Genomic DNA, 57,671 nt, shown 5'->3' with positions numbered 1-57,671 from the left:
GGAGACGCCGTCGCCTCGCATCGTGACGCCGTAGAGGGCGTCGGCGACCTCCATGGTGCGCTTCTGGTGCGTGATGACGATCAGCTGGCTCGATTCGCGCAGCTCCTCGAAGATGGTGATCAGCCGGCCCAGGTTGGTGTCATCCAGCGCCGCCTCCACCTCGTCCATGACGTAGAACGGCGAAGGCCGGGCCTTGAAGATCGCGACCAGCAGCGCGACCGCCGTCAGGGAGCGTTCTCCGCCGGAGAGCAGGGAGAGCCGTTTGATCTTCTTCCCGGCGGGGCGCGCCTCCACCTCGATGCCGGTGGTGAGCATGTCGGTCGGGTCGGTGAGCACCAGCCGGCCCTCGCCGCCGGGGAACAGCCGGGCGAAGACGCGGACGAACTGGGCCGCGGTGTCCTCGAAGGCTTCGGCGAAGACCTTCTGGACCCGCTCGTCGACTTCCTTGATGATGTCCAGCAGGTCCTTGCGGCTGGATTTGAGGTCTTCGAGCTGGCTGCTCAGGAACTGGTGGCGTTCCTCGAGGGCGGCGAATTCCTCCAGAGCGAGCGGGTTGACCCGGCCCAGAGCGGAGAGGTCGCGTTCGGCCTTGCGGAGCCGCTTTTCCTGTTCCTCCCGGACGAAGGGCGTGCCTTCGACGATGTCGCGGCCGTCCTCATCCACCGGGGCGCGCAGGGCTGCCCACTTATCCGCCGAGGCCGCGGCCGCCACGGGCACGGGCTGGTCGGGGCCGTAGTCGGCGACGAGTTGGTCAGGGGTGAGTCCGAGTTCCTCGACGCTGCGCAGCTCCAGGGCCTCGATTCGGAGGCGCTGCTGGGCGCGGGCCAGCTCGTCCCGGTGGACGGAGTCGGTCAGTTCGGCCAGTTCGCGGGCGAGGGCGTCGTTGCCGGTCCGCACCGCGGCCAGGTCCTGTTCCATCTGTTCGCGGCGTTCCTCGGCGGCGTCGCGTTCCCGCCGGGCCAGTTCCACCGAGACATCGAGGAAGCCGACTGCCTGCCCGACGGCGGCGGCCACGGCGGCCGCGCGGGCGGCCTGCAGCCGGCGGCGGCGGGCCCGTTCGGCGGCTTCCTCGCGGGCGCGGCGCTCGGTGGCGGCGGCCCGTTCCAGCGACGAGGCACGGTTACCGATCGCGGTCAGCTGCTCTTCCGCGCTGCGCAGCGCCAGGCGGGCTTCCATCTCGGCGGCGCGCGCGGCGGCGGCGGCCGTGGCGAGTCCGTCGCGGTGCTCGGGGGACGGTTCTTCCTCCGCCGGTGCCTCCTGGGCCGCGGCCAGCCGGGCGGCGACCGCTTCCAGCGCTTCCTGTTCTCCCTGGATGTTCGCTTCGGCGCGGGCCAGGGACGCGGTGAGGCGTTCGCTTTCGCCGACGGCGCTGCGCAGCACCGAGTTCAGGTGCCCCAGCCGTTCGGCGACGGCGGCGAGCCGGGCGTCGGAGTCGTGCAGTTTCTCCAGGGCCGCGTCGGCCCGCTCCTGTGCCGCGGCGCGGCGGGATTCCGCGGCGGCCCGGGCGAAACGGTGCCGTTCCAGGTCAGCGGCCACGACGGCCAGCCGGGCGGCGGCCTCATCGACGGCGGCCTGGACTTCCAGCAGCGACGGCGCCGTGGCCGAGCCGCCGCTGGCGGTGAGTGCGGTGAACACGTCCCCTCCCCGGGTGACCGCGGTCAGCTCCGGCCGGGCGGCGATGAGCCGGGCGGCGTCGTCGAGATCCCCGACGACGGCGGTGCGCTCCAGCAGGCGGGCGACGGCGGCGACAGTTCCGGCCGGGTCCGCCGCGCCGGAGGAGGCCGCGACCAGGTCAGCGGCCCAGCGCGCGCCGTCCGGAAGCCCCGCGGCAGGTGGTGTATCCGCCTCGGTGTCCGGTGCCGGGCCGGCGAGCAGCAGCGCGGCCCGGCCGGCGTCGTCGTCCTTGAGCTGCTGCAGGGCCGCGGCGGCCGCGGCGGAACCGGTAACCACAACGGCGTCGGAGCAGCTGCCCAGTGCGGCGGCGACGGCGGCCTCGAACCCGGGCTCGACGCTCAGCATGCCCGCCAGCGGGCCCAGCACGCCGGGCAGGCCGGCGGCCATCACGTGGCCGGAACCGTCCTTGCGGTTCAGTCCCAGCTGCAGGGCGTCGCGCCGGGCCACGAGCGCGTCGCGTTCCCGCTCGGCGGCGCGTTCGGCGTCGTTGAGGGCGTCGATTTCCGCGGCCACGGCATCCAGCGCCTCGGCCGCGGCCTCGTATTCGGCGTCGAGGGTCTCCTCGCCGTTTTCGACGCCGGCGGCCTGGGATTCGAGAGCGCTGAATTCGCTCTGGGCGAGGCGGCGGCGTTCCTCCCCGGCGATCTGGGACTCACGCAACCGACCGAGCTCGGACTGCGCGGCCTCCACCCGGGACCGCGCGGCCCCCACCTGGCCGGCGAGCCGGGCCAGGCCCTCGCGTCGGTCGGCCGCGGCCCGGAGCAGCGCCGCGTGGCGCTTGTCCTCGGCCGCCGCGGCGGCTTCGGCGTCCTGCTTGGCGGCGGTGGCGGCGTCCAGGACGGTACGCCGCTCGAGGATCTGTGCCTCCAGCCCGGCCTGTTCGGCCCTGACCCGGGCGGCCTGCCGCTCCAGCTGTTCGGGGTCCCGCCCGGCGTCCGGGGCGGGGTCCGAGGCTCCCAGCAGGCGGCGGCGCTCCTCGGCGAGCGAACCCAGCGAACGCAGCCGTTCCCGGCCGGAGGAAAGCTGGTACCAGTTGTCGCGCGCGGCGTTCAGCGCGGGGGTGGCCTCCGCCGCGAGCTGTTCCAGGCGGCCCTGGCGCTGGCGGCCGGCTTCGAGTTCGCGTTCGACGACGGCGCGGCGTGCCTTCAGCGCGCTCTCGTCCGCCACGTCCTGCGCCAGGACGGACTGCAGCTGGACCAGGTCGTCGGCCAGGAGCCGGCAGCGGGCGTCGCGGACCTCGAACTGGACGGTCTGGGCGCGGCGGGCGACCTCGGCCTGCTTGCCCAGCGGGGTGAGCTGGCGGCGGATTTCCCCGGTCAGGTCGCTGAGCCGGGCGAGGTTGGCCTGCATCGCTTCCAGCTTGCGGACTGTCTTTTCCTTGCGCCGGCGGTGCTTGAGGATGCCTGCCGCTTCCTCGATGAAGCCGCGGCGGTCTTCCGGGGTGGCGTGCAGCACCTTGTCCAGCTGCCCCTGCCCGACGATGACGTGCATCTCCCGGCCCAGGCCCGAATCGGAGAGCAGCTCCTGGATATCCAGCAGGCGGCAGCCGGCGCCGTTGATGGCGTATTCGGAGCCGCCGGTGCGGAACAGCGTGCGGGAGATCGTCACCTCGCTGTAATCGATCGGCAGGGCGCCGTCGCTGTTGTCGATGGTGAGTGAGACGTGCGCGCGGCCCAGCGGCGGCCGGCCCGAGGTTCCGGCGAAGATGACGTCCTCCATCTTGCCGCCGCGCAGGGTTTTGGCGCCCTGCTCCCCCATCACCCAGGACAGGGCATCCACCACGTTGGACTTGCCGGAGCCGTTGGGGCCCACCACGGCGGTCACGCCGGGTTCGAATTCGAAAGTCGTCGCGGAGGCGAACGACTTGAATCCGCGGACGGTCAGGCTCTTGAGGTGCAAGGTGTTTCGGGTCTCCTGCTTGGCGGACGCGGCGCGTCCCGGGTACCTCCAATCTACTGCGCGGCCCGGACAATCCCGCGCAGCCCGCCTGCGCCGGCGGCACAATTCCGGCGCCACCGGCACGCCCGCGTCCTGCGGGCCCGGCCCCCGCCGTCGTCCGGGGACCTCTGCGTCGGCGGGAACAAAGCCGCAGGGGGCATAGTTAAGGGTCTTGGGCCTGCGCTCAGCGGTGGTTTCTTTGCCGACCGGTGCGGGACGGATATGAACAGGGGCTTTGATTTGGTAGGGAATGCAACATTCCGGCACAGCAACACTGCGTTGCTCTCGGTCAGCAGCGTCGAAGCTCCGACAATAGTCAGCTCTTCGGATTTCGACCGGCGCCTGGCGGTGACCCTGCGGCGGCTGAAGTTCCCGCCGAGGCTCCTGGAGCGCGTCGCCGGCGTCACGCACCGGCGCTGGTGGGCGCCGGGGACCTCCTTCGACGACGCCGCGATCGAGGCCGGCGCGAAGGCGCTGGCCGAATCCGGCGTCGAGGCCGCCGAGGTTGGCCTGCTGATCAACACGTCCGTGACGCGTCGGAACCTGGAGCCCTCCGTGGCGGTGAAAATCCATCACGGGCTGGGCCTGCCGTCGTCGGCGATGAACTTCGACCTCGCCAACGCCTGCCTGGGCTTCGTGAACGGCATGACGCTGGCAGCCAACATGATCGACTCCGGCCAGATCAAGTACGCGATGATCGTCAACGGCGAGGACGCCCAGGCCACGCAGGAGGCCACCCTGGCCCGGCTGCAGCGGCCCGAAACGACCCGCGAGGACTTCAACCGCGAGTTCGCCACCCTCACGCTGGGCTCCGGCGCCGCCGCGGCGGTCCTCGGCCCGGCGGACCTGCATCCGGGCGCGCACCGGATCCTGGGCGGGGTGATGCGGGCCGGCACCGAACACCACGAGCTGTGCGTCGGCGGCGTCGACGGCATGGCCACGGACACCAAGGGACTGCTCGACGGCGGCCTGGAGCTGGTGGTCGACGCGTGGCGGGAGGCGCAGCCGGAGTGGGACTGGGCCGCGATGGACCGCTACGTGACCCACCAGGTGAGCAACGCCTACACCCAGGCCATCATCGACGCGATCGGCCTGGACCCGGACCGGGTCCCGATCACCTTCCCGCACTGGGGCAACGTGGGCCCGGCGTCACTGCCGATGACCCTCGCCGCAGAATCGCAGACCCTGGCCGCCGGCGACCGCGTGCTCTGCATGGGCGTCGGGTCCGGCCTGAACACCGCAATGGTGGAAATCGTTTGGTAGCCGCGGACTGGCCCGGCGCCGACCCTGCCTGGTCGCGCGAACTCGACGTGCCCTCCAGCTCCGCCGCCGACGAACCCGGCACCGTGCGGCGCTGGCACCTGCTCGATAACGGCGCGGAGCTCGCCCTCCGCGGCCTCACCCCGGAAGGGACGCTGCTGTGCGTGCACGGCAACCCCACCTGGTCCTACCTGTGGCGCAGCCTGCTGGCCGCCGGGTCCAACCCCGCCCGCCCGTGGCGCGTGGTGGCAGTGGACCAGCTGGACATGGGCTTCTCCGAGCGGACCGGCACGTTCCGGCGCCTGGCGGACCGGATCACCGACCTCGGCGACCTCACCGCTGCGCTCGGCCTGGACGGCCCGGTCGTCACCGTCGGCCACGACTGGGGCGGGGTAATCAGCCTCGGCTGGGCGCTGTCACACCGGGACCAGCTCGCCGGGGTGGTGCTGACCAACACCGCCGTCCACCAGCCCGACGGCACCCCCATCCCTCCGGCCCTGCGGCTGGCCCTGCACCCGGCGGTGCACCGCTGGGGAACAACGACGACCCCGGCGTTCCTGCAGGTCACGCACGCCCTGGCACGCCGGCAGCTCGCCCCCGCGGTCCGCGCCGCGTTCAGGGCCCCCTACCGCGGCGCCGGGCGTCGGACGGGCGTGGGGAACTTCGTCGCGGACATCCCGGCGGACGCCTCGCATCCGAGCTACCCGGCGCTGACGCGCGTCGCGGAGGGCGTGCGCGGCCTGGACGTCCCGGCCCTGATGCTGTGGGGCCCGCGCGACCCGATCTTCTCCGACCGCTACCTCAAGGACCTGATCGGCCGGCTGCCGCAGGCCAGGGTGCACCGCTTCGAAGGTGCCGGGCACCTGCTCGCCGAGGACCGCGACATCGCCTCGCCCATCTTTGACTGGCTCGCCGACTCCTTGGGGCCGAACGGACAGTTCACGCCCCACCCCGAGGCCACCGCCCCGCCGAACGGACAGTTCACGCCCCGCCCCGAGGCCACCAGACCGCCGAACGGACAGTTCACGCCCCACCCCGAGGCCACCGCCCCGCCGAACGGACAGTTGACGCCCCACCCCGGGGGCGCAGCGTGGGAACCGCTCTGGGCTCCGTTGACATCGCTGGCCTCCGGGACAGCCGCCGGTGACACCGCCGTCGCCGAAATGGCCGCGGACAGGCACACGGCCCGCTCGCTGAGCTGGAGCGACCTGGAGGACAGCATCACGCACCTCGCCGCGGGCCTGCACGACGCCGGCGTGCGGTCCGGAAGCCGGGTCAGCCTGATGGTGCCGCCGGGGGTGGACCTGACGGTCGTCCTGTATGCGTGCCTCCGGCTGGGCGCGGTGGTGGTCGTCGCCGACGCCGGCCTCGGCACCCGCGGCCTGAGCCGCGCCGTCAAGGGCGCGACCCCGGACTTCCTGATCGGCATCGACCGGGCCCTGGCGGCCGCCGCGGCGCTCGGCTGGTCCGGCCGGCGCATCAGCGTCCGGGACCTGCCGGCCGCCCGCCGCCGGATCCTGCGCGTCGAAACCTCCCTTGACGAACTCACCCGCTGCGGCGCGTCCGCCGAGGCGGCGGACCGGCTCCCGGCACCCGCGCCGGATGACCCGGCCGCGGTGCTCTTCACCTCCGGTTCCACCGGCCCGGCCAAGGGCGTGCTGTACACCCACCGGCAACTGGCCGCGACGCGGGACACCGTGGCAGCAACCCTGGGGATCCGGCCGGGCGCCCGCCTGGTGGCCGGCTTCGCTCCGTTCGCGCTGCTCGGCCCGGCACTGGGCGCCGTCTCCGTCACGCCCGCCATGGACGTGACCCTGCCCCGGACGCTGACCGCCCGCGCCCTCGCCGACGCCGCGGCCGCCATCGACGCCACCGTCGTCTTCGCCTCCCCCGCGGCGCTGCGCAATGTCCTCGCGACCGCGTCCGGACTGGACCCTGCCGGGCAGGCCGCGCTGGCCCGGGTGGAACTGCTGCTCTCCGCGGGTGCGCCGGTTCCGGCTGCGCTGCTGGAGGAGGTGCAGCGTCTGGTGCCGGCCGCGTCACTGCACACCCCCTACGGCATGACCGAGGCGCTGCCCGTGACCGACATCAGCCTGGACGAAATCCGCGCCGCGGAGGCCGACGCCGCCGCCGGCACCGTCGCGGGAGCCGGGAACGGCGTCTGCGTGGGCCGGCCGGTGCACGGCGCACGCGCCGCCGTCGTCCCGCTCGCCGCGGACGGCACCGCCCCCGGGGATTCGCCGGTCACAGATCCCGGGGTAACCGGGGAAATCCTGGTCAGCGCGCCGCACGTGAAGGACAGCTACGACCGGCTCTGGCTGACCCAGCGCGAGAGCGTCCGCACCCCGGGCTGGCACCGCACCGGGGACGTCGGACACTTCGACGCTGCCGGCCGGCTCTGGGTGGAGGGCCGGCTCGCGCACGTCGTTACGACGCCCGGCGCCGCGGTGACCCCCGTCGGGGCGGAACAGGCCATCGAACAGCTCGACGGCGTCGGCCTGGCCGCCGTCGTCGGGGTCGGGCCGGCCGGGACCCAGGCCGTGGCCGCCGCCGTCGAAACGGAGCCCCCGGTCCGCCGGGCAGGACCCGCGGCCCCGGAGCTGGCCGGGCGCGTGCGCGCCGCCGCCCGTGGGTCCGGCGTCGAGGTGTCGGCCGTGCTCACCGTGCCGTCCCAGCCGACCGACATCCGGCACAACGCCAAGATCGACCGGACCCGCCTGGCCCGCTGGGCCACACGGGTGCTTGCCGGCGGCCGGCCGGGCACGCCATGAGGGTCCTGGTCACCGGCGCGAGCGGGCTGCTCGGCGGCGAGGTAGCGAAACTGCTGCTGCGGCAGGGACATGCCGTCACCACGTTCCAGCGCCGCCCCTCCGGCGTGGCCGGCGCGACCGACGTCCGCGGGTCCCTGTCCGACGACGGCGCGCTCCGCCGCGCGGTGGCCGGCGCCGAGGGCGTCATCCATCTCGCCGCGAAGGTCTCCTTTACCGGCCGCGCGGCGGATTTCGACGAGGTGAACATCGAGGGAACCCGCCGGCTGCTGCGTGCCGCGCGGGACGCCGGGGTGCGCGGGCTGGTGTTCGTTTCCTCCCCCTCGGTGGCGAACTCCGGGGCCGCGATCGCCGGGCTGGGCGCCGAACCGGCGGACCCGGCCGGCGCGCACGGCGACTATGCGCGCACCAAGGCCGCGGCGGAGCTGCTGGCCCTGGCCGCCGACTCACCGGAACTGCGGGTCGCGGCGGTGCGGCCGCACGTGGTCTGGGGCCCGGGCGACACGCAGCTGGTGGAGCGGGTGCTGGACCGGGCCCGCCGGGGCCGCCTGCCGTTGCTTGATGCCGGCGCGGCGCTGATCGACACCACGTACGTCGACAACGCGGCGTCGGCGATCGTGGCCGCGCTGCACCGGATGGACCACATCCACGGCCGGGCCCTGGTGGTCACGAACGGCGAACCGCGCCCGGTGGGCGAACTGCTGGCGGGCATCTGCGCCGCCGGCGGCGTACCGGCCCCGGCCTGGCACGTCCCGGGCCGGCTGGCGCGGGCGGCCGGCTCCGTGGTGGAGAAGGCCTGGCTCCGGGCCGGCAGGACGGAGGAGCCGCCGATGACCCGGTTCCTCGCCGAGCAGCTGTCCACCGCGCACTGGTTCGACCAGCGCCAGACCCGGGCGCTGCTGGACTGGACGCCGGCGGTGTCGCTGGATGAGGGACTGGAGCGGCTGGCCCGGCACTACGGCGGGCGCTGACTTCTGTTACCAGCGGCCGTTGCGCGGCTTCGGCTGGCAGACCGGGCAGGTGTAGGAGGAGCGGTTCATGAACTGCTCGCGCTTGAGCAGGCTGACGATCCCCGCTTCGGCGCAACGGCGGCATTCGCGGCCCTCGCGGCCGTAGGCATTCAGGGACCGTTCGAAGTAGCCGGAGGCGCCGTTGACGTTGACGTACAGCGAATCGAAGCTGGTCCCGCCCGCGGCCAGCGCGTCCGTCATGACCTGCCGGGCGGCGTCGAGGACCCGCTGCGCCTCGCCGCGGCGCAGCGTGTCCGTGGGCCGGGCGTAGTGTAGCCTGGCCAGCCAGAGCGCCTCGTCGGCGTAGATGTTGCCGATCCCGGAAACCAGGCCCTGGTCCAGCAGGGCGCGTTTGAGCCCGGTCCGGCGGGCCCGGAGGCGCCGATAAAAGGTCTCAAAGGAGAAGTGCGGGTCCAGCGGGTCCCGGGCGATGTGGGAGGCTTCCTCAGCGATCAGCGGGAGCGGGGTCTCCGCCAGACCGCCCGGTCCGCCGTCGGCGGTGGGAACCAGCGAGGTGAGGAACAGGCCGCCGAAGATCCGCTGGTCCACGAACCGGAGCTCCTCGGGCATGCCCGCGGCCGGACTGAGCCGCAGCCGGACCTTCAGGTGCTTTTCGTCCGGGACGTCGGGGTCCTGCATCAGCAGTTGCCCGGACATACCCAGGTGCGCCATCAGCGCGACGGCGGGAGTCCCGGGATGGCCGGGCGTGTCCGCCAGCGGCATCCACAGGAACTTGCCGCGCCGGACCACGTCCAGGACGCGGGCCCCCTCGAGGTTGCCGGCGAAGTCCTCCGGCCCCAGGGCGTGCCGGCGCAGGGACCGCGGGTCCAGGACCTCGACGGCGGTGATGGTCCGGCCCCGCACCCAGCTCACGAGTCCGCGCCGGACCACCTCCACCTCGGGAAGTTCAGGCAAGGCCGCTGCCTAGCTGCTGGCCGGCGCCGCGGAAGGCGGGGCGTTGGATGAGGCAGCTTCTGAAGGTCCGGCGTCCCCGGCGTCGGTCGACTGGGCGCCAGCGGGGGCGGTGAGCCGGCGCCAGGCGTCGGCCGCGGCTTCCTGCTCGGCTTCCTTCTTCGAGTTGCCCGACCCGGTGCCGTAGTCCGTGCCGCCGATCCGCAGCACCGCCACGAACGACCGGGCGTGGTCCGGGCCGGAGCCCTCCACGAGATAGTTGATGGTGCCGAGCTGGCGGCTGGCGGCGAGCTCCTGGATGCTGGTTTTCCAGTCCGTGCCGGCGCCGAGCACCGCAGCGTCCTTCAGCAGCGGCCCGATCAGCCGCATCACCAGCTGGCGGGCGGTCTCCAGGTCATTGGACAGGTAGGTGGCGCCGATCAGCGCCTCCATGGTGTCCGCCAGGATTGAGGCCTTGTTCTTGCCCTGGGTGAGCTTCTCGCCCTGGCCCAGGTAGATGTACTCCCCCAGCCCGATGCTGCGGCCGATGCCGGCCAGCGCCCGGGTGCTGACGACGGCGGAGCGCCGCTTGGCCAGATCCCCTTCGGGCAGGTCCGGGTTGTCCCGGTAGAGCGCGTCCGTCACGGAGAACCCCAGGATTGAGTCGCCCAGGAACTCGAGCCGCTCGTTGGTGGGGATGCCGCCGTTTTCGTAGGCGTAGGAACGGTGTGTCAGAGCAAGACGAAGCGTCCCGGCGTCAATAGAGACACCGAGACGCTTCAGAAGCTCTTCAGTTGAAGACATCTTAGTCAGCCTGTTGGCGGATTAGACGTCTGCGACCTTGCGGCCCTTGTACTCAAGGAACAGCGCGGTGCCAGCCGAGTCGGTAACGACCTTTGCCTGGTGCGGCAGGCTGTAAACAACCTGGCCGTTCTCTACGGTCTTCACCAGGTGGGGGGCGGTTGCCTTCCACTGGGAGCGGCGGGCGCGGGTATTCGAGCGAGACATTTTCCGCTTGGGAACAGCCACGGCTAACTCATTTCTCTCTAGTCCAACACTTACAAATCAGTTTTGCCGGTCAGGCTTAGCCAGGTCGGCTAGGGCAGCCCAGCGAGGATCTACGACCTCGTGGTGGTGCCCCGGCTCGTCTTCCAGGCGGACTCCGCATTCGGAGCACAGGCCTTGGCAGTCTTCCCGGCACACCGGCTGGAACGGCAGCATGGTGACCACTGCGTCCCGCAACACCGGCTCAAGATCGATCAGATCGTGCTCGACTCGACGTTGCTCTTCTTCATCTTCTTCGTCCGGGAACTCGGCGTCCCCGTAGAAGAACAGTTCTTGCACATTGACCTCAAGGTCATACGCAAGGGGATCCAGGCATCGGCCGCATTCGCCCGTTACTTCGACGTTCGCGGTTCCCGAAACCAGAATTCCTTCGTGTACGGCCTCCAGGCGCAGATCCAGCTCGACATCCGAGCCTTCCTGCACACCAATGAGCGCCACACCAAGGTCACTTGGTGCGGGTACATGTTCCTTCAGTGTCCGCATGCTTCCCGGACTGCGTCCGAGGTCCTTGACGTCGAACGCCAGGGGCGAACTAGCATCTCGTTTAATGAGAACTCCTGTTGAACATATGACCGACGTACCATCTTAGCCTGATCTTCCGGACGGACTCAAACCGGCCGACGGCGCGCGGCAGGGCGCCGCACCCCGGCACCGGCAAGGGCCGCGCCACCGGAGCCAGGCTCCCGAGTACCGGTCAATCCTACCCTCTGCCGGGCGGATTCTTCTCCGGCTCGCCGGACCGCAGCCGCCGGAGCACCGACTTCGGAAGGAACTCGGACACGTCCCCGCCCAGGCTGAAGACTTCCTTGATCAGGGTGGACGAGAGGTGCAGGTAGTGGCCCTCCGCGGGGATGAACACGGTCTCGACTCCGGTCAGCTGCCGGTTCATCGTGGCCATGGGCAGCTCGTAATCGAAGTCCGAGGAGGACCGGAGGCCCTTGACGATCGCCGTGGCGCCACGGTTCCGGCAGTACTCGGCCAGCAGCCCTTCGCCCACGGGCTCCACCACGATCCCGCGCAGCGAGGCCAGTGTCTCCCGGGCCATGTCCAGGCGCTCGTCCAGGGTAAACCGGTACTTCTTGGCGTAGTTCGTGGACACGGCCACGATCACCTCATCGAAGAGGCTCGCGGCGCGGGCAATGACTTCCAGGTGGCCGTTGTGGATGGGGTCGAAGGAGCCAGGGCATACCGCGCGTCTCATCCTCCGAACCTACCGCATCCCCCGGACGGCCCGGGATAGCATGGCGGAATGTCAGCACTGAACAATTCCTCCATCGAGCCGTTCACCGTTGCCGGCGGCGTCGTCCTTGTCACCGGAGCCGCCATGGGGATGGGCCGGCTTTACGCCCTGCGCGCGGCCCGCGAGGGCGCCGCCGTCGTCATTCTCTGGGACGTCGACGCCGACGGCCTGGCGCGCACCGCGGCAGAGGTCACCGAAGCGGGCGCCCGCGCCGTCGTCCGCCGCGTGGACCTGGCCAGCCGGGAGGCGATCGCCGAAGCCGCAGCCGAAGCGGCAGCGGAGGGACCCCTGACCCTGCTGGTCAACAACGCCGGGATCGTGCGCGGCGCCCTGTTCTGGGACCACGAGCCAGCCCGGGACATTGCGTTGACCATGGACATCAACACCCTGGCCCCGATGTACACCACGCTCGCCTTCCTGCCGGCAATGATGGCCGACAGCGGACGGCCCCGCCGGATCCTGAACATCGCCTCGGCCGCCGGCACCGTCTCCAACCCGCGCATGAGCGTTTACGCCGCCTCCAAGTGGGCGGTCATCGGCTGGAGCGACTCGCTGCGGCTCGAACTCGAGCAACAGGGCTACGGGCACCTGAAAGTGACCACGTTCTGCCCCAGCTACATCTCCACCGGCATGTTTGCCGGCGCCCGCGGTCCGCTGTTCACCCCGCTGATGAGCCCGGACGACGCCGTCGACCGCGCCTGGCGCGCGGCCGTGCAGGGCCGGCCGCAGCTGATCGCGCCGGCGACGGCGCAGCTGGGCAAGGTGCTGCGCGGGCTGCTGCCGGTGCGGGCGTGGGACTTCGTGGGCGGCAAGATCTTCGGTATCTACACGACGATGGACAAGTTCACCGGCCGCCCGGGCGCACCGGCACAGGGCGGCGCCGCGGCCGGCAAGGCGGAAACCCGGTGAGCGCGCGGCCGCTGGCCCCGTGGCAGCGCACCGCCACCGGCGCCAACCTGCTCTCCCCCGGCGGGAACCTCGGCGTGACCATCTTCGAGGAGATGACCACGCTGGCCCTGAACACCGGAGCCATCAACCTCGGCCAGGGCTTCCCGGACGAGGACGGCCCGGCGGAGATCAAGGACGCCGCGCAGGCCGCGATCGCCGCCGGAGCCAACCAGTACGCGCCGGGCAAGGGCATCCTTGAACTGCGTGAGGCCATCTCGCTGCACCAGGAGCGCTTCTACGGGCTCACCCCGGATCCGCAGACGGAGGTGATTGTCACCACCGGCGCCACCGAGGCGATTGCCGCGGCGCTGCTGGCCCTGGTGGGCCCGGGCGATGAGGTGCTGACCTTCGAGCCGTTCTACGACTCCTACGGCGCCATCATCGGGCTCTCCGGCGCCACGCACGTCACCGCCCCGCTGCTGGCTCCCGACTTCATGCCGGATCTCGATGCCCTGGCCGCGGCGTTCAGTGACCGCACCAAGGTGGTGCTGGTGAACAACCCGCACAACCCCACCGGCGCGGTGTTCCCCCGCGGGGTGCTGGAGCGCATCGTCGAGCTCGCTGCCAGGCACGACGCCGTGATCCTCACCGATGAGGTCTACGAGCACCTCACCTTCGGTACCGCGCACCTGCCAATCGCCTCCCTCCCCGGCGCCGCGGAGCGCACCCTGACCATCTCCTCGGCGGGCAAGACGTTCTCCTTCACGGGCTGGAAGGTCGGCTGGCTCTCCGGCCCCGAGCACCTCGTGGCCGCTGCCCGCACGGTGAAGCAGTTCCTCAGCTACAGCTCCGGAACGCCGTTCCAGAGCGCTATCGCCCTGGGCCTGGGCCTGCCGGACGAGTTCTACGCCGGCATCGCGGACACCCTGCGGCTCAAGCGCGACATCCTCAGCGAGGGTCTCCGCGCGGCGGGCCTGGAGGTGTTCACCCCGCAGGGGACGTACTTCGTGAACGTGGACACGGCGCCGCTGGGGATTTCCGATTCGGTGGACCTGGCCCGGCGGCTGCCGGAGCTGGTGGGCGTGGCCGCCATCCCGGTGCCGGTGTTCTGCCACGCCGAGGGCGCCGAGCGGACGCGCAGCCTGCTGCGCTTCGCCTTCTGCAAGAAGACCTGGGTGCTGGAGGAAGCCGCGGAACGGCTCTCCACCCTCCGGGACCGGCTGTGAACGGCCAGGACACCGGGCAGGCTGACACTCCGGAAGCTGGCGGCAGGAAGGTCGGAGCCCCGGTTCTGCGGCGGTTCCTGCACACCACCGGCCAGGAGGCCGTGATCGAGCCCGACGAGTTCACCGACGGCGGCTACGTGCTGAGCATCGGCGGCGCGGAGCAGTCCCACGTGAACCTGGCGGAGCCCGACGACATCTTCTACGAATATCTGCGCCGGATCGGCCATGTGGTGGATCTCGTCGCGCCCTGGGGCGAACCGATCACCGCACTGCACTTGGGCGCCGGCGCCCTGACCCTGGCCCGCTACATCCAGGCCACCCGGCCCGGCTCCGTGCAGTACGCGGTGGAGCTGGAGGGCGAACTGCTCGACTTCGTGCTGGAGGCCCTGCCGCTTCCCGCCGGAACCGAGCTGCACCCGATGGTCGGCGACGCCCGGGATGCCCTCGCAGCGCTGCCCGCCGGACTGGGGTTCGACGTCGTGATCCTGGACATTTTCTCCGGCCCGGAGGCGCCGGCGCATCTGGCCTGCACCGAGTTCTACCAGGAAGCCGCCGCCCGGCTGAGCCCGCGTGGCGTGCTGGTGGTCAACGTCGGGGACGAGCCCGGCCTGACGCTGGTCCGCAGCCAGGTGGCCGCGCTGCGCCGGGCCATGGCCGATGTGGCCGCCGCCGCGGAGACGGGCATGTTCGCCGGCGACCAGCCGGGCAACATCATCCTGGCCGGCACGCAGGGACCCTGGCCGGCGGCGTGGACGGCGGCGCTGACCGCCCGCGGCCCGCACCCGGCGAAAGTGCTTGCCGGGGCGGAACTCGACGTGCTCTCGGACTAGCCGAAGGCGATCTTGCGCAGCAGGCCGCGCAGCTGGTCCCGCTCGGCACCATCCAGCGCTGCCAGCGAAACGTCCTCGGCCGTCCGCACGGCCTCCGCGGCCTGCCGGTAGAGGTCCTGGCCCGCCGGTGTCGGCCGGATGACCTTGGAGCGCCGGTCACGGGGATCGGGAGCGCGGGCCACCAGGCCGCCCTGTTCCAGCGCGTCCACCAGGGTGACAATCTGGCTGGGATCCAGGCGCAGGAACTCGGCGAGCTCACGCTGGGAGGGCTCCGCGGCCCCGCACACCACGGCCAGCACCGAGTAGGAGCGGACCTTCAAGCCCAGCGGGGCCAGCACGGCGTTGGCTTGGGCGCTGCCCAGCGACCGGGCGCGGGCGGCCAGGAACTCGATTTCGTCCGCCAGGCCGGCGGCCAGGAGCCGCTCCGGGACTGCCGGGCCGGCGACGCCTCCCAAGGGGTCCCCGGCATGTTCAAGAGATTCGGCCACAGGTCCTCGCAACTTCCGGTCGGCTCCTAGGAGCGATGATCACGCTCCACCCTACCGCCGGGACACCCCGGTGCGGGAATAGTTGAACAAATTATCGTTGACAAACTCAATTATATGGGTTGTCATGTACGTACCTCGGAGCCGCCGTCACACCGGCTGCCGGCAGGGGCACCGGGCGTCGGATAACTTACCCCAAGGAAGTGGACTGTTATGAAGAGACTCACCTTTGCAGCCGTCGGCGTGGCCGCGGCCCTGCTGCTTACCGGCTGCGGCAGCGGGTCGCCGTCGGGATCCGCCTCGTCCGCTCCGGCCGCCGGCGGCGACGGCATGCGCAACATCAGCGTCGGTGTGATCTCCATTGCTCCCTCCGCGGCCGTGAAGATGGGCATCGACGAGGGGATCTTCACCAAGCACAAGCTCAAGGTCGAGCTGCAGAGCGGCCAGGGCGGCGCGGCGATGCTGCCCGCAGTCTCCACCGGCACCATGAACTTCGCGGTCGGCAACCCGCTCTCCGTGCTGCTGGCCAAGAACAAGGGCCTGGACATGCGGATCGTCACGGGCTATTCCAACTCCCTCGCCACTGGCAAGGACATCAACGGTGTGGTCGCCAAGGCGGACTCCGGGATTGCCACGGCCAAGGACCTGGCCGGCAAGAAGGTGGCCGTCAACACCATCAACGCCCAGGGCGACCTGACCATCAAGGAGGTCGTGGCCAAGCAGGGCGGCGATCCCAAGGCGGTCCAGTTCCTCGAGCTGCCGTTCCAGGACATGGGCGCCCAGCTGGCGCAGGGCAACGTCGACGCGGTCTGGGTTCCCGAGCCCTTCCTCTCGAAGCTGCTGGCCGAGGGCAACAAGCTGGTCACCTACAACAATCAGGAGGCGCTGCCGGGCCTGCCGACCATGGTGACGTTCACCAGCGGCAACTACGCCCAGCAGAACCCGGAGGTGGTGGCCGACTTCAAGGCGGCCATGACGGAGACGCTCGCCATGGCGCAGAGCAACCCGGACAAGGTCCGGGCGCTGCTGCCGGAGTTCATGAAGATGCCCGAGGCGGTGGCCTCGAAGCTGCGGCTTGAAGAGTTCGATGGCAAGGTCAACGAGCCGGTCCTGGGCAAGCTGGGCGAGCTGATGGCCAAGTACGGCATCACGCCGTCGACGCCGGATGTCGCGGGCACCATCCTGAAATAACTCCTCCGGGGCTAACCCCGGGGTAAACAGCAAGGGCCGACGGCGGGACATCCCGCCGTCGGCCCTTTGCTGTTCTTCGCGGACTAATCGCCGGCGGTGTCAGGTTCCACGTCAGGCTCCACGCCCGGTTCGGCGAACCAGAGCAGGGTTTCGCCGTACTTCTTCTCGGCGAACCGCTCCAGGCCCTCGGGCCAGGTCGGTTCCGGGGAGCGGGCGGAGCGTTCCACCACGACGACGGCGCCCTCGGCCAGGTGCGGCAGCAGCTTGGCCAGCGCCGCGGCCAGGGCCGGCTCGTCCAGCGGATAGGGCGGGTCCAGGAACACGAGGTCCCAGCGGGTGGACTCCCCCGCGCGGTCCAGGAACGATTCAACTTTGGACCGGTGCACAGCGACCACTTTGCGCCGGGCCACGGTGTTGACCAGGTCGGCGTTGCGCTGGCAGACCTCGCTGGCCTTGCCGTCGAACTCCACCAGGTCCACCGCCCGCGCGCCGCGGCTGGCGCTTTCCACGCCGAGGGAACCGGACCCGGCGTAGAGGTCCAGCACGCGGGCGTCGGAGATGACCTCGAAGGCGTCCAGGCGGGAGAACAGTGCTTCCTTGACCCGGTCCGTGGTGGGGCGGGTCAAGGACCCGGGGACGCTGGCCAGGGGCGTGCCGCCGGCGGCACCGGCGATGATCCGGCTCATGGGGTGCCCGCGCTTGATGGGTTAGCCGCGTTCAAGGAACGCCTCCTTCTCCGGGTTGAGGTAGTCGTCGATCGCCGCGGCGAGCTCGGGGTGGCGGGCCAGGTCCGGGTCGGCACCGATGATCGACTGGGCGTCGGTCCGGGCCCGGGCGATCACGTCCTCGTGTTCGAGCACCCGCAGCAGTTTCAGGGTGGAGCGTCCGCCGGACTGCGATGCGCCCAGGATGTCGCCTTCCCGGCGCAGCTTCAGGTCCTCCTGCGACAGGGCGAACCCGTCCGTGGTAGCCGCCACCGCGTCCAGCCGGCGCCGGCTGGGGTGTTCAGGTTCCAGGGAGGTGACCAGCAGGCAGGTCCCCGGCAGCCCGCCGCGGCCAACGCGGCCGCGGAGCTGGTGCAGCTGGGAGATGCCGAACCGGTCCGCGTCCAGGATGACCATGAGCGTAGCGTTGTGCACGTCGACGCCGACTTCGATCACCGTGGTGGAGACCAGCAGCTTGGTCCGGTTGGCGGTGAAGGCGGCCATGGTGTCGGATTTGAGCACCGGGTCCTGTCGGCCGTGCAAGGGTGCCAGCGGCACGCCGGCCAGTGCCGGTTCATCCTGCAGCAGCTCCACGACGCCGGTGACCGACGCGAGTTCCCGGGACCCGTTTTCGGCCAGGTCCGCGTCGGTGGGTTCGGCTTCGCCGGGGCTGAAGTCGCCGTCGTCGTCCGTGCCGATCTTGGGGCAGACGACGTAGACCTGGTGGCCGGCGTCGATCTCCTCCCGGGCGCGGGTCCAGATCCGGGTGGCCCAGGCCGGGTGTTCGGCCAGTCCCACCACGTGGGTGGTGATCGGGGCGCGGCCGGCCGGGAGTTCGTCCAGGACGGAGGTCTCCAGGTCGCCGAACACCGTCATCGCGACGGTGCGCGGGATGGGCGTGGCGGTCATGACCAGCAGGTGCGGCGGCTTGCTGGCCTTGGCGCGGAGGGCGTCGCGTTGTTCGACGCCGAAGCGGTGCTGTTCGTCCACCACGATCAGGCCGAGGTCGTAGAAGGAGACGTTCTCGCTGAGCAGGGCGTGGGTGCCGATCACGATCCCGGCCGTCCCGGACGCGGCGTCCAGCATGGCCTGCTTGCGCGCCGCGGTAGGCATGGACCCGGTCAGCAGCGTGACCTGCACGGAGTCCGCGCCGAGTCCGCCGAGCAGCCCGTCGCGGGAGAGCGGGCCGAGGGTGCGGCGGATCGAGTCGTAGTGCTGGGCAGCGAGGACCTCGGTGGGGGCCAGCAGCGCGGCCTGGCCGCCGGCGTCGACCACCTGCAGCATGGCACGCAGCGCCACGATGGTCTTGCCCGAGCCCACCTCACCCTGCAGCAGCCGGTTCATCGGCGAGTCCAGGGCCAGTTCCTCGGCGAGGGTCTTGCCGACGGCGGCCTGGCCGGCGGTCAGGGTGAACGGCAGTTGCCGGTCGAACGCGGCAAGCAGGCCGTCGGTCACCGGGCGGCGTGCGGTGGCTTCCTCGGCGGCCAGCTGGGCGCGGCGCCGGGCCAGGGCCGACTGCAGCACCAGCGCTTCCTGGAACCGGAACCGGTCCCGGGCCCGCTGCCAGTCCGAGGGGGTCTGCGGGGCATGGATCAACCGGTAGGCGTCCGCGGCCGTCAGGAACTTTTCCCGGCTGGCGATCCCGGCCGGCAGCGGGTCCGCGAGCTGGTCCAGATCGACCGTGTCCAGCAGCGTGGAGATGACCTTCTGGATGGACCAGCTGGTGAGCTTGGCCGTGGCCGGGTAGACCGGAATGGGCATCGCGGCGAGTTCCTCGGGGTCCTTGCCGGAGGCATCCGGGTCCTCGTCGAGAAGCAGGAAGTCCGGGTTCGTCAGGCTGAGCGCGCCGCCGTAGCGGGTGACCTTGCCGGAGAACATGGCGCGACGGCCCGGCTGCAGTTCGGCCTTGGCCCGGAAGCCGTTGAAGAAGCTGATCTTGAGCGTCCCGGGAACGCCCTTGCCGGCGTCGTCCGTGACCACGACGTCGGTCAGCGTGCCGCGGCGGGCTCTCATGGACCGGGTGCTGCTGGAGAGCACCCGGGCGATCAGGGTCACGTCTTCATCCGGCGGGAGCTCGCTGATGGGTGTCAGCTCCCCGCGGCTCAGGTAGCGGCGCGGGAAGTAGTTCAGCAGGCCACCGACGGTGCTGATGCCGAGATGCTTTTCAATCACGGCCGCGGAGCGCTTGCCGATCCGGCGCTCCAGGGGCAGGGCTAGTTCAGCGTTCATGTCCGTCCGGGTCCGTGCTGCCGCCGACGCCGGCGGCGTCCGGCTCCCGGGGATCGCGGGGCAGGGCGAGTTCGCTGACGCTGATGTCCGAGGGTTCGCCGAGCGAGCGGATGAGCTCGACGGCGGGGGCCGGGTCCGGGACGTGGACGTGGACGCGCCAGCGGTAGGCGCCCTCGGCGTCGGGGTCGCCGCCGACCTGGCTCATGATCACCGACTCGCCCATTTCGTCCAGCCGCTGCCGCATGGTGGCGGCGTCCAGCGGCGAGAGTGTGATGGTGCACATGACCTCCACGCCCTCGTCGCGGGGCATGCCCTCGTGGATGTGCGGGTCATGGACGTCGTAGCCGTGCAGCCCGTCCAGCAGCTGGTCCTGCAGTTCCTCGCCGAGGACGGCGGAGCGCAGGCAGTCCAGGATCAGCAGCATCCCGACGCCGCCGGCGTCCACCACGTGAGCGGTGTGGAGGGCTTCGAGCTGGTCCTCGGTGTGCACGACGGCGGCCAGGGCGGCCTCGACGGCCGCGTCCAGGGCCAGGCCCAGGGTGTGGTTGCTGTCATCGCCGCCGTGCTCGGCGTCGACGGCGGCCGCGGCGCGGGCGGCCGCTTCCATGACCGAGAGCATGGTGCCGGGGACGGGGTCGCTGAGGGCGGACCAGGCCCGGATCTGGGCGCGGTTCAGCGCGGCGGCCAGCAGCGGGGAGCTGAGCCTCGGGTGCCCGGCGAGGGGTTCGGCGGCGGCGCAGAGGAAGACGGCGAAGAGCGTGCCGGAGTTGCCGCGGGCCTGCTCGATGGCGGCCTGCCCGGCCTTGGCCAGGACGGCGCCGACGTCGTTCTGGGCCGGGTCCGGCGGGCCCACTACGTGCAGCGGGGTGTCTGCTGTCACCTGCGGGAGGGAGGAAGTGTCCGTGGGGACGTCCTGGAGCGCGCGGGCGGCGGCGCGCACCGTGAGGTAGAGGTTGGTGCCGGTGTCACCGTCGGCGACGGGAAAGATGTTGATGGCGTTCAGGCGGTCGCTGTGGTTTCCCAGCGTTGTTTCCGCCTTGCCCAACCACCGCTTCATCGCTTGCGCGTTGGCGGCAATCTTAGTCTGCAAAGTGATCCCATCCCACGGTGTGCGCGGGCTTGCCCGCTATCGTCACGCCCGTGCTGTCCTTTGGTGCAGGGTCCTTTACCGAGCCTATCGCAGTGAACCCGGCAGGCAGCTGAGCCCTTGCCGGGAAGGCGGCCAGCAGGCCGTGGTCTTCTCCCCCGCCCAGCACCCACTCCAGCGCGTCCGCCCCCAGCAGGACGGCGGCGGGCCGGAGCGGGGCGGCCAGCGCCGTGAGGGCAGCGGGATCCACGTCCAGCACGGCACCGCTGGCCGCGGCCATCCGGGTCCCGTCCCGGACCAGTCCGTCGGAGATGTCCATCAGCGCGGTGGCGCCGTGCCGGCGGGCCAGCGGGCCGGCAGCCAGCGGCGGCCGGGGCCGGCACTGGGTGTCCAGCAGTTCGCGCTGCTCAGGAGAGAGCGTCTCCACGGGGACGTCGGATTCCAGCAGGGCAAGCCCCGCGGCGGCGCGGCCGACGGTCCCGGCGAGCGCCAGGATGTCCCCCGGGCGGGCGCCGGAGCGCAGCACCGGGGCGTGGCCGTCCAGGCTGCCCACGATGGCGACGCTGACGGCCAGTTCGCGGCCGCGGCCGAGGTCGCCGCCGGCTACGGCGCAGTCGGGGGCGCCGAGTTCGCGGATGCCGGCGCTGAGGCCGTCGGCGAAGTCTTCCACCCAGGCGATAGCGGTGTCCTCGGGCATGGTGAGGCTGACCACCATGGCCGTGGCGCGGGCGCCCATGGCGTTGATGTCGGAGAGGTTCTGTGCGGCGGCCTTCCAGCCGACGTCGTACCCGGTGGTCCGGTATCCGTTGTTCCATTCCAGCCGGAAGTCCTGGTCCGCCACCTGGGTGTCGATGCTGATCACGGTGCGCCCGTCCGGGGCCGCGACGATCGCGGCGTCGTCCCCCGGGCCCAGCAGCAGGGTGCCGGCATCGCGGGTGGCGTTCCCGCCGTGCAGCCGCGGGAAGATCCGGGCCAGGAGCTCGCCCTCGGAGAGCCCGCCGACGGTCAGGGCGGCGGGCTGGGCGGGTGCGGCCGCGCCGTCCGGCGGGTTGCCGGTACGGGGCGGGCGGGTCAGCGGTTCAGGCACAGTCCTACGCTACCGCGCAGGGCCGACAGCCGGGGCGGAACCAGGCCGGGGCCTATGCTGTCACGCGGTTACGAGCCCGCCCCGGCGGATTTGGCGAACTCACCCAGGGTGTCGTTACGCAGGGCTGCGGCCACCTTGGCGATGGCGGCGTCGTCGCGCAAGACGATCGACTGGCCGTCGGCTGATGTCCCGATCCCCTGCGTTGGCAGCGTAAAGCTGACCACGTCAGCGGAACGGACATTGCGCAGTCCGACCGCCAGCGCCCCCACGGCGGCCGCGTCCAGCGACTTGTCGACGCTGATATACGGCGAGACTGAGTCCACCAGGCTGCTGATCCGAACGGGGTTGGCCAGGGTCTCCGGGGTTAGGAACTTGGACATCAGGGCCTTGAGGAATAGTTGTTGGTTCTTTACCCGCTGGTAGTCGCCGTCGGCGAATGACTTCCGTTCCCGGACGAAGGCGAGGGCCTGCTCGCCACTGAGCTGCTGCTTGCCGGGTTCAAAGGAGAACCCCTGGGCAGTGAAGGCCTGCGGAATGTTGACAGCGACGCCGCCCAGGGCGTCCGTCATAGCCTTGAAGCCTTCGAAATCCACCACTGCCACGTGGTCAATGCGGCTGTCGAACATACCCTCCAGGGTCTGGACCAACAGCGGGATACCGCCGAATGCCATGGCGGCGTTCATCTTCGCCTCGCCGTGTCCGGGGATCTGCACCCAGGTGTCGCGCATGATGGACATCATGTAGATGTTCTTGCGGTCCGCGGGAATGTGGACCCACATCATGGTGTCGGAGCGCTGGTCCGAAGCTCCGCCGGCTTCTGCCTCCCCCAGCGCCGCGCCGCGGCTGTCGCTGCCAAGCAGGAGCAGGTTGACTGCGTCCGTCCTGGTTTCCGGCGGCCGTGCAGTCTCCGACGGGAAGGCCTGTTCGATCTTCTGGGATTTGGAGTTGAAGCTGTTCGCCAGGTTGAAGGCGAAGACGCCCGCGCCCACCGCCACAACCAGGAAGAACGCCACCACTCCCAGAAGGATGTTGCGGGCAGTCCGTTTCCGCTTCTTCCGGGACCGTTGAACCTCGGCGTCCGGGGTTTGGTCATCGGGGTAAAAGGACATCGTGGCGTTCCCACCTGTTCTGCAAGATTCAACGGTCATCGGCTAACGCAGGCCCATTCTGTCACGGCCCCCCGCAATACGGGCACGAGGGACATGGCCCCGCCGGGATAGGCTTAAGCAATGCCTTCGTCCCGTATCCCTGCAGCCGCACGTCCTCTCCGACTGGTGGTTGCCGCCGCGGCCGGCGCGCTGGTACTGAGCGCCTGCTCGCCCGCCGTCGACGTCGCCCCCGCCAAGGACGCGGCGAACGCAGCGTGCGCGCCGATGATGCTGGCGCTGCCGGACACCATTGGGGACGCGAAACTGCGCAAGACCAACAGTCAGGCGACCGCGGCGTGGGGAGATCCGTCCCTGGTGGTCCTGCGCTGCGGCGTCAACGTTCCGGGCCCCACCACCGACCGATGCGTCAGCGTCAACGACGTCGACTGGGTCATCAAGGAGGGCAACCCGGTGTGGACGCTGACCACCTTCGGGCGGGAACCCGCCACCGAAGTGCTGATGGACCCGGACAAGATCAGTTCCGCCACCGTACTGGCGGAACTGGCCAACGCCGCCGGCAAGATCAAGGCGACCCGGAACTGCGTGGGCCAGGAAGACCTGCAGAACCTGCCCACCGGCAAGTAGTTCCGGTGCGGCTCCTGAATCAGGCGCCCGCCCCGCCGGCTCCTACCGGAGGCCGGTCTTGCGGTGCAGGGCCAAGTGGATCAGTTCGTCGATCAGTTCCGCATAGCCCAGGCCTGAGGCCTTCCACATCTGCGGGTACATGCTCTTGGGCGTAAACCCGGGCATGGTGTTGATCTCGTTGATGATCAGCTCACCCTCGGGCGTGTAGAAGAAGTCCACCCGGCTCAGGCCCTCGGCACCGACGGCGTCGAAGGCGACGGCCGCGAGCTCGCGGACCCGGGAGCTGGCCTCGTCGGGGAGGTCGGCCGGGCAGCTGAGCGACGCGGCGTCGTCCTCCACGTACTTGGCGTTGAAATCGTAGAAGTCGTGGCCGCCGCCGGCCACGGAGATCTCGCCCGGCATGGACGTCCGCGGCGCGTCGGTTCCCCGGCCCTCCAGGACGGCGCATTCGATCTCGCGGCCAACGATGCCGGCCTCGATCACGAGCTTCGGGTCGTGTTCCCGGGCGGCCTCGATGGCGGCGTCCAGCTGGTCCAGCGAGTCGACCTTGGAGATGCCCATGGAGGAGCCGGCCCGCGCCGGCTTGACGAACACCGGGAAGCCGAGCGCATCCACGCGTTTGCGCACCAGCTCCGGGTCGGTGAGCCACTGCCGGTCCGTCACCGCGATGTACGGGCCCACGCGGAGTCCGGCGGACTCGAACACGACCTTCATGAAGTGCTTGTCCATGCCCACCGCGGAGGCCAGCACGCCGGCGCCGACGTAGCGGGTGTCGGAGAGTTCCAGCAGGCCCTGGATGGTGCCGTCCTCGCCGAACGGCCCGTGCAGCAGCGGGAAGACCACGTCCACGGAGCCGAGCTCCTGCGGGACCTGGTTGGGCGCTGCCACGATGAGCTGGTGCTCGCCGCCGATCTCCGCGAGGGTCACGGTCTGCTCCGACGGCGCCACCTCGGGCAGCGACGTCGAAGACAGCGACCACTGCCCGGTGTCGCCGGAGACAAGCACCCACTGGCCGGTCTTGGCGATCCCGATCGGAATGACCTCGTACTTGGCCTGGTCGATCGCCCCGAGGACTCCCGCCGCGGTAACGCAGCTGACGGCGTGCTCACTGGAGCGGCCGCCGAACAGCACTGCCACCCGCGGCCGGGCGCTGCCGGTGGTGTTTTCTGGGCTCACGTTGTTTTCCGACACTCTTAGTAATCGCCTTCGGGTTTCAGGTCCCGGGACAGCAGCAGCGGCCCCAGTTCGTCTACGGACAGTTTGCCGGCCAGCACGGCGACGACGGCGGCGGTGATGGGCATCTCGACGCCCACCTTCCCTGCCAGCTCGTGCACGGCCTGCGCCGACTTGATGCCTTCGGCGGTCTGCGTCATTTCCGCAGTGACCTGCTCCAGGGTCAGCCCTGTGCCAAGCAGGCGTCCCGCCGTGTGGTTGCGGGACAGCGCGGAGGAGCACGTGGCCACGAGGTCCCCGAGACCGGCCAGCCCCGCCATGGTCCGGGCTTCCCCGCCCAGGGCCAGGGTCAGCCGGGAGGTTTCGGCCAGGCCGCGGGTGATCACGGACGCCTTGGTGTTATCGCCCATCTGCCTGCCCTCGCAGATGCCGACCGCCAGGGCGATGATGTTCTTGACGATGCCGCCGATCTCAACGCCGATGACGTCCGACGTCGTATACGGCCGGAAGTACGGTGCGGTGCAGCTACGGGCGATCCAGCCGGCCGCGGCGTCGTCTGCGCAAGCGACGACCGAGGCGGTCGGCTCCTCGCGCGCGATCTCCATGGCGAGGTTCGGCCCGGAGACCACGGCAACGCGCCCGGCGGGGATGCCGAGTTCTTCCCGGATCACCTCGCTCATCCGGGCGTCGGTGTGCAGTTCCAGGCCCTTCATCAGCGAGACCACTAGGGCGTCCGGCCCGATCAGGTGCTTCCACTCGCGCAGTTGCGGCCGCAGCGTCTGGGCGGGCACCGCCAGGACCACCAGGTCCGCGCCCTGGATGACCTCGGCGACGTCGGTGGAGGCGGTGATGCTCGCCGGCAGCGCGATGTCCTTGAGGTACTGGCCGTTGCGGTGTTCGGTGTTGATTTGGTCCACGACGGCGGCGCGCCGGCCCCAAAGCCGGATCTCCCGTTCGACGCCGGAGGCGGTGGCGGCGTCCGCGAGGACCTTCGCGAACGTGGTCCCCCAGGAACCGGCCCCCAGCACGGCGACGCGCCGGGCCGAACCGGTCAAATCTGCCGTCACTTGGTGCCGTCCGTGGCGGTGCCGTCCGCGGCAGTGCTATCCGTGACGGTGCCGGCATCGGTACCCTCGGCTGCTCCGCGGGTCTTGCCCCCGCGTTCGATGAAGCGCCCGTGGGTGGACTGGTTGTGCGCCGAGGGATCCCAGCGGACCAGCGGCGGCTGGCCGCCGCGCAGCGTCGCCAGGAGTTCGGTGATGGCGTCCATGATGACGTTGGTGGCCTCGGTCAGCGTGGTCTTGTCCAACGGCCGGCCCTCGAAGGCGCTGAGGTCCACCGGGTCGCCCACCAGCACCCGGGACGTCTTCCGGGGGAAGATATGGAAGCGCTTGGCGTAGCGCGGGAACACCTCATGCGCGCCCCAGTGCGCCATCGGTACGACCGGGATGCCGCTTTCCAATGCCATCCGGGCGGCTCCGGTGTGGCCCTTCATGGGCCACAGCTCCGGATCGCGGGTCAGCGTGCCCTCCGGATAGATGATGATGGCACCGCCCTCGTCCACGACTTCCTTGGCGACCTGGAGCGACCGGTTGGCACCCGCCGTCGAACGTTCCACCGGAACCTGCTTGGTGTTGCGCAGCACCGAACCCAGCACCGGCACCTTGAACAGGCTGCCCTTGGCCAGGAAGTGCGGCATCCGCTTCTGGTTGTAGAGCATGTGCCCGATCACGAGCGGGTCGATCTCGGTGCAGTGGTTGGGGACGGCAATGAAGCCGCTGGCCGGGAGTTTCTCCAGCCCCTCCCACTTCTTGTTCATCAGCAGGTTCATGACGGGCCGGACAATCCCGGCCACGATGACAAAGGTGATGTGGCTCTTGGCCGTTTCCTTCACGGAGTCCCCGCTATCGGGCCGACGTGATGTCGAAATCGGCGCCCAGGCCGGCGAGCTTTTCGGTGAAGCGCTCGTAGCCGCGGTTGATGATGTCGATGCCGGTGACCCGGGAGGTGCCGGTGGCGGCCAGCGCCGCGATCAGGTGGCTGAAGCCGCCGCGCAGGTCGGGGACGTCGATGTCGACGCCCTTGAGCTGGGCGGGGCCGGAGATCACGGCGGAGTGCAGGAAGTTGCGCTGGCCGAAGCGGCACGGGACGCTGCCCAGGCATTCGCGGTGGACCTGGATGCTTGCGCCCATCCGGATCAGTGCGTCCGTGAATCCGAAGCGGTTCTCGTAGACAGTCTCATGCACGATCGAGACGCCCTCCGCCTGGGTCAGGGCAACGACCAGCGGCTGCTGCCAGTCGGTCATGAAACCGGGGTGAACGTCGGTTTCGAGCACCAGCGGGTTGAGCTTGCCGCCGGGGTGGTAGAAACGGATGCCGTCCTCGCCGATGTCCATGCCGCCGCCGACCTTGCGGTAGGTGTTCAGGAAGGTCATCATGTCGCGCTGGGTGGCGCCCTCGACGAAGATGTCGCCGCGGGTCACCAGGGCCGCGGAGGCCCAGGACGCGGACTCGTTGCGGTCGGAGAGGGCGCGGTGGTTGTAGCCGCCCAGGTCCTGCACGCCCTCGATCCGGATGGTGCGGTCCGTCTGGACGCTGATGATCGCGCCCATCTTCTGCAGCACGGCGATCAGGTCGACGATTTCCGGCTCGGTGGCCGCACCCGTGAGCTCGGTGATGCCCTCGGCGCGGGTGGCGCTGAGCAGGACCTGCTCGGTGGCCCCCACGGATGGGTACGGCAGCGCGATCTTGGCGCCCTTGAGGCCGCCCGGCGCGGAGATGTGGATGCCGCCCGGGCGCTTCTCGACGACGGCGCCGAACTGGCGCAGCACGTTCAGATGGTAGTCGATCGGCCGGTCGCCGATCTTGCAGCCGCCCAGGTCCGGGATGAAGGCTTCGCCGATCGCGTGGATCAGCGGCCCGCACAGCAGGATGGGAATGCGAGAGTCGCCGGCGTGCGCGTCGATGGCCGTGTGCGACGCCGTCTTTGCGTTGGTCGGGTCCAGGGTGAGGTCCCCGGTTACGGGGTCCTTGTCCACCGTGACGCCGTGGAGCTGGAGCAAGCTGGTGACAACCTCAACGTCCTTGATTTCCGGGACGTTGCGCAGCACGGAAGGCTCGTTGCCCAGCAGGGCGGCGACCATCGCCTTGGGGACAAGATTCTTGGCCCCGCGAACGGTGACGCGGCCGGTCAGCGGGACGCCTCCGCGGATTGTCAGAACACTACTCATTTACCAGTTTCCTCACGACTACTCGCCCCCAAATCCTTACAAAGGCTCCAGCTAAGCATAGGAGCTAGCGTTACCGATCTGAAATACGGCGCGGCGGAGGGTGGCGAAGCGCCCCGGCCCGATGGGCCGTCGGCTGACTATCCGTCGTTGCGCTGCAGGGCCTCCCCCAGCACCCGGGCGGCGCGGGGGAACGCCGCCGGGTTGGGGCCGGCGTAGTTGAGCCGCAGGAAGGGGGCCGAGGCCTCGGCCGGGAACCAGCCCGCGCCGTCGGCGATCACCACGCCGCTGGCCTCGCAGTCCCGAACCAGGCGCCCCATGTCGGTGCCGTCCGGGAGCCGGGCCCAGAGGTTGAGTCCCCCGGCCGGTACGTGCGCCACGCGCGCCGCCGGTGCGAGGTCGCGGAGGCTGTCCAGCAGCAGGTCACGGCGGGATTTCAGGTGGTTCTTGAGGGTGCGCAGGTGCGCCTGCCATCCGGACTGGGTGACGACGTCGACGGCGGCGGCCTGGAGCAGGCCGCTGACGTACATCGATTCCGCCAACCGGTCCGCCATGATCCGTTCCCGGGCGGGACCGCGGGCAATGACGGCGGCGACCCGGAGGGACGGGGACAGGCTCTTGGTCAGGGACCGCAGGTAGACGACGTGGCCCGAGCCGTCCCGGGCGGCGAGCGGCGCAGGCTCCGCGGTGATGCCGAAATCGTGGGCCCAGTCGTCCTCGATCAGGAAGGCACCGTGCTGGCGCACCATGTCCAGCACCCGGTCGCCTTGATTCTGCGTCCAGTGCGCGCCGGTGGGATTGGCGAAGGTCGGTTGGGCGTAGAAGGCGCGGGCGCCGGTCTCCTCGAAGGCACGGGCCAGTTCCGAGACGTCCGGGCCGTTCGGTCCGCTCGGGATGGGGATGATGCGCACTCCGGCGCTGGCGGCGGCCAAGATGGCGCCCCAGTAGGTGGGCGATTCCATGAGCAGCGGCTGGCCGGGGCCCACCAGGGCGCGGAAGAGCGAGCTGAGTCCGCTCTGGGATCCTGGGAGGATCACGACGTCGGCCGCGACGGGTGCGGGCACGTCCGGCAACGATGATGCGCCGAGCTCCTGGGCGAACCAGGCCTGGAGCTCCGGCAGCCCGGCCGCCGGCGGCCGGACGACGGCGGCGTCACTCCGGGCGGCGCGGGCCAGGGCAGCGCGCACCAGCCGTCCAGGCAGCAGCTCCCGGTCCGGGTAGCCGGCGTTGAAGGCCGTGACATCGTTCGGCACGTCCCGCATGGCGGAAGGATTGGGCCGCAGCGCGCCGGGTGCGGGGCCGAGGGCTGCGGACTGCCAGCCGTAGTCCGCGGGCCGGAGCTCGGTACGGTGGCGGACGAACGTGCCCACACCGGGCCGGCTCTCGATCAGCCCCTGCGCGGCCAGAGACCGCAGTGCGGACTGAATCGTGATGGGGCTGGCCCGGTAATCAGTCACGAGGGACCGCGTCGACGGTAGCCGGGTTCCCGGCGCCGCGGCCGACACCCGAGCTTTGAGTGCCTCGGCGATCCGTGAACTGCTATTGTCAGACATGAAAGCCAATAGTAGCGCTACTGTCCATGTGTCGTCTCCGCTACCGTCCTCGCGGGCCCCAGGGTATGGGTGGGGACTCTTGGGCGTGGCGGCATTTTCGCTGACCATCCCTATGACGCGGGTGGCCGTGGGTGGCATGTCCCCGCTGTTCATCGGCGCGGGCCGGGCTGTGGTGGCCGCGGTGCTCGCGGGGGTGGTCTTGGCAGTTACCCGGCAGAGTCTTCCTTCTTCGCGGCAGTGGATCCGCCTCACCATCACCGGCGCCGGGATCGTGGTCGGTTTTCCGCTGCTGACGTCCTTTGCCCTCCAGACCGCGGCCGCCAGCCACGGAGCGGTGGTGATCGCGCTGCTGCCGGCAGCGACGGCCGCCGTCGTCGTCCTACGCACACGAACCACTCCGGGGAAGCGTTTCTGGGCGGCGACTGCGGCGGGGGCTCTGGCCGCGGTCGCCTTCGGCCTGCTGCAATCCGGGGGTCTGGACAAGCCGCACTGGGCAGACCTGCTGCTGCTGGGCGCCGTGCTCTCGGCCGCCATCGGCTACGCGGAGGGCGGGCTGCTGGCCCGTGAACTGGGATCCTGGCAGACGGTGTCCTGGGCGCTGATTGCGGCCTTCCCGTTCATGGCCGGTCTCACCGTAGTGTCCGTTGCAAGGCAGCAGATCGACGCCGGGCCCGGCGAGTGGGCGGCTTTCGGGTACCTGGCGGTGGTAAGTATGTTCCTCGGTTTCTTCGCCTGGTACCGCGGCCTGGCGCTGGGGCCGATGGCCAAAGTCAGCCAGATCCAGCTGGTCCAGCCGGTGCTGAGCATCGGCTGGGCGGCGCTGCTGCTGAGCGAACCGGTGGGTTGGCTAACCGTTGTGGGCGGGATGGCAGTCATCCTCTGCGCCACCCTCGCCGTCCGGGCGAGGGTGGGGGCGTAGTCGGCGGTTCCGTGGAGTCCGGGACGGCCCGCGTTCGGAGTCCGGAAGGAACGGCCCAGCGAGCGGCTGATTAGCTCCGGCGCGACTTCCCGTTAGCAGATCCCCGGCCGCCCCCCATTAATGTCAGACCCTCCCGGTTGAATGGGGTCATGGAAGGCAGTCGGAAGCTTTTCAAGGATTCAGTCGACGCTGCGGACCCAATGATGGGAGACGCGGCGGCGATTGTCGATGAGCTGCGTGCACTGGAGGACCGGAAGTCCGCGATCGCGGCCCGGCAGGCCCGGCTATCCGTCGCCTTGGACCTGGTACGACGGCGAGAGCAGGCCGCCGCCGGGGTACCCGGGGACAAGATTGGCGCCGGGGTTGGTGCCGAGATCGCCTTGGCGCGGCGGGAATCCCCCGCCAAAGGCTGCCGCCTCCTGGGCCTCGCGCGGGCACTGGTGACCGAGATGCCCCGCACCTTCGCCGCCCTGGAAACCGGGCAGCTGAACGAATGGCGCGCCACCCTGCTGGTCCGGGAGACCGCAGGCCTCACCGCCGCGGACCGCACCGCCGTGGACGAAGAACTCGCCCCCGACGCCGGGACTTTCGACGGCGCCGGCGACCGGACCATCACCGCCGCAGCGAGGGCCGCCGCCTACCGCCGCGACCCGCGCACCGTCACCCAGCGGGCCGCCCACGCCGCGACCGAACGGTACGTCAGCGTCCGCCCCGCACCGGACACCATGTGCTACCTCACCGCCCTGCTCCCGGCACCCCAGGCCGTCGCGGTCTACTCCGCACTGAGCAGGACTGCGGATGCTGCCCGCTCCGACGGCGACCCCCGCTCCCGCGGCCAGCTGATGGCCGACACCCTCGTCGACCGCACCACCGGCACTCCCGGGGGCATCAGCGGCATCAGCATTCAGCTCGTCATGACTGACCGGACCCTGTTCCAAGGCGACAGCGAACCGGTCCGGCTCCAGGGCTACGGTGTCGTTCCCGCCGGGTGGGCCCGGGCCCTCCTCACCGGCGGCACGGGAGACCAAGCGGACGATGACAGCGGCCAAGGCACCGGAAACGGCGCAGTCAGCGGCGGAACGGGCGGCTCCGGAGGCGGCGTAGGCAGCAACCCGCCCTTCCCGGTCTGGCTGCGACGGCTCTACACCGCGCCCGCCACCGGAGAACTCACCGCCATGGACTCCCGCGCCCGCATCTTCCCCGCCGGGCTCCGCCGCTTCATCCAAACCCGCGACAACACCTGCCGCACCCCCTACTGTGACGCCCCCATCCGCCATCTGGACCACGTGGCTCCCTGGCACACCGGCGGGCCCACCGCCGCCACCAACGGCGCCGGGCTCTGCGAAGCCTGCAACCACACCAAGGAAACCCCCGGCTGGAACGCCCAACCCCGACCCGGACCAGGGCGGCACACCCTCCAACTCAACACCCCAACCGGCCACACCTACCACTCCACCGCCCCACCCCTGCCCGGCACTAGCGTGGGCGGATCACCCAGACAGCGATTCAACGCGGCCATATCTTCGGACCTCGTTATGGCGGCCCGGCGACGAGAGGTAAGACACCGGGCCAAAATCCAGGGCCCCCGGCGGAAGACACGGTCCGCCGCTTAGGCGGGCAGCGCGCCGCAAAAGCAAAGTGCCGCCGTCGGGGTTTCAAACCCGACGGCGGCACTGGGCCTCCCTCTACTGTCTAGGACAGCTTTGCCGGCAGCGTGGTGGGCTTGAAGGCCGGCCGGGTGGCCTCGTAGGCGGTGATGTCTTCTTCGTGCTGCAGGGTCAGGCCGATGTCGTCCAGGCCCTCCAGGAGGCGCCAGCGGGTGTAGTCATCGATCTCGAAGGGCGCGACGACGTTGCCGCACTCGACGGTCTTGGAGACCAGGTCGACCTTGACTTCGGTGCCGGGTGCGTTCTCCAGCACCTTCCAGATGAGCTCGATGTCGTCCTGCGCCACCTCTGCGGCGAGCAGGCCCTGCTTGCCCGAGTTGCCGCGGAAGATGTCGGCGAACCGGGAGGACAGCACCGCCTTGAACCCGTAGTCCTTCAGCGCCCAGACGGCGTGTTCGCGAGAGGATCCCGTGCCGAAGTCCGGCCCTGCGACCAGCACGGAGCCGGCGTTGAACGGTTCCTGGTTCAGGATGAACGCCGGGTCCTTGCGCCAGGCCGAGAAGAGCGCGTCCTCGAAGCCGGTGCGCGTGATGCGCTTGAGGTAGACGGCGGGGATGATTTGGTCCGTGTCGACGTTGCTCTGGCGCAGCGGGACACCGATGCCGGTGTGGGTGGTGAACTTTTCCATTGCGGATCCTTCTGGGGCTGGGTCTGCCAAGCGGGGAGGTGGCCGGGGCGGGCCGGGGCTACGCCGCGCCCACGTGCTGGCCTGCGGCTTCGGTCACGGGCTCCAGGTCCGACGGCGAACTCAGCGTGCCGCGCACCGCCGTCGCCGCGGCCACGACGGGCGACACCAGGTGGGTGCGCCCGCCCTTGCCCTGCCGGCCTTCGAAGTTGCGGTTGGAGGTTGAGGCGCAGCGCTCCCCCACCTCCAGCTGGTCCGGGTTCATCCCCAGGCACATGGAGCAACCGGCGAACCGCCACTCGGCACCAAAGTCGGTGAAGACCTTGTCCAGTCCTTCTGCCTCGGCCTCCAGCCGGACGCGGGCGGAGCCGGGAACCACCAGCATCCGGATGGCCGGGTCCTTAGTGCGGCCGCGGATCACGTCCGCGGCGGCCCGCAGATCCTCCATCCGGGAGTTGGTGCAGGAACCCAGGAAGACGGTATCGACGCGGATGTCCTTCATCGGTGTGCCGGCTTCGAGGCCCATGTACTGCAGGGCCCGCTCGGCCGCCGCCTTGGCGTTCTCGTCGCCGAAGTCCGCCGGCGAGGGCACGTTCTCCGACAGGGATACGCCCTGGCCGGGGTTGGTTCCCCAGGTCACGAACGGCTCCAGCGTGTCGGCGTCGAGGTTCACCTCGGCGTCGAACGTCGCGTCATCGTCGGTGCGCAGCGTGTTCCAGTACTCGACGGCGGCGTCCCAGTCCGCGCCCTGCGGCGCGTGCGGCCGCCCCTGCATGTAGTCATAGGTGGTCTGGTCCGGGGCGACCATGCCGGCGCGTGCGCCGGCCTCGATCGACATGTTGCAGATCGTCATCCGCGCCTCCATGGACAATGCCCGGATCGCGGAGCCGCGGTACTCCAGGACATAGCCCTGGCCGCCGCCGGTACCGATCTTGGCGATGACGGCCAGGATGATGTCCTTGGCGCTCACTCCCGGCCGCAGGGTGCCCTCGACATTGATCGCCATGGTCTTGAACGGCTTCAGCGACAGGGTCTGGGTGGCCATGACATGCTCGACCTCGGAGGTGCCGATCCCCATGGCGAGGGCCCCGAACGCACCGTGCGTGGAGGTGTGCGAGTCGCCGCAGACCACAGTCATGCCGGGCTGGGTCAGTCCCAGCTGCGGGCCGACCACGTGCACGATCCCCTGCTCGGCGTCGCCGAGGGAGTGCAGGCGGACACCGAACTCCTTGCAGTTGTTGCGCAGGGTCTCGATCTGGGTCCGGCTGGTGGGGTCCGCGATTGGCTTGTCGATCGCCAGCGTGGGAGTGTTGTGGTCCTCGGTGGCGATGGTGAGGTCCGGGCGGCGGAGTTGGCGGCCGGCCAGGCGCAGGCCCTCAAACGCCTGCGGGGAGGTCACCTCGTGCACCAGGTGAAGGTCAATGAAGAGAAGGTCGGGCTGGGCGTTGGCTCCTTCGCCGTCCCCCTTGCGCACGACGTGCGCGTCCCAGACTTTTTCGGCCAATGTCTTTGCCACGGCCTGCTCCCTTCACTGCTGTCCTAAGTGCGTCGCGCTCGGATGATGCCGCGCGACGGGTCCGGTTGCTACCGGCTGATGCTGTCCACTGAACCAGCACCGCCGTCGAATGCGCCAGCGCAATGATTTGCATCTCAGATATTGAGACGGCAATATCATTACATGGACAATTCTAGTGGCGTCGGCGTCATCGATAAAGCGGCCCATGTACTCGACGCGCTCGAGGCCGGCCCCACCACCCTGGCGCAGCTCGTTGCCGCCACCGGACTGGCCCGCCCCACCGTGCACCGGCTTGCCCTGGCGCTCGTCCACCACCGCCTGGTCAGCCGTGACATTCAGGGGCGCTTCGTGCTCGGCAGCCGCCTGGTGGAGCTCGCCTCCGCCGCCGGCGAGGACCGCCTCATCGCCTCCGCCGGTCCGGTGCTGATGCAGCTGCGCGACGCCACCGGCGAGAGCGCCCAGATCTTCCGCCGGCAGGGTGAGTGGCGCGTCTGCGTCGCCTCCGCCGAACGGCCCATCGGCCTGCGCGACACGATTCCGGTAGGCACCCAGCTGTCCATGAAGGCCGGCTCCGCCGCGCAGGTGCTGCTGGCGTGGGAAGACCACGACCGGCTCCTGGAGGGTCTTCAGGCCGCACGCTTCACGCCGACCGTCCTGGCCGGAGTACGACGCCGGGGCTGGGCGCAGAGCCTCGGCGAACGCGAGCCCGGGGTCGCCTCCGTGTCGGCCCCCGTCCGCGGGCCGTCCGGCCGGGTGATCGCCGCCGTTTCGATTTCCGGCCCGATCGAGCGCCTGACGCGCCAGCCCGGCCGGCTGCACGCCGAAGTGGTCTGCAACGCGGCCCGTGTCCTGACCGAGGCGCTGCGCAAGACCAACGACTAAGCGCCGCTTCTTTCCCTGCCGGCGCCGCTAGGCTGTGGCCATGAACAGCTATGCGGTCTTCCTGCGCGGGGTCAATGTCGGCGGCATCAACATCAAAATGGCCGAGCTCAAGGAGGCCCTGAAGCCCCGCCCCTTCTCGGCGGTGAAGACGCTCCTGGCCAGCGGCAACGTGGTGCTCGCCAGCGAACTCGCTCCGGCTGCGGTCAAGGCGGAATTCGAGGCGAGCCTGCGCGAGGCCTTCGGCTATGACGCCTGGGTGGTGGCGCTGACGGCGGACCGGGTCGCCGAGCTGGTGTCCGCCTGCCCTTATCCCCCGGACGACGCCGCAACGCACAGTTACGTGACGCTGTCCTCCGATCCCGCCGCGCTGTCCGAACTCTACGACGCCGGCCGGCAGCTGGAGGGCGTGGAACTCGTCCGGCTCGGGCCCGAAGCGGTGGCCTGGCTGGCTCCCGCCGGCGGCACCCTGGACAGCCCGTTCAGCAAGCTCTCCTCGAAACCCAAATACAAGGCCAGCACCACCACCAGGAACCTGCGCACCCTGATCAAGGTCAGCGACGCCGCGAAGGCCATCCCGGCGTCCTGACGGGTCAGGCCTCCGCGGCCTTCAACGCCTTCCTGAACGCCTGCAGCCGGCCGACCTCCAGTTCCACCGGGTCGACCACGAGTTCCTCGGCAACGGCGGCGACGGCAGCCTGCAGGCGGCGCCTGGCCGCCCGGGCCCGGCCCCGCGCCGCGGCTCCGGCAATGAATTTCGCCGCCAGCGCCAGCACGATCCCCAGCAGCACTCCCCCGGCCACCATCACGGTCGCGACCGGCCAGCCCTCGACCCGCGGCATCTCCGGAACCGGGAGCTGGAAGTACGCCAGCCCTGCCAGGACCCCCAGCCAGGCGAGGCCGCCGACCGCGACCAGCAGGCCGAGCCACTGGATGATGTTGAAGGCCGTCCACCACCAGGACCCGCGGCCGGCTTTGAGGTCGGTCCCGGCAATGGCCTGGTCCAGCGCGTCCGGCAGCCGCTCCCGGCCCTCCCGGGCGGCACCCCGGATTACCGCGCGCCAAGGTCCCGGCGCGCCGTCGGACGCTGCGTCGGCAAATTCGCGCACCGCGGCGTCCGTGCGGGCCCGCTCAGGGGCCCCCGCCGGCGGCAGTGACGTCCGGTTCAGCTCCGGCCGCGCCTCGGTGCGCCGCAGATTGAGCCTGCGGAGCGGGTCCGGCCGGAACCGGACCAGCCACCGGGTCACGGGCCACCCGGTGCGCCGTGTGGCCTCCTGCCGGTACGAGCGTGCGACGGCGTCGACCACCACGGGAACATTGGCCGCGACGGCCAGTTCGCCGGCCAGCCGGTCCCGGGTTCCGGTCTTCACCCCGGCGGCTTCCCCAGGGCCGGACGCCTCGGCAAGCCGGGCCGCGGCCCGGTCCACGTCGGCGGCGAGCCGCTGCGAGAGGGCCAGCCGCTGCATGGCCGCCTGCCGGATGGCGGCGCGGACCTTGTCCACTCCGGTGCCTACGACGGCGGAGGCGCCCAGCACCTGCACCTTGCCCAGGCCGTCGCGGGCCAGGATGCCCTTCAGGGATTCAAGGACCGGCCGGATCTCGTGCTCCGGCAGCCGATCCACCTGGTTGAGGACCACGAGGGTGACAGCGGCGTGGGAGGCGAGCGGGGCCAGGAAGTCGTTGTGCACGGCGGCATCGGCGTATTTCTGCGGGTCAAGGACCCACACCAGCACGTCCACCAGGCCCACCATGCGCTGGACGATTTCGCGGTTTTCGGCCCGGGTGGAGTCGAAATCCGGCAGGTCCAGCAGGATCAGGCCGGTGCCGTCGTCGGCGAAACCGGAAACGGGGGTGGCGTGGTGCCGGTTCCGCACCTCCAGCCAGTCGAGCAGGGCGTCACTGCCCTCGGCGCCCCAGATGCCGGCGAGGGGTTCGGAGGTCGTGGGCCGACGGGCGGCCGCGGTGGCGATTTCCGCGCCGCTGACTGCGTTGAAAAGCGAGGATTTACCGCTGCCGGTCGCACCGAAAAACCCCACGACGGTGTGATCTGCCGAGAGCGAGCGGCGCGAACTGGCCCGTTCCAGCACGTCGTAGACCTCATCCAGCGTCTCCTCCGGCAGCGCTCCGGCTGCGAGTTCCCGGGCCTCGTCCAGGGCTTCCAGCCGCCGGTGCAACTGCGAGGCCTGCTTGGCGGCGGCGTGGCGGTTCATGCCGCCGCCGCCAGCCGGCCCAGGGCCGCGGCATGCGCGGTGAGGGCGGTGGGCGGCACGGGGTCGGGGTCGTCCAGCCGGTCGAGGAACCGCCGCTGTTCGGCCTGCAGCAGCCGCTGGCAGCGGGCCTGGAGGTCGTCGCGGGCGGTCTTGGCCAGGCGCCGGACGGCGTCCTCGCCGAACACCGCTTCAAGGACGCGCTGGCCGACGACGGCGGTGCCGCCGGCGACGCCGATCTCCAGGCCGGTCAGCCCGGCGGTCATGGAGAAGACGACGATCATCAGGGCGGCGCCGAGGCCGTTGATGCCGAAGGACAGCCAGCGGGCCTGGGTGCGTTTGCCCTGGCCTTCGGTGCGGATGAGTTCCATCAGTCCGCCCTGCCAGGCGCGGATTTCGGCGGCGATGGCGTCGGCGAACCCATCGCTGGTGCCGGAGAGGTCGTCGGTGCCCAGCAGCTGGCGGCCAGCGGGGTCGGAGCGCCAGCGCTGGTCGGCGTCCTCGGCGGCGTTGGCGGCCTCGTCCAGGATCACCGCCTGCAGGCCGGTCTCGATCGCGGCCTCGACCCGCACGGCCGGAGCGGGTTCGCCCCGGAAGAAGGCTCCCATCCGGTCCCGCAGCCGGCCGATGTTCTGTTCCATGACGCGGAAGAACTCCCCGGTGCCGACGAAGTCCTGCCAGCGGGCCAGGACTTCGCCGCGCAGCAGCGCCCCGTCGCGGGTCGCATCCAGGATCCGGGCGACGGCGTCGTCGTAGGCGCCGGTGGCGTCCTTGGCCAGCAGCCCGGCGGCGTGGTGCTGGGCGGAGACGGCGCCGGCCACGGCCTCGACCCGGCCGCTGAGGGCCTTGACCGTGCCGTTGAGCGTCCGGCGGGCGATCGCGGCGCGGCCGGCGGCGTCGGCGGCCAGGGTACGGAGCCAGCCCTGCAGCGGCGCGACGGCGTCGGCGGGGAGCATGCCCATCGCATCGAGGGGTACCTCGGGAACGACGAACAACCGGGCGGACCCGAGACCCTCGCGGGTGAGCATGGCACGGAGATCGGTACTGACCTCCTCCTCTGCCGCCGGCGGCACCCGGTCCAGGACCACGGCGACCATGATGTCGCGGGAGGCGGCGTCCAGCAGCAGGCGCCAGGGGACGGCGTCGGCGTAGCGGTTCGCGGTGGTGACAAAAATCCAGAGGTCGGCGGCGGCCAGCAGCTGGCCCGCGAGCCGGCGGTTGTCGTCCGAGATGGAGTCGACGTCGGGCGCGTCGAGCAAGGCGATGCCCTGCGGCACCGCGGGGTCAGCGGCGAGCACCAGCGAGGTGATCGCCGCGGCGTCGGGCGTGGGCCCGGCCTGGTGTGCGGGCAGCGGGTCGGCGACCACGGTGCCGCGGATCCGGCTGAGGCTGGGCAGCACCCGCTGGTCCTCGAACCATTCGGCGTCGACCGGGTGGTGCAGCAGGATGGGCTGGCGGGTGGTGGGGCGGATCGCGCCGGCCCGGGTCACCGGGTGTCCCACCAGTCCGTTAACGAGGGTGGACTTCCCCGCCCCGGTGGAACCGCCCACGACGGCCAGCAGCGGTGCGTCCAGGCTCCGGTAGCGCGGCAGGATGTAGTCGTCCAGCTGCGCCAGGGCTTGTCGGATGTCCTGCCGTGCCGTATCGGCGCCGGGCAGCGCAAGCGGCAGCGTGACCGCGGCCAGTTCGTGGCGGACCGCTTCGAGCAGGTCGACGGCGGCTGCCTGGCGGGCGGCGGGGGTCTGCTGGCCGGCGGCGTCCTGCGGGCGGGCGCCGGGGGTTTCGTTGGGCATCACAGCTTCATCATGCCAGTTGCTCCGGCAGCATTAACGAAAAACGGCCCCGGGCTGATGCCCGGGACCGTTCCTTTGGTGACCCCAGCGGGATTCGAACCCGCGTTACCGCCGTGAGAGGGCGGCGTACTAGGCCGCTATACGATGGGGCCAAGTACTTTCTGAACAGCATTTCTGCCGTTCAAGCCAAGCTAGTATTTCACAGCTTTGGCTTCCCTTCCAAATCGGCCAAACCGTTTCGGAGGGTCTGATATACCGCGGAAATCCGCGGGTTTCTCAGAGCTGGGATACCAGGACTCGAACCTAGAATGACGGTACCAGAAACCGTAGTGTTGCCAATTACACCATATCCCAATGGAACTTTCGGGCCGGTCCTGCAGGCTCAAACCTGCGCTCCCAGCGCCTCAGCACGAGTAATTACTTTACCCGAGACTTTTGTCCGGCACAAATCGGCGCTCAGGGCCCCCGCGGCGGCGGTTCCGACGTCGGTTCCGGCCCGGATTGCAGGCCCCTTGCGTCCAGTTACCGAGAAAACCCTTGCCAATTCGGGGGCGATAAGTTTACTCTCGGTAAGTTACCAATGAGTAACAATCCCTCCCCCACTCAACTGCGGGTAGAACGACGCCCCATCCCGGGTGTTAGCTGCATCACAGTTGCGGGGGGCCCGGCAGCGGCCGTTGCCGGCGAGACCGTCGAGAGGAACCACCCGTGACACAAAGTCGTGCCGCAACCGTCCCGCCCCGCACCCGGGCACAACAGATCGCCATCGCCATCCTGGCCCTCCTGCTGGTCGCCCTGCTGGGCTTTTACACCCTGGTCACCGGCCGCATCACTGACGGGTCCGCGCGGCTCAACGACGGCGCCGGCCAGGCCGCCGCCGGTGCGGCTCAACTCAAGGACGGGGCCGGCAAGCTCGCCGCGGGCGCCGGGCAGGCGGACACCGGGGCAGGCAAGGTCTCAGACGGCGCCGCCAAAATCCAGGACGGGATCGCCGGGAAACTCGCCCCGGGCGCGGACAAGCTCCAGGCGGGAGCGGAGCAACTGGCCACCGGTGCCGTGAAGATCCAGGCGGACGTCAACAACAAGCTGGCACCGGGCGTCTACAAGGTCGACGACGGGGCGCAGAAACTGGCCGCCGGCGCTGTCCAGCTCTCCGCGGCCCTGACCCCCACGGCCTCCGGCACCGCCCCGAACAACCTTGCCGACGGTGCCACCCAGCTCGACGCCGGCGCGGCCAAGCTCGCCGACGGTACCGGCCGCCTCGCCGGCGGCGCGGTCCAGTTGAAGGCGGGCACGGACCAGTTGAAGGCCGGCACCGACCAGCTCAAGGGGTACCGCGGGGCGAACAACAATCCCGAGGCCGGCACCGGCACAGCCGCGCTGGCCCAGGCCCTGGAACTGCTCCAGGCCGCGGCCAACGACCCGATCCAGGGCGCGGTCCCCCTGGCCCTGGTGAAGGACAAGATCGCTAAGATTCTCGCCGGCGCCCAGCGCCTGGATGCCGGCGCGGGCCAGCTGCAGGCCGGCGCGGTCCGGCTGCAGGACGGCGCAGGCGCGCTGAGCGCCGGAGCCGGGCAGCTCGACGCCGGGGCGGGCCAGCTCCATGCCGGCACCGGAAAGCTGACGGCGGGCTTCGCCACGCTGGCCGAGAAGCTCAATAGCCGCGACCCGAACAGCCCCGGCGTCGTGATGGGCACCCAGCTGCTGGCCGATGGCACCGCCAAGATCCGGGTGGGCATGGACGGGGTGCCGGGCGATCCGGAGCACCCGGGCCTGCTCAAGGCAGCCGCCAGAATGACCGATGGAAGCTCCCGGCTGGCCGACGGGACGCTTGCCCTGAATGCCGGCATCCAGGGCAATCCCGCCGATCCGGCCAACCCGGGCCTGCTCAAGGGGTCCACGGCGCTGGCCACCGGCGCCTCGCAGCTCTCGGACGGCAACACGAAGCTGGCGTCCGGTTCCTCCCTGCTCTCCGACGGGGCTGCCAAACTGGCCGACGGAAATGCCCGGATCGCCGAAGGGACCGGGACGCTGTACTCCTCCGCCGCGGCCGTCTCGCCGTCGAACCTGGTCAAGCCCGATGCGGCGGTGGCGCTGGGACTGCTGGCACTCCTGGCCCTCGGCGCCGTGGGGGCCTACCTGGCCCTGCGGAACCGGCGGGCAGTGCAGGAGCGTCGCCGGCTGACGCAGGACACCGTCTAAGCGGTGTAGCTCAGCCGAGCAGTTCGAGCAGGGTGGTGACCTCGCGACCGGCGAAGCCGGGAGCGGGGTCGCCGCCCCGGTTCAGCCAGACGCCCAGCAGGCCGGCCGCCGTCGAACCTTCAGCGTCCAGCAGCCGGTTGTCCCCCACGTAAAGCGTTTCGCCGGCGCCGGTGCCGAGCCGGCGGACCCCCTCAAGGTAGATCGCCGGGTCCGGCTTGGGCACGCCGACCGTGTCGGTGCCCACCAGCACGCGGATCCGCTCCAGCCCGGCGGCGTCCAGCTTGACCCGCTGGTAGTCGTGCACGTTGTTGCTGACCGCGCCGTAGGGGATGCCGGCGAAGTCCAGCGCGTCCAGCAGCGGGCCGACGTCGTCGAAGGGGCGGATGTAGCTGTGCTGGCGGCTGGCGTAGGAGCTGACCCAGTGGTGGGCCTGCTCGCCTTCTTCAAGTTCGACCCCGAAGTGCCCGAGCGCCGCCCGGCCGCGCAGCAGGCGTTGTTCGTTGAAGGTAAGTTCCCCGGCCAGGTAGCGGTCGTAAAAGTGGGTGGTCTCGCGGGTGAAGATCCGCCCGAACCGCTCCCAGCTGGCGTCGTCGAGGCCGGGCAGGAGGTGCTCGCTGACGTCCCGCAACGCGGCCGTCATGGCAAACTCCAGATCGACCAGGGTGTCGTCGATGTCGAAGAGCACCCCGCGGATCCCGTCCAGCCCGGCGGCGAGGACCCCGGACCCGGCCCCGGCGTTCATCAGCCGCGGAAGGCGCGCAGGCGGGCCAGCGACGAGTCTTTGCCCAGGATGACCATGGACTCGAACAGCGGCGGGGAGATCCGGCGGCCGGAGACGGCGGTGCGGACCGGACCGAAGGCCAGCCGGGGCTTGACGCCGAGCCCCTCCACGAGGGCTTCCTTGAGGGCGGCCTGGATGCTCTCGGCGTTCCAGTCGGCGATGGGCTCCAGCGCAGCCAGGGCGGCATCCAGGACCTCGGTGAGGTTCTCCGGCAGGCCCTTGCGGGCGTCGTCGGCGACGTCGATCGCGTCGTCGGCCTTGAACAGGAAGGCGACCATCTCCGGCGCCTCGCCCAGCAGCGAGATGCGCTCCTGGATCAGCGGCGCGGCCTCGGCGAGGATTTCCTCCTCGCGGGCGGTCAGTTGCTCCCCGACCAGGCCGGCGGACTGCAGGTAGGGCACCAGCCGGCCGCGGAAGTCCTCCGGGTCCAGCATGCGGATGTGCGTGCCGTTGATCGCCTCGGCCTTCTTGATGTCGAAGCGGGCCGGGTTGGCGAGCACGTCGTTGACGTCGAAGTTCGCGATCAGCTGCTCGACGGTGAAGATGTCCTCATCCGCCGACAGGCTCCAGCCCAGCAGGGACAGGTAGTTCAGCAGGCCCTCGGGGATGAAGCCACGGTCCCGCAGCAGGAAGAGGTTGGACTGCGGGTCACGCTTGGAGAGCTTCTTGTTGCCCTCCCCCATGACGTACGGCAGGTGCCCGAAGACCGGCAGGTAGCTGGCGACGCCGATGTCCATCAGCGCCCGGATCAGCACCACCTGACGGGGCGTGGAGGAGAGCAGGTCCTCGCCGCGCAGGACGTGGGTGATGCCCATCAGGGCGTCGTCCACCGGGTTGACCAGGGTGTAGAGCGGGGAGCCGTCGGCGCGGACAATCACGTAGTCCGGGATGCTGCCGGCCTTGAAGGTGATCTCGCCGCGGACCATGTCCGTAAAGGTCACGTCTTCGTCCGGCATGCGCACGCGGAGCACCGGCTTGCGGCCCTCGGCCTTGAACGCCGCGAGCTGTTCCTCGGTGAGGTTCCTGTCAAAGTTGTCGTAGCCCAGCTTGGGGTCCCGGCCGGCGGCCTTGTGGCGGGCCTCGACTTCCTCCGGGGAGGAGTAGCACTCGTAGGCGTAGCCGGCCTCGAGCAGCTTGGCGACGACGTCCTTGTAGAGGTCGAGGCGCTGCGACTGGCGGTACGGCTCGTGCGGGCCGCCCACTTCCACGCCTTCTTCCCAGCTGATGCCGAGCCACTTGAGGGCCTCCAGCAGCTGCTGGTAGCTCTCCTCCGAGTCGCGCGCCGCGTCCGTGTCCTCGATGCGGAAGACGAAGGTGCCGTTGGTGTGCTTGGCGTGGGCCCAGTTAAACAGGGCCGTGCGGATCAGGCCGACGTGCGGGGTGCCGGTGGGCGACGGGCAGAACCGGACCCGGACCGGGGTTTCGGCGGTGACTTCGCGGGCGGTTTCCGAGGTGGCGGTGCTGGGGACGGCGGCGGGCGCGGTGGGAGTAGTCATAGTGCTACCAACTTTACCGCGTGCCCGGCGCCGGAATCCGCTGCGGAAACGGACAGCCGCACAGGTTCCGGACCAGCGCGGCGGTTCCGGACTGGGGCGGCGGTTCCGGACAGGCGCGCCCCGGGCCCGGGGTGCGCCTGTCCGGAACAGGCGCGCTAATCCGTTGGGCCAGCGCCCGCGGGCCCGCCGCCGTCGTACCGGCGCCTGCATCCGCTGCGGAAACCGGCAGCCGCCTTCGCCGCTCTGGCGTCGCCCCTAGCGGCGGACCACCGGATTGGAGAGCCGGCCGATGCCCTCGATCTCGACCTCGAAGCGGTCGCCGGCCGTGACCAGGCCGACGCCGGCCGGGGTGCCGGTCATGATGACGTCGCCGGGCAGCAGGGTGAAGGCGTGCGAGACAATCGAGACCAGTTCCCGCACCCCGCGGATCATCTGGCTGGTGCTGCCGTCCTGGCGCAGCTCGCCATTGAGCCGGCCCTGGATCTGCAGGTCCTCGGTGTCCAGTTCGGTCTCGATCCACGGGCCCAGCGGGGCGGAGGTGTCAAAGCCCTTGGCCCGCGCCCACTGCAGGTCCGTCTTCTGGACGTCGCGGGCGGTGAGGTCGTTGCCGCAGGTGTAGCCGAAGACCACGTCGTCGACCCGTTCCTCCGGAACGTCCTTGCAGATCCGGCCGATCACGACGCAGAGCTCGGCCTCGAAGGAGATCTCCTCGGAGAACTCGGGCAGGATGATCGGATCGTTGGGCCCGACCACGGAGGTGTTGGGCTTGAGGAAGAGCAGCGGCTGCGCCGGGACCTCGTTGCCGAGTTCGTGGGCGTGCTCGACGAAGTTCCGGCCGACACCGACCACCTTGCTCCGCGGGATGATCGGGGCGAGGAGCCGCACGTCCTCGAGCTTGTGCTTGACGGCGGTCCGCTCCACACCGTGGAAGAAGGGGTCGCCGTTGATGACAGTGATTTCCTCACTGCCGGGCTGGCCCTCAACAATGCCGTACATGGGATCAGAATCGACTACAAACCGGGCGATACGCATGGCTCCAACCCTACCGTCTCGGCCCGGCCGGCACGCACTCACCGTCCCGGTGACGGCCCGGGCGGCGCAGGCTGAGGCTTAGCTGGCGGCGGAGCGCAGGTAGTCCAGCTGGGCGGCGACGGAGAGCTCAGCCGCGGGCCGGACGGCGGGGTCGACGGCGGCGTACACGGCGTCGGCGACGTCCGCGACCGCGGCGTCGGCGCCGAGTTCGGCGAGGGCGGCGCGGATCTGGGCGAGCCGGTCCTGCCGGTGGTCGCGGTAGGCGCGGACGATGCTGTCGAGCGCCGGCAGCATGGGACCGTGCGCGGGCAGGACGGTGGCCGGGCCCAGGGCCTCAAGGCGGTCCAGGGAGTCGAGGTAGTCGCCCAGCTTGCCGTCGGGGTAATCCAGCACGGTGGTGCCGACGCCGAGGATCGTGTCCCCGGTCAGGACGGCACCGCCGGCGCCGTCGGCGGGCAGGTGGAAGCAGACCGAGTCGGAGGTGTGCCCCGGCGTCGCCAGGACCCGGATCTCCACCCCGGCGGCGTGCAGCACCTCGCCGGCGCGGAGCGGCTCACCGCCGTGGCAGTGCGCGGGATCGGCGGCCCGGACCGGGGCGCCGGTGAGCGCGGCGAACCGTTCGGCGGCGGCGGTGTGGTCTGCGTGGCGGTGGGTGATGAGGATGAGCTCGACGGTGCCGTACCGCGTCAGCTCCTGCAGATGCTCCTCGTCGAGGGGCCCGGGGTCGACCACGACGACGCCGGGCGAGCCGGGAGCGGACACGACGTAGGAATTGGTGCCGTGCAGGCTCATCGGGCCCGGGTTCGGCGCCAGGCGGAAGCGGGTCAGCTCGGTGCTGCGGACCAGGGCGCGGGCGTCATCGGGAATCACAGTTCCATCTTCCCACCGGCGGCCCTCAAAGGAGCAGCAGCCCGACAATCACCGCGGGCAGCAGGGCCTCGGCGAGGGCGCTGGCCCACAACCGCCGCTCGGAAACGAACAGGATGATGCCCAGCAGCACGTGGCCGGCGGCCGTGAACAGCAGCAGCGCACGGCCCGCGCCGGGGTCGGAACCTGTGAGCATCAGGGCGCCGATGATCGCTCCGACGCCCCAGATCATGTTGTAGAAGCCCAGGTTGAAGGTCCACATCCGCACGGCCGGGACGTCGTCAGGCTTGATCAGGAACAGCCGGTGGAAACGCTGGTCGCGGAAGAAGAAGGACTCAAGCACCCCGACAAGGATCAGCATGGCCCCGAAGATGACGCCGAGAACCTGGATCAGCCCGGTCATGGATCGATTTTGGCCCCGCCGCCGCTCCGCACACAGGGGCTTGTGGCCCGGTCTCCCCCGGTGCACCACGCCAGCGCCGGTGCTGCGTCGAAGACTCTCGCAAACGACGACGGCGGCCCGCACCACCGGGGTGCGGGCCGCCGTCGGGCGTTGCAGCCGGAGCCGCGCCGGGCCGGGCTATGCCAGGCGGGTCAGCCAGCCGTGCGTGTCCTCGACCGTGCCGGTCTGGATGCCGAGCAGCTGCTCGCGGATGGCCATGGTGGTCTCTCCGGCGGTGGCGTCTTCGGAGCCGATGAACTCGGTCTCGTCCTTGAGCACGCCGATGGGCGTGATGACCGCTGCGGTGCCGCAGGCGAAGACCTCGGCGATCTCGCCCGAGGCGACGCCGTCGCGCCACTCGTCGAGGGTGATCTTGCGCTCGGTGACCTCGCGGCCCATGTCGCGGGCGACCTGGATGACCGAGGAGCGGGTGACGCCTTCGAGGATGGTGCCGGAGAGCGCCGGGGTCACCAGCGAGCCGTCCTTCATGACGAAGAAGACGTTCATGCCGCCGAGTTCCTCGACCGCGTTGTCGTTGAACTGGTCCAGGAACAGCACCTGCTTGCAGCCGTGGGCCTCCGCCTCCTGCTGGGCGATCAGGGACGCTGCGTAGTTGCCGCCGCACTTGGCAGCACCGGTGCCGCCGCGGCCGGCGCGGGCGTATTCGCGGGAGATCCAGATCGACACCGGCTTCAGCTCGCCGCCGAAGTAGTTGCCGGCCGGGGAGGCGATGACCCGGAAGGAGACCTCGCGGGCAGCCCGGACGCCCAGGAACGCCTCGGTGGCGATCATGAACGGGCGCAGGTAGAGGGCTTCGCCGTCGCCGCTGGGAACCCAGTCCCGGTCGACCGAGACGAGTTCGCGGATGGCGGCGAGGAAATACTCCTCGGGGAGCTCCGGCAGGGCCAGTCGGCGGGCCGATTTGTTCAGCCGGGCGGCGTTCGCCTCGGGCCGGAACGTCCAGACGGAGCCGTCAGCGTGGCGGTATGCCTTGAGGCCCTCAAAGATCTCCTGGCCGTAGTGCAGGACGGCCGCGGACGGGTCCAGCGTGATGGGGCCGTAGGGTTCGATCCGCGCATCGTGCCAGCCGCCCTTGCCCTCGGCGTCGACGCTGTAGTCGACGATCGCGGTGTGGTCGGTGAAGTGGTCGCCGAATCCCGGGTTGGCCAGGATGGCTGCACGCTCTTCTGCGGACTTCGGGGTCGCCGAGAGCCGCTGGCTGAATTCGACGCCATGGGCAGTCTGGGTCATGGTTCCTCCACGGTCGGCTGCCTGGCGTGTGAACGTGGTTCAGCCTCGGACCACGGCAGCATGTTGGTGATTCGAGACAAGCTTACGCCCGCGTGCCGTGCGGGCGGCCTACAGTGCGGCGGCGATCGCGTCCCCGATGGCGGCGGTGCTCCGGGAGCTTCCGTCGCGGCTTTCGACGTCGGCGGTCACGGCCGCCTCGATCTTGCGGGCCGCCGCGCCATAGCCCAGGTGGTCCAGGAGCAGCGCCGCGGACAGGACTGCCGCGCTCGGGTCGGCTTTCTGCTGGCCGGCGATGTCCGGGGCGGAACCGTGGACCGGTTCGAACATGGACGGCGCGGTGCGGTCCATGTTGATGTTGCCCGAGGCCGCCAGGCCGATGCCGCCGGTGACCGCGGCGGCGAGGTCGGTGAGGATGTCGCCGAACAGGTTGTCCGTCACGATCACGTCGAAGCGTGCCGGATCGGTGACCATGAAAATGGTGGCCGCGTCCACGTGCAGGTAGTCGTGGCTGACCTCGGGGAAGTCCTGGGCCACGGCCTCGACGGTCCGCTTCCACAGGTGCCCGGCGAAGACCAGGACGTTGTGTTTGTGCACCAGGGTCAACTTCTTGCGCGGCCGCTCATTGGCGCGGCGGAACGCGTCCCGGACCACGCGCTCGACGCCGTGCGCGGTGTTCAGTGAGACTTCGGTGGCGACCTCGTGCGGGGTCCCCGCCCGCAGGGTGCCGCCGTTGCCGACGTAGGGACCCTCGGTGCCTTCGCGGACCACGATGAAGTCGACGGTGCCGGGGTTGGCGAGCGGGCTGCCGACGCCGGCGTACAGCTTGGAGGGGCGCAGGTTCACATAGTGGTCCAGGCTGAAACGCAGCTTCAGCAGCAGTTCGCGTTCGATGATCCCGGAGGGGATCCGCGTGTCCCCGGGAGCGGCGCCCACCGCGCCGAACAGGATAGCGTCACGGGTGCGCAGGTCCGCCAGGGTGGCATCGGGCAGGGTCTCCCCCGTCTCCAGCCAGTGCTGGGCGCCGAGCTTGTAATGGGTCTGCTGCAGGACGATGCCCTCGGCCGCGGCGGCCTTCTCCAGTACCTTCAGTGCCTCGGCGGTAACTTCCGGACCGATGCCGTCGCCGGGGATAACTGCCAGGTCAATCGTGGATGCGCTCATGTTTTCAGGGTAGCCAAGGCATCCGCATGCTGGTCAAACTGTCTCAATATTCGGACCGCCCGTTAGCCGGTCTTGAGCGGCGAGGCGACGACGACGACGTTCTGCCCCCACAGATCCCCGGTGTAGCAGGAAATCAGCACGAGCCGGTTGGGAACCACTGCCCAGACCGGGCTGTCCTTCAGCGTGGACTTCACATAGGTGATCACCGAATTGACCTTGTAGTCGATCGCCCCGGTGGCGGTGTGGACGGTCAGCTTGTCCCCCGCCGCCGCGAGCGTGCTCAGCCGGTTGAACGGCGCATCCACTCCCTCCCAGCTGTGCCCGACGACGTAGGTGGTGTTGGTCGACCCCGTGCCCGGGACACCGAAAGGTGCCAGCCAGTAGCCGTCCATCGTCTCGGGCGGCACGATGCTCTGGCTCGCGGCCTCGCCCGCGCTGGGTTCCAGGCGATGGACGGCGACGTCGATCCGCGCCGCCGGGTAACTGATCCGCATCGGTGCGGAAGCCTTGGGGACCTGAACCGCGGCCGGCGTCGTACGTTTCGGGGCCGCCGGGGCTGCGCTCTTTCCGGTTCCCGGTGTCGCCGCCGATGCCGGGACTGGGGCCGAAGGGTAGGGTGCCGCAGAGGAGGCCGTCGGGAGCGCCGCGGCTGCGGCGGGGCCCTGCCCGACGGGAGCGGTGCCGAGGGCGCCGTAGATCAGCCAGGCAGCCAGCAGGCCGACGATGCACAGCACCAGCAGCGTTTTGTCCCAGCCGGCCAGCATCAGTCCGCGGCGCGCTGTTGCCCTGGCGGGAAGTTCGGGGATGCGGGTGCGGGCCATGAGAGCTCCTGGCTGGGTAGTTGCCCGAATGCTGTGAGGGTGCGGGCCGGCTGCCGCGCTGGCAGCCGGCCCGCGCATGTTGCTAGCTGTCAGCGTTCCTGCGGACTCCGCCCCGCAGGAGGGCCGTAGCGGCACCTGCGGTCAGCAGCCCCGTCAGGATGGCGAGCCAGGCCGGCGTGCCGGTTGCTGGAGCCTCGTCAACAGCGGTCTGGACGTTGTAGCCCATGTTGACCACGGGTGCGGGAGCGCCCTGTGCCGCGCCGGTGGGTGGTGCCACTGGCTTGGCCGCGGGAGGCGCGGCCGGCTTTACGGCCGGAGGGTTCTGCGGCTTGGGGGCCTGCGGTTCGTCACACTCGTCCTTGTCCCCCTTGTCCGGCCAATCGCAGTCATCGCCGTGGTGATGACCCTTGTGACCCTTGTCCCCCTTGTCCGGCCAACCGGCGTGATCACCATGGCCGCCGCGGTCACCCTTGTCGCCACGGTCGCCACGGTCGCCACGGTCGCCACGGTCGCCCTTGTCGCCACGGTCGCCGCGGTCGCCGCGGTCGCCCTTATCCCAGGTGCCCGGCCAGCCCGCGCGGTCGGCCTGGTCGCCACGGTCGCCCTTGTCCCACTTGCCCGGCCAGCCGGCGTGGTCGCCCCGGTCGCCCGGCTCGCACTTGTCCCACTTGCCCGGCCAGCCGGCGTGATCGCCATGATCGCCCTTGTCACCGTGGTCGCCATGGTCGCCCTTGTCACCCTGGTCGCCGTGGTCGCCATGGTCACCGTGGTCGCCATGGTCGCCCTTGTCGCCATGATCGCCCTGGTCGCCGTGGTCTCCGCGGTCGCCCTTGTCGCCCTTGTCCCCCTTGTCGCCCTTGTCGCCCGGCTTGTGGGAGCCAGGCTTGTCCCCCTTGTCGCCCGGCTTGTGGGAGTTACCCGGCTTGTCGCCCTTGTCGCCGCCATTGCCTGGCTGGTGGGAGTTATCCGTCGCTCCGCCGGCGGCCGGGGGGTTGGTCACCGGGCCGGCCGGCACCTCGGGAGCCCCGGCGTTGTCCGGCTTGTGGGAGTTATCCGGCAACCCTCCGGCGGCCGGCGGGTCGGCCGGCGGGTCGGCCGGAGGGGCGGCCGGCGGGTCGGCCGGAGGGGCGGCCGGCGGGTCGGCAACCGGCGGAATGGTCACCGGGCCGGGCAAGGTGTCCGGCTTGTCCGAGTTATCCGGTGTTCCCGACGCGACGGGCGGAATCGTCACCGGGCCGGGCAGGGCATCAGGTGTGCGCGAAGTGTCCGGCGTACCGGTGCTGCCCGGCGTGCCCGGGCTGCCGGGCTGGCCGGCCCCGGGCGTCGGGCCCGGACCGCCGTTGCCGGGCGAGGACGTCACTGTCCCGCTTCCGTTGCCATTGCCTTCGGCGGCGGCGTTGGCCGTGCCTGCGGATCCCAGCAGGGCCAAGCCCAATATCCCCATTGTTGCGATTGTTCGTCTCATTACTGGTTGCTCCATCACGAGTCGACTTCCGACCTGACGGCACCACACGGAGTAACTCCGGCGACCGGGGCGCGTGTCCCCGGCCTGAAAATTGCGGGTGAGTGATGAGAGTTACTCCCCTGCGGTTTCCTCAGACCGCTGACGCAGCAAAGCTATGACGGGGCAGAACGGCGAGTCCCGAGTAATCACTGCCCGCTTTCGAGTGCTGACCACTCGTTCCGCAGCGAAAACTACCTGTCCAGCCCGGAGACCACGGCTTAAACAAAATTGAGGTGGCATTTCACGGCAGTGTCCGGTTCGGACACTGCCGTGAAATGCCACCTCGACGGTGGGGCAGGTTAGGCCTCGGCGGGTTCCTCGTACTTGGGGAACACGGGAGCAGGCGCGGGCAGCTCGGTGCCGGCCTCGATCGGCGTCTGGAGCGCCGCGAAGTCGCGGGCTTCGCCGTCGGCCTGGCCCAGGCTGACGAGGATGGCGGCCGCCGCCGCCGGCATGACCGGCTGGGCGAGGATCGCGACGATCCGCAGGACCTCAAGGGTCACGTAGAGGACGGTGTTCATGCGTTCGACGTCGGTCTTCCGCAGCACCCACGGGGCCTGCTCGGCGAAGTACGCGTTGGTGTCCCCGAGCACGTTCCAGATGGCTTCGAGTGCCCGGCTGAACTCCTGCTTCTCGAACGCGGCGCGGGCGATGTCCAGCAGGCCGTTCGCCCGGCCCAGCAGGGCGGCGTCCTCGGCGCTGAACCCGGCCGGGACCGGGACGCGGCCCTCGCAGTTCTTGGCCACCATGGACAGCGACCGCTGCGCGAGGTTGCCGAAGTTGTTGGCCAGGTCCGAGTTCATCCGGCCGACGATCGCGTCGTGGCTGTAGTTGCCGTCGGCGCCGAAGGGAACCTCGCGGAGCAGGAAGAACCGCACCTGGTCCAGGCCGTACTGCGCCACCCAGTCAGCGGGCGCCACAACGTTGCCCAGCGACTTGGACATCTTGATGCCCTGATTGTGCAGGTGGCCGTGGATCATCACGCGCTTGGGCAGTTCCAGCCCGGCGGACATCAGGAACGCCGGCCAGTACACGGCGTGGAAGCGGGAGATGTCCTTGCCGATCACATGGACGTCCGCCGGCCAGTACTTCCGGAAGCTCTCGGACCCGGTGTCCGGGAAGCCGACGCCGGTCAGGTAGTTGGTCAGCGCGTCCACCCAGACGTACATCACGTGCTCCGGGTTGCCCGGGACCGGGACACCCCAGTTGAAGGAGGTGCGGCTGATCGAGAGGTCCTCGAGGCCGCCCTTGACGAAGCTGATGACCTCGTTGAAGCGGCTGTGCGGCGCACCGAACTCCGGGTGGTCGGCGTAGAGGGCCAGCAGCCGGTCCTGGTAGGCCGAGAGCTTGAAGAAGTAGCTCTCCTCCTCGGTCCAGGTCACCCCGGTGCCGGTCTCGGAGGCGTAGCGGAGCCCGTCCTCGCGGACCTCGGTTTCGTCCTCGACGAAGTAGCGCTCGTCGCGGACCGAGTACCAGCCGGCGTACTTGGACAGGTAGATGTCGCCGTTGGCTTCCATTCGCTGCCACAGGGCCTTGGCCGCCTCGTAGTGGTCCGGGTCCGTGGTGCGGATGAAGCGGCTGAGCGAGATGCCCAGGTCATCGCTCATCTGCCGGAACGCGGCCGAGTTGCGGTCGGCGAGTTCCTTGACCGGGATGCCTTCCTTTTCCGCCGTCTGCTGCATCTTCAGGCCATGCTCGTCGGTGCCGGTCATGAAGAAGACGTCGTAGCCGTCGAGCCGTTTGAACCGCGCCATGGCGTCGGTGGCGATGACCTCGTAGGCGTGGCCGATGTGCGGCACACCGTTGGGGTAGCTGATTGCCGTGGTGATGTAAAACGGGGTCTTTTCGGAAGGCGTCACGTTATAAACCTAGATCAGTTCGGTCAGGGTATCGCTCTGGCGGACAAGTTCGTGGTCATGTGAAGCGACCAGGACGGCGATGCCGTCGGACGTCGTGTCCTTGAGGATGCTGATGATGCGGTTCGCCGAGGTGCGGTCCAGGCTGGCGGTCGGCTCGTCGACCACCAGTACGCGGGTGCCGAGGATCAAAGCGCGGGCGATCGCGACGCGCTGGCGTTCGCCGCCGGAGAGCTGGGCCGGGCGGTGCCGCATGCGCCGGCCCAGGCCGACGAGGTCCAGGAGGTCCTTGGCCATGTCGCGGCGCTGGTCGACCTCGCCGTCGGGCACGGCAGGCAGCAGGACGTTCTCCAGCGCACTCATCCCGTCGATCAGGGCGCCGCCCTGGTCCACATAGCCGATCAGGGCGCGGCGCCGGTCGGCGATTTCGTCGTCGCCCATAGTCTCAAGCGAGTCGCCTTCCCAGAAGACCCGGCCCGACGTCGGCAGGGTCAGGCCCGCGCCGACGGTCAGGATGCTGGTCTTGCCCGAGCCGGACCGGCCGGCGATGCAGTGCATTTCCCCGGCGTGCAGGGTCATGTTGAAGTCGTCGACGACGTTGACGGCCTCGGCGCCGCCCTTGCCCCCGCCGTAGTGGATGGTGATGTTGCTCAGTTCCAGCGGGGTCGCGTGGTCCGCGGCCTTCACGATGGTGTTCGCGCGGGTCTGGTGGCTGCCGGTTCCGGTGCTCTCCGGCATCCGGTTCCGGGCCGTCCTGGTCAGGTTCAGCTCGTTAGTCATTGGACCACTTTCGTTGCAATCGGAATCCAGATAAGTACAGCCACCAGCCCGGCGATCCCGGCCCAGAGTGCGGCGTAGGGGGCGAGGAGCAGTCCCACGCCCAGGGCGCCCAGGACGCCGAGGGGCAGTGCGATGGCTCCCACCATGGCGTTTTCGAAGAAGCGGACCTGGCCCAGCATGTCCGGGTTCCAGCCCATCGCCTGCAGAATGCCCAGGTACTGGCGCTTGGCTCCGAGTTCGAAGCGGCCGGTGACCATGGTCAGCAGCAGGCCTACGGCCACCCCGGACAGGCCCAGGATGATGCTCGGCAGCGCGATGCTGGCAGCGGCGAGGCCGCTCAGTGCGCTGGCGCCGGCGGCCCGCGGAATGTCGATCAGCAGGGCGGCGAGTCCGCCCACCGCGGCGCCGAAGACGCCGACGGCGACGGCCAGGGAGCCGGTGTTGAACTTGTTGGTGCTCAGCTGCCGGCTGGCGAAGGTCAGCGGCGAGTCGACCGGGATGAGCCGCTCGTCGTGCTGCGGTTCCTGGTCGATGACCTCGCGGTGGCGCAGCTGCTGGGCGGCGAAGTACGCGGCGCCGCAGTACAGGACCAGGACCGAGGCGGAGACCACCGCGGTGGCCGGGTTCCAGCTGATCAGGCTCAGTACGATCCCGGCCAGGGCGAGGGCGGCAGCGCCGACGCCGAACTCGGCGAGCACCCAGCTGCGGATCCTGTTCTGCGTCCAGCCCATGGCCCGGAGCGTGCCGGCCTCGCGCCGGCGCTTGCGGACATAGCTGACGGTGGAGGCGCCGGTGAGCAGGGCTGCACCGCACAGGGTCAGGAAGAGCAGGGTGATGTTGGTGCCGGTCAGCGAGCCGGAGACAGCGTCGGCGGCGTCCTGCCGGACCCAGGACTGCTGGACGGTGCCCAGCGGGGATTCCTTGCCAGCGTCGTCCTTGGAGTAACCGGGCACGAAGATGCTGGCGTCCTCGCGGGCGGAACCGGCGACCACAGTGGCCTCCAGGCCCATGTCCCGGATTTCGTTGGCGAGCTTCTCCACCTCGGGCTGGGACTGCTTCCAGCTGCCCTCGACGTTGGCGCGGACGCGGACGGCGTCGATCACGGAGGCGTTCTTCTCGTAGCCGCGGGCGGCGGCCAGGCCGTAGTAGTCGGTGATGGCGCCGGCGGACTGGCTGACCAGCCCGGTGCCGCTGAGCGAGGGCTTCAGCGGCGCCTGGCCGGCGTCCTTGCCGTCGGCGTCCTTGGCCAGGGTCATCGGCGTGGGGTCATAGCCGCCCAGCGGCAGCCGGTTCACGTCGCCGGCGGCTTCCTGGACCTTGGCCGGGTCAAAGGTGCCGTAGACCATGGCCAGCGGGGTGGCCGGCTTCTTGCCAGTGGCGAGGTTCTCGCGGTAGGCACGCTCGTCCACCGGGGTGCGCTGGGTCTGGTCCACCGGGGCACCGTTGGCGCCCTTCTCCGGGAGACGGTTCACGGTGACCCAGTCGCCGGGGATCGCGGACTTGTCGACGGCGCCGTTGCCGGCGGTCTCGCCGTCCTTGTACTTGGGGGCGGCGGCGAAGTCGGTGCTCCACGTCGCCGGGTTGTAAAGGCCCTGGCCGAAGCTGCCGGTGTCGCCGAGGAGCTTGGAGAGGTCCTTGGAGCCGGGCCAGGCCAGCGCGAACGGGGACTTCGACACGAACGGCAGGTAGTCCTTGTCCAGCGAGCGGGTCGCGGTGCCGACCTCCTTGGTGACGTTGCCGGCATCGTCTATTTCCTCGATCTTGACCGAGTACTTCAGGTCCAGGGAGGTGCCGGAGCGGACGATCAGCGGGATCGCCTGCGAGTCATCGCTCAGCTGCCCGGCGCTCTTGGCCTGCTGGTACTGCGTCATCAGCGGCGCCCAGTACTTGAGCTTCACGCCGAGGAAGTCCGGGCCTTCCTTGAGCTGTTCCATGCTGATGCCGCTGGTGAAGAGGCTCTCGAAGTGGCGGCCGATCGCGCCGGCGTTGCGGGCGTCGGCCGGCGGGGCCTTCTCCAGCGGGGCCAGGAAGTCACCGGCGCCGCCCAGCAGGGCGCGCTCGGAGACGGGGTCGACGGCGACGACGGATTCGGTCACCTGCGGTGCCATCGGCAGCGAGACCGAGAGGTTGAAGAGGGTGTGCTCCGAGCCGCCGGCCGGTGCCGGGAACTTGATGCCGGTCTCGCCGTCGGGGCCGGCGATCCGGACGTTCTTGCCGCCGGCGACCTCTTCCTCGACGAGCCGGGCCTTGCCGAGGGAGCCTTCGGCGGTGGTCTTGAACAGCGTCTGTTCGGACTTGCCGTCGGAGCTGACGGCGCTGGCGGTGAGCCGGTACTTCTTGGGCGTGTCGCTCAGGACGGATTCCGCGGCCGGCCACTTGGAGGGGTCGGTGGCGGTGGGGTCCCCGGCGGTTCCGGCCAGACCCGCGTTGTAGCCGAGGTAGTCGGTGGCGTCCAGGCGCGGCGACTCGAGGTTCTGCGAGACCCGGGAGACCAGGCTGATCGGGGCGGCGACGGACGTGCCGGAGAGCTTGCGGATGGAATCGAGTTGTTCGAAACTGATGCCGCCCTGGCCGGTGGCGATCTCCGGCTGCATCAGCCCGCCGTCGTCCTTTGCCTTGGCCTGGACGAGGATGTCATAGAGCCCGCGGGAGTTCTGGTCGACGGTGCGATTCAGCGCTGCCTGCGACTGCCCCTGCACCAGGACGGACAGGCACATGGCCGCGATCAAAATGGACGCGGTCAGCAAAAGCACTCTGCTTCTGATGAACCTCTGGACGGCGTTCATTGGGCTCCTGAAAGCTGGATTGCGTGCGCACGCCGCAGTTCATTCCACACGGAAATGAAGGCGTCCCGGCCCGGGCGTGCAAAAGTAAGGGCCGGTCTGCCGGCCCAATCCGAAATTCGGACCTAGCCATTGTACGCAGACCGGCCGGTCGATCGTGGCCGACCGCGGCGAGTCGCCGCCGCGGCCTGCCACGTCGCGTGGGGTCAGTCCTCGAGGTCCACTTCGCGGACCATTTCGGCCCCGATGCCGGCCTTGATGGCGTCCAGCACCTGCTGCGGCACGGAGCTGTCGATCGTCAGCAAGGCCAGCACCTGGCCGCCCTCGGCCTGACGCGCCACCTGCATGCCGGCGATGTTGATGTTGTTCATGCCGAGGATGTGGCCGATGGTGCCGATCACGCCCGGGCGGTCCGAGTAGGCCACCACCACGAGGTGTTCGCTGATCGGGATTTCGACCTCGAAGCCGTTGATCCCGACCAGCTTTTCGACCTGCTTGGGGCCGGTCAAAGTGCCGGCCACCGAGATCTGGGTGCCGTCGCTCAGGGCGCCGCGCAGGGTCAGCACGTTGCGGTAGGACTCGGTGTCCGGGGTGGTGATGAGCCGGACGTTGATGCCGCGCTGCTCGGCGATAACCGGGGCGTTGACGTAGGAGACCTGTTCGGTGACGACGTCGGCGAAGATGCCCTTGAGCGCGGCGAGTTCGAGGACCTTGACGTCGAGTTCGGAGATCTCGCCGGCCACCTCGACGTCGAACTGGGTCAGCGACGCGTGCGTCATGGCGGTAAAAATCCGGCCGAGCTTTTCGATCAGCGGGATGCCGGGGCGCACGTCGGGGGCGATGATGCCGCCGGCGACGTTCACGGCGTCGGGCACCAGCTCGCCGGCGAGGGCCTGGCGGACCGATTTGGCGACCGAGACGCCGGCCTTCTCCTGGGCCTCGTCGGTGGAGGCGCCCAGGTGCGGGGTGACCACGACGTTGTCCAGCTTGAAGAACGGCAGGTCGGTGCTCGGTTCCTTGACGAAGACGTCGACGCCGGCGCCGGCGATCTCGCCGGACTGGAGCGCGGTGTACAGGGCTTCCTCGTCCACCAGGCCGCCGCGGGCGACGTTGACGACGTAGGCGCTGGGCTTCATCTTCTTGAACGCCTCGGCGCCGAGCATGCCGACGGTTTCCGGGGTCTTGGGCATGTGGATGGTGATGAAGTCAGACTGGGCCAGCAGCTCGTCCAGGGTCACCAGCTGCACGCCGAGCTGGGCGGCCCGGGCGGAGGTGATGTAGGGGTCGTAGGCCAGGATCTTGGTCTCGAAGCCCTTCAGGCGGGCCGCGACCAGCGCGCCGATCCTGCCCAGGCCGATGATGCCGACCTTCTTTTCGAACAACTCGGTGCCGGTGTACTTGGAGCGCTTCCACTCGCCGTCCTTGAGCGCGGCGGAGGCCTGCGGGATGTGGCGGGCGAGGCTGAGGATGTGGCCGACGGTCAGTTCGGCGGCGGAGACAATGTTCGACGTCGGCGCGTTGACCACCATGACACCGGCCTGGGTGGCGGCCTTGATGTCGACGTTGTCCAGGCCCACGCCGGCACGGGCGATCACCTTGAGGTTCTTCGCGGCAGCGATCGCCTCGGCGTCCACCTGGGTGGCGGAGCGGATCAGGATGGCGTCCACGTCGGCGATCGCGGAGAGCAGCTGGGAACGGTCGGCGCCGTCGGTCTGGCGGATTTCGAAATCCGGGCCGAGCGCGTCGACTGTGGCGGGCGAAAGTTCCTCAGCGAGGAGTACGACAGGTTTGGTGCTTGTCACCGGTGACCTCTTTAGCTCTCTTGTAATT

The 57,671-nt window shown here is 70.2% G+C and carries 47 protein-coding genes and 2 tRNA genes (1 of these 49 running past the window's edge); 13 read left to right on the top strand and 36 right to left on the bottom strand.

Annotated features, from left to right (window positions below):
• Positions 1-3,573 carry the 5' portion of a chromosome segregation protein SMC gene (smc, locus tag ASG71_RS09040; protein WP_200947956.1) on the bottom strand. 36 nt of this gene lie to the left of the window's left edge, so the window shows 3,573 of its 3,609 coding nt (coding positions 1-3,573); the start codon lies at positions 3,571-3,573; the stop codon falls past the left edge of the window.
• A 279-nt stretch (positions 3,574-3,852) separates the two neighbouring features.
• Between smc and ASG71_RS09035 the strand changes: the two genes are divergently transcribed.
• From ASG71_RS09035 to ASG71_RS09025, 3 genes are read left to right on the top strand one after another with little or no spacing between them, the layout of a single operon-like run.
• Positions 3,853-4,875: a 3-oxoacyl-ACP synthase III gene (locus tag ASG71_RS09035; RefSeq protein ID WP_056738684.1), complete on the top strand. Its 1,023-nt coding sequence runs from the start codon at positions 3,853-3,855 to the stop codon at positions 4,873-4,875.
• The gene (locus ASG71_RS09030; RefSeq protein WP_056738286.1) at positions 4,869-7,643 is read left to right on the top strand and encodes an alpha/beta fold hydrolase; all 2,775 of its coding nucleotides are present in this window, start codon (positions 4,869-4,871) and stop codon (positions 7,641-7,643) included. The genes ASG71_RS09035 and ASG71_RS09030 overlap by 7 nt, the downstream gene beginning before the upstream one ends.
• A complete protein-coding gene (locus ASG71_RS09025; RefSeq protein WP_056738285.1) occupies positions 7,640-8,611 on the top strand; it encodes an NAD-dependent epimerase/dehydratase family protein in 972 nt (323 codons plus the stop codon). Before ASG71_RS09030 ends, ASG71_RS09025 begins: the two co-directional genes overlap by 4 nt.
• Before the next feature lie 6 nt (positions 8,612-8,617).
• Here ASG71_RS09025 and mutM read toward each other — a convergent pair whose 3' ends face one another.
• The 5 genes from mutM to coaD form a co-directional block, all read right to left on the bottom strand.
• Positions 8,618-9,565 (bottom strand): bifunctional DNA-formamidopyrimidine glycosylase/DNA-(apurinic or apyrimidinic site) lyase, encoded by a 948-nt coding sequence (mutM, locus tag ASG71_RS09020; RefSeq protein WP_056738284.1) that lies wholly within the window; start codon positions 9,563-9,565, stop codon positions 8,618-8,620.
• 9 nt (positions 9,566-9,574) lie between these two features.
• The gene (gene rnc, locus ASG71_RS09015; protein ID WP_056738283.1) at positions 9,575-10,345 is read right to left on the bottom strand and encodes a ribonuclease III; all 771 of its coding nucleotides are present in this window, start codon (positions 10,343-10,345) and stop codon (positions 9,575-9,577) included.
• A 21-nt stretch (positions 10,346-10,366) separates the two neighbouring features.
• Positions 10,367-10,570 carry a 50S ribosomal protein L32 gene (gene rpmF / locus ASG71_RS09010; protein ID WP_056738282.1) on the bottom strand — a complete coding sequence of 68 codons (204 nt, stop codon included), beginning with the start codon at positions 10,568-10,570 and terminating at the stop codon, positions 10,367-10,369.
• A gap of 36 nt (positions 10,571-10,606) precedes the next feature.
• Positions 10,607-11,131: a YceD family protein gene (locus ASG71_RS16385; protein ID WP_082574983.1), complete on the bottom strand. Its 525-nt coding sequence runs from the start codon at positions 11,129-11,131 to the stop codon at positions 10,607-10,609.
• Positions 11,132-11,306: 175 nt separating this feature from the next.
• On the bottom strand, positions 11,307-11,807 hold the full coding sequence (gene coaD / locus ASG71_RS08995; protein WP_056738281.1) for a pantetheine-phosphate adenylyltransferase: 501 nt from the start codon (positions 11,805-11,807) through the stop codon (positions 11,307-11,309).
• A 48-nt stretch (positions 11,808-11,855) separates the two neighbouring features.
• Here coaD and ASG71_RS08990 point away from each other — a divergent pair, with 48 nt between their 5' ends.
• The 3 genes from ASG71_RS08990 to ASG71_RS08980 all read left to right on the top strand — a co-directional run bounded on the left by ASG71_RS08990 (position 11,856) and on the right by ASG71_RS08980 (position 14,790).
• On the top strand, positions 11,856-12,755 hold the full coding sequence (locus ASG71_RS08990; protein ID WP_056738280.1) for an SDR family NAD(P)-dependent oxidoreductase: 900 nt from the start codon (positions 11,856-11,858) through the stop codon (positions 12,753-12,755).
• Entirely contained in the window at positions 12,752-13,960 is a 1,209-nt protein-coding gene (locus tag ASG71_RS08985) for an aminotransferase class I/II-fold pyridoxal phosphate-dependent enzyme (RefSeq protein ID WP_056738279.1), read from the top strand. Before ASG71_RS08990 ends, ASG71_RS08985 begins: the two co-directional genes overlap by 4 nt.
• 65 nt (positions 13,961-14,025) lie before the next feature.
• Positions 14,026-14,790, top strand: coding sequence for a spermidine synthase (locus tag ASG71_RS08980; protein WP_200947974.1), 765 nt, complete (start codon positions 14,026-14,028; stop codon positions 14,788-14,790).
• Here the strand turns inward: ASG71_RS08980 and ASG71_RS17115 are convergent.
• A complete protein-coding gene (locus ASG71_RS17115; RefSeq protein ID WP_321164502.1) occupies positions 14,787-15,278 on the bottom strand; it encodes a MarR family transcriptional regulator in 492 nt (163 codons plus the stop codon). The two genes, ASG71_RS08980 and ASG71_RS17115, sit on opposite strands and share 4 nt — an antisense overlap.
• 210 nt (positions 15,279-15,488) lie before the next feature.
• Here ASG71_RS17115 and ASG71_RS08970 point away from each other — a divergent pair, with 210 nt between their 5' ends.
• Positions 15,489-16,466 (top strand): ABC transporter substrate-binding protein, encoded by a 978-nt coding sequence (locus ASG71_RS08970; protein WP_056738278.1) that lies wholly within the window; start codon positions 15,489-15,491, stop codon positions 16,464-16,466.
• A gap of 83 nt (positions 16,467-16,549) precedes the next feature.
• On the opposite strand, the gene rsmD is transcribed toward ASG71_RS08970, so the two are convergent.
• The 5 genes from rsmD to ASG71_RS08945 form a co-directional block, all read right to left on the bottom strand.
• Positions 16,550-17,170, bottom strand: coding sequence for a 16S rRNA (guanine(966)-N(2))-methyltransferase RsmD (gene rsmD / locus ASG71_RS08965; RefSeq protein ID WP_321164504.1), 621 nt, complete (start codon positions 17,168-17,170; stop codon positions 16,550-16,552).
• Between the two features lie 3 nt (positions 17,171-17,173).
• Positions 17,174-19,399 (bottom strand): ATP-dependent DNA helicase RecG, encoded by a 2,226-nt coding sequence (locus ASG71_RS08960; protein ID WP_056738276.1) that lies wholly within the window; start codon positions 19,397-19,399, stop codon positions 17,174-17,176.
• Entirely contained in the window at positions 19,389-20,456 is a 1,068-nt protein-coding gene (locus tag ASG71_RS08955; protein WP_056738275.1) for a DAK2 domain-containing protein, read from the bottom strand. The genes ASG71_RS08960 and ASG71_RS08955 overlap by 11 nt, the downstream gene beginning before the upstream one ends.
• Before the next feature lie 22 nt (positions 20,457-20,478).
• On the bottom strand, positions 20,479-21,495 hold the full coding sequence (gene thiL / locus ASG71_RS08950) for a thiamine-phosphate kinase (RefSeq protein ID WP_157366353.1): 1,017 nt from the start codon (positions 21,493-21,495) through the stop codon (positions 20,479-20,481).
• A gap of 146 nt (positions 21,496-21,641) precedes the next feature.
• Positions 21,642-22,682, bottom strand: a complete 1,041-nt coding sequence (locus tag ASG71_RS08945; protein ID WP_056738274.1) for an LCP family protein — start codon at positions 22,680-22,682, stop codon at positions 21,642-21,644.
• Positions 22,683-22,802: 120 nt separating this feature from the next.
• Here ASG71_RS08945 and ASG71_RS08940 point away from each other — a divergent pair, with 120 nt between their 5' ends.
• Complete coding sequence (locus tag ASG71_RS08940) at positions 22,803-23,306, top strand: DUF3515 family protein (protein ID WP_056738273.1); 504 nt, start codon at positions 22,803-22,805, stop codon at positions 23,304-23,306.
• 42 nt (positions 23,307-23,348) lie between these two features.
• Here the strand turns inward: ASG71_RS08940 and ASG71_RS08935 are convergent, their stop codons facing one another.
• The 5 genes from ASG71_RS08935 to ASG71_RS08915 form a co-directional block, all read right to left on the bottom strand.
• Entirely contained in the window at positions 23,349-24,497 is a 1,149-nt protein-coding gene (locus ASG71_RS08935; RefSeq protein ID WP_056738272.1) for a D-alanine--D-alanine ligase family protein, read from the bottom strand.
• Positions 24,498-24,499: 2 nt separating this feature from the next.
• Positions 24,500-25,546 (bottom strand): NAD(P)H-dependent glycerol-3-phosphate dehydrogenase, encoded by a 1,047-nt coding sequence (locus tag ASG71_RS08930; RefSeq protein ID WP_056738271.1) that lies wholly within the window; start codon positions 25,544-25,546, stop codon positions 24,500-24,502.
• Positions 25,543-26,373 carry a lysophospholipid acyltransferase family protein gene (locus tag ASG71_RS08925; RefSeq protein ID WP_056738270.1) on the bottom strand — a complete coding sequence of 277 codons (831 nt, stop codon included), beginning with the start codon at positions 26,371-26,373 and terminating at the stop codon, positions 25,543-25,545. Before ASG71_RS08925 ends, ASG71_RS08930 begins: the two co-directional genes overlap by 4 nt.
• Positions 26,374-26,383: 10 nt before the next feature.
• Positions 26,384-27,709 carry a UDP-N-acetylglucosamine 1-carboxyvinyltransferase gene (gene murA / locus ASG71_RS08920; RefSeq protein ID WP_056738269.1) on the bottom strand — a complete coding sequence of 442 codons (1,326 nt, stop codon included), beginning with the start codon at positions 27,707-27,709 and terminating at the stop codon, positions 26,384-26,386.
• A gap of 137 nt (positions 27,710-27,846) precedes the next feature.
• On the bottom strand, positions 27,847-29,259 hold the full coding sequence (locus tag ASG71_RS08915; protein WP_056738268.1) for a PLP-dependent aminotransferase family protein: 1,413 nt from the start codon (positions 29,257-29,259) through the stop codon (positions 27,847-27,849).
• Between ASG71_RS08915 and ASG71_RS08910 the strand changes: the two genes are divergently transcribed.
• Both ASG71_RS08910 and ASG71_RS08905 read left to right on the top strand, forming a co-directional pair.
• Positions 29,258-30,178 carry a DMT family transporter gene (locus tag ASG71_RS08910; protein WP_056738267.1) on the top strand — a complete coding sequence of 307 codons (921 nt, stop codon included), beginning with the start codon at positions 29,258-29,260 and terminating at the stop codon, positions 30,176-30,178. The genes ASG71_RS08915 and ASG71_RS08910 overlap by 2 nt on opposite strands.
• Positions 30,179-30,378: 200 nt before the next feature.
• On the top strand, positions 30,379-31,791 hold the full coding sequence (locus tag ASG71_RS08905; protein WP_414826665.1) for a DUF222 domain-containing protein: 1,413 nt from the start codon (positions 30,379-30,381) through the stop codon (positions 31,789-31,791).
• A gap of 79 nt (positions 31,792-31,870) precedes the next feature.
• Here the strand turns inward: ASG71_RS08905 and leuD are convergent, their stop codons facing one another.
• Together leuD and leuC are read right to left on the bottom strand one after the other, a co-directional pair.
• Positions 31,871-32,473, bottom strand: coding sequence for a 3-isopropylmalate dehydratase small subunit (leuD, locus tag ASG71_RS08900; protein WP_056738266.1), 603 nt, complete (start codon positions 32,471-32,473; stop codon positions 31,871-31,873).
• A 58-nt stretch (positions 32,474-32,531) separates the two neighbouring features.
• Complete coding sequence (gene leuC / locus ASG71_RS08895; protein WP_056738265.1) at positions 32,532-33,986, bottom strand: 3-isopropylmalate dehydratase large subunit; 1,455 nt, start codon at positions 33,984-33,986, stop codon at positions 32,532-32,534.
• Positions 33,987-34,148: 162 nt separating this feature from the next.
• Between leuC and ASG71_RS08890 the strand changes: the two genes are divergently transcribed.
• Together ASG71_RS08890 and ASG71_RS08885 are read left to right on the top strand one after the other, a co-directional pair.
• Complete coding sequence (locus tag ASG71_RS08890) at positions 34,149-34,868, top strand: IclR family transcriptional regulator (protein WP_056738264.1); 720 nt, start codon at positions 34,149-34,151, stop codon at positions 34,866-34,868.
• A gap of 40 nt (positions 34,869-34,908) precedes the next feature.
• Entirely contained in the window at positions 34,909-35,454 is a 546-nt protein-coding gene (locus ASG71_RS08885; RefSeq protein ID WP_056738263.1) for a DUF1697 domain-containing protein, read from the top strand.
• A gap of 4 nt (positions 35,455-35,458) precedes the next feature.
• Here the strand turns inward: ASG71_RS08885 and ASG71_RS08880 are convergent, their stop codons facing one another.
• The 4 genes from ASG71_RS08880 to ASG71_RS08865 all read right to left on the bottom strand — a co-directional run bounded on the left by ASG71_RS08880 (position 35,459) and on the right by ASG71_RS08865 (position 39,219).
• Entirely contained in the window at positions 35,459-37,075 is a 1,617-nt protein-coding gene (locus ASG71_RS08880) for a GTPase (RefSeq protein WP_056738262.1), read from the bottom strand.
• On the bottom strand, positions 37,072-38,865 hold the full coding sequence (locus ASG71_RS08875; RefSeq protein ID WP_056738261.1) for a dynamin family protein: 1,794 nt from the start codon (positions 38,863-38,865) through the stop codon (positions 37,072-37,074). The genes ASG71_RS08880 and ASG71_RS08875 overlap by 4 nt, the downstream gene beginning before the upstream one ends.
• Before the next feature lie 76 nt (positions 38,866-38,941).
• A tRNA-Glu gene (locus tag ASG71_RS08870) sits at positions 38,942-39,017 on the bottom strand.
• A 130-nt stretch (positions 39,018-39,147) separates the two neighbouring features.
• A tRNA-Gln gene (locus ASG71_RS08865) sits at positions 39,148-39,219 on the bottom strand.
• A gap of 354 nt (positions 39,220-39,573) precedes the next feature.
• Here ASG71_RS08865 and ASG71_RS08860 point away from each other — a divergent pair.
• Positions 39,574-41,067 (top strand): hypothetical protein, encoded by a 1,494-nt coding sequence (locus ASG71_RS08860; RefSeq protein ID WP_056738260.1) that lies wholly within the window; start codon positions 39,574-39,576, stop codon positions 41,065-41,067.
• Positions 41,068-41,077: 10 nt separating this feature from the next.
• Here ASG71_RS08860 and ASG71_RS08855 read toward each other — a convergent pair whose 3' ends face one another.
• From ASG71_RS08855 to serA, 13 genes are all read right to left on the bottom strand, one after another.
• Positions 41,078-41,809: an HAD family hydrolase gene (locus ASG71_RS08855; RefSeq protein WP_056738259.1), complete on the bottom strand. Its 732-nt coding sequence runs from the start codon at positions 41,807-41,809 to the stop codon at positions 41,078-41,080.
• Positions 41,809-43,344, bottom strand: coding sequence for a glutamate--tRNA ligase (gene gltX, locus ASG71_RS08850; RefSeq protein WP_056738258.1), 1,536 nt, complete (start codon positions 43,342-43,344; stop codon positions 41,809-41,811). The genes ASG71_RS08855 and gltX overlap by 1 nt, the downstream gene beginning before the upstream one ends.
• Before the next feature lie 255 nt (positions 43,345-43,599).
• On the bottom strand, positions 43,600-44,376 hold the full coding sequence (locus ASG71_RS08845) for a fumarylacetoacetate hydrolase family protein (RefSeq protein WP_056738257.1): 777 nt from the start codon (positions 44,374-44,376) through the stop codon (positions 43,600-43,602).
• A 78-nt stretch (positions 44,377-44,454) separates the two neighbouring features.
• On the bottom strand, positions 44,455-45,246 hold the full coding sequence (locus tag ASG71_RS08840; protein WP_056738256.1) for an MBL fold metallo-hydrolase: 792 nt from the start codon (positions 45,244-45,246) through the stop codon (positions 44,455-44,457).
• A gap of 25 nt (positions 45,247-45,271) precedes the next feature.
• Entirely contained in the window at positions 45,272-45,646 is a 375-nt protein-coding gene (locus tag ASG71_RS08835; protein WP_056738255.1) for a DUF1304 family protein, read from the bottom strand.
• Positions 45,647-45,823: 177 nt separating this feature from the next.
• Entirely contained in the window at positions 45,824-46,936 is a 1,113-nt protein-coding gene (locus ASG71_RS08830) for a branched-chain amino acid aminotransferase (protein WP_056738254.1), read from the bottom strand.
• Between the two features lie 108 nt (positions 46,937-47,044).
• Positions 47,045-48,097, bottom strand: a complete 1,053-nt coding sequence (locus tag ASG71_RS08825) for a 3-isopropylmalate dehydrogenase (RefSeq protein ID WP_056738253.1) — start codon at positions 48,095-48,097, stop codon at positions 47,045-47,047.
• Between the two features lie 62 nt (positions 48,098-48,159).
• Complete coding sequence (locus ASG71_RS08820; RefSeq protein WP_082574979.1) at positions 48,160-48,918, bottom strand: class F sortase; 759 nt, start codon at positions 48,916-48,918, stop codon at positions 48,160-48,162.
• Between the two features lie 82 nt (positions 48,919-49,000).
• Complete coding sequence (locus tag ASG71_RS16810) at positions 49,001-50,362, bottom strand: hypothetical protein (protein ID WP_200947955.1); 1,362 nt, start codon at positions 50,360-50,362, stop codon at positions 49,001-49,003.
• Between the two features lie 359 nt (positions 50,363-50,721).
• Positions 50,722-52,281: a methionine--tRNA ligase gene (gene metG, locus ASG71_RS08810; protein WP_056738251.1), complete on the bottom strand. Its 1,560-nt coding sequence runs from the start codon at positions 52,279-52,281 to the stop codon at positions 50,722-50,724.
• A 9-nt stretch (positions 52,282-52,290) separates the two neighbouring features.
• Positions 52,291-53,058 carry an ABC transporter ATP-binding protein gene (locus ASG71_RS08805; protein WP_056738250.1) on the bottom strand — a complete coding sequence of 256 codons (768 nt, stop codon included), beginning with the start codon at positions 53,056-53,058 and terminating at the stop codon, positions 52,291-52,293.
• Positions 53,055-55,844, bottom strand: a complete 2,790-nt coding sequence (locus ASG71_RS08800; RefSeq protein ID WP_056738249.1) for an ABC transporter permease — start codon at positions 55,842-55,844, stop codon at positions 53,055-53,057. The genes ASG71_RS08805 and ASG71_RS08800 overlap by 4 nt, the downstream gene beginning before the upstream one ends.
• Positions 55,845-56,047: 203 nt before the next feature.
• Complete coding sequence (gene serA, locus ASG71_RS08795) at positions 56,048-57,643, bottom strand: phosphoglycerate dehydrogenase (RefSeq protein WP_056738248.1); 1,596 nt, start codon at positions 57,641-57,643, stop codon at positions 56,048-56,050.
• Between the last annotated feature and the right edge of the window lie 28 nt (positions 57,644-57,671).

The organism is Arthrobacter sp. Soil763, from assembly GCF_001428365.1.
Classification (GTDB): domain Bacteria; phylum Actinomycetota; class Actinomycetes; order Actinomycetales; family Micrococcaceae; genus Arthrobacter.
This window is presented reverse-complemented; position numbering and strand designations above follow the sequence as displayed.

Excerpts from the sequence above, each read along its gene's own strand:
- ASG71_RS09025 (WP_056738285.1), top strand. The coding sequence starts at position 7,640 with ATGAGGGTCCTGGTCACCGGCGCGAGCGGGCTGCTCGGCGGCGAGGTA.
- rnc (WP_056738283.1), bottom strand. The coding sequence starts at position 10,345 with ATGTCTTCAACTGAAGAGCTTCTGAAGCGTCTCGGTGTCTCTATTGAC.
- coaD (WP_056738281.1), bottom strand. The coding sequence starts at position 11,807 with ATGAGACGCGCGGTATGCCCTGGCTCCTTCGACCCCATCCACAACGGC.
- ASG71_RS08990 (WP_056738280.1), top strand. The coding sequence starts at position 11,856 with ATGTCAGCACTGAACAATTCCTCCATCGAGCCGTTCACCGTTGCCGGC.
- ASG71_RS08970 (WP_056738278.1), top strand. The coding sequence starts at position 15,489 with ATGAAGAGACTCACCTTTGCAGCCGTCGGCGTGGCCGCGGCCCTGCTG.
- ASG71_RS08960 (WP_056738276.1), bottom strand. The coding sequence starts at position 19,399 with ATGAACGCTGAACTAGCCCTGCCCCTGGAGCGCCGGATCGGCAAGCGC.
- ASG71_RS08955 (WP_056738275.1), bottom strand. The coding sequence starts at position 20,456 with ATGAAGCGGTGGTTGGGCAAGGCGGAAACAACGCTGGGAAACCACAGC.
- ASG71_RS08945 (WP_056738274.1), bottom strand. The coding sequence starts at position 22,682 with ATGTCCTTTTACCCCGATGACCAAACCCCGGACGCCGAGGTTCAACGG.
- ASG71_RS08940 (WP_056738273.1), top strand. The coding sequence starts at position 22,803 with ATGCCTTCGTCCCGTATCCCTGCAGCCGCACGTCCTCTCCGACTGGTG.
- murA (WP_056738269.1), bottom strand. The coding sequence starts at position 27,709 with ATGAGTAGTGTTCTGACAATCCGCGGAGGCGTCCCGCTGACCGGCCGC.
- ASG71_RS08910 (WP_056738267.1), top strand. The coding sequence starts at position 29,258 with ATGAAAGCCAATAGTAGCGCTACTGTCCATGTGTCGTCTCCGCTACCG.
- ASG71_RS08915 (WP_056738268.1), bottom strand. The coding sequence starts at position 29,259 with ATGTCTGACAATAGCAGTTCACGGATCGCCGAGGCACTCAAAGCTCGG.
- ASG71_RS08905 (WP_414826665.1), top strand. The coding sequence starts at position 30,379 with ATGATGGGAGACGCGGCGGCGATTGTCGATGAGCTGCGTGCACTGGAG.
- leuD (WP_056738266.1), bottom strand. The coding sequence starts at position 32,473 with ATGGAAAAGTTCACCACCCACACCGGCATCGGTGTCCCGCTGCGCCAG.
- ASG71_RS08890 (WP_056738264.1), top strand. The coding sequence starts at position 34,149 with ATGGACAATTCTAGTGGCGTCGGCGTCATCGATAAAGCGGCCCATGTA.
- ASG71_RS08885 (WP_056738263.1), top strand. The coding sequence starts at position 34,909 with ATGAACAGCTATGCGGTCTTCCTGCGCGGGGTCAATGTCGGCGGCATC.
- ASG71_RS08880 (WP_056738262.1), bottom strand. The coding sequence starts at position 37,075 with ATGAACCGCCACGCCGCCGCCAAGCAGGCCTCGCAGTTGCACCGGCGG.
- ASG71_RS08875 (WP_056738261.1), bottom strand. The coding sequence starts at position 38,865 with ATGCCCAACGAAACCCCCGGCGCCCGCCCGCAGGACGCCGCCGGCCAG.
- ASG71_RS08855 (WP_056738259.1), bottom strand. The coding sequence starts at position 41,809 with ATGAACGCCGGGGCCGGGTCCGGGGTCCTCGCCGCCGGGCTGGACGGG.
- gltX (WP_056738258.1), bottom strand. The coding sequence starts at position 43,344 with ATGACTACTCCCACCGCGCCCGCCGCCGTCCCCAGCACCGCCACCTCG.
- ASG71_RS08845 (WP_056738257.1), bottom strand. The coding sequence starts at position 44,376 with ATGCGTATCGCCCGGTTTGTAGTCGATTCTGATCCCATGTACGGCATT.
- ASG71_RS08835 (WP_056738255.1), bottom strand. The coding sequence starts at position 45,646 with ATGACCGGGCTGATCCAGGTTCTCGGCGTCATCTTCGGGGCCATGCTG.
- ASG71_RS08830 (WP_056738254.1), bottom strand. The coding sequence starts at position 46,936 with ATGACCCAGACTGCCCATGGCGTCGAATTCAGCCAGCGGCTCTCGGCG.
- ASG71_RS08825 (WP_056738253.1), bottom strand. The coding sequence starts at position 48,097 with ATGAGCGCATCCACGATTGACCTGGCAGTTATCCCCGGCGACGGCATC.
- ASG71_RS08820 (WP_082574979.1), bottom strand. The coding sequence starts at position 48,918 with ATGGCCCGCACCCGCATCCCCGAACTTCCCGCCAGGGCAACAGCGCGC.
- ASG71_RS16810 (WP_200947955.1), bottom strand. The coding sequence starts at position 50,362 with ATGGGGATATTGGGCTTGGCCCTGCTGGGATCCGCAGGCACGGCCAAC.
- ASG71_RS08805 (WP_056738250.1), bottom strand. The coding sequence starts at position 53,058 with ATGACTAACGAGCTGAACCTGACCAGGACGGCCCGGAACCGGATGCCG.
- ASG71_RS08800 (WP_056738249.1), bottom strand. The coding sequence starts at position 55,844 with ATGAACGCCGTCCAGAGGTTCATCAGAAGCAGAGTGCTTTTGCTGACC.